The organism is Pseudomonas sp. Leaf15, from assembly GCF_001421425.1.
In the GTDB taxonomy this organism is placed as follows: domain Bacteria; phylum Pseudomonadota; class Gammaproteobacteria; order Pseudomonadales; family Pseudomonadaceae; genus Aquipseudomonas; species Aquipseudomonas salomonii.
The window spans coordinates 171,254-226,494 of record NZ_LMKI01000004.1 but is presented as its reverse complement, the minus strand read 5'-3'; the positions used below and the strand labels follow the sequence as shown (position 1 = coordinate 226,494).

The 55,241-nt window shown below is 59.6% G+C and carries 54 protein-coding genes, 1 tRNA gene and 4 pseudogenes (2 of these 59 running past the window's edge); 41 read left to right on the top strand and 18 right to left on the bottom strand.

Annotated elements, in window-relative coordinates:
* A protein-coding gene (locus ASE80_RS05770; protein WP_056858060.1) for a PAS domain S-box protein crosses the window boundary here: on the bottom strand, window positions 1–742 show its 5' portion. Its footprint begins 755 nt before the window's first position; only the first 742 of its 1,497 coding nucleotides appear in the window; it begins with the start codon at window positions 740–742; the stop codon falls past the left edge of the window.
* 171 nt (window positions 743–913) lie between these two features.
* Here ASE80_RS05770 and ASE80_RS05765 point away from each other — a divergent pair, with 171 nt between their 5' ends.
* From ASE80_RS05765 to ASE80_RS05730, 8 genes are all read left to right on the top strand, one after another.
* A complete protein-coding gene (locus ASE80_RS05765) occupies window positions 914–1,882 on the top strand; it encodes a hypothetical protein (RefSeq protein WP_056858059.1) in 969 nt (322 codons plus the stop codon).
* 117 nt (window positions 1,883–1,999) lie between these two features.
* On the top strand, window positions 2,000–2,620 hold the full coding sequence (locus tag ASE80_RS05760) for a transglycosylase SLT domain-containing protein (protein ID WP_017138992.1): 621 nt from the start codon (window positions 2,000–2,002) through the stop codon (window positions 2,618–2,620).
* Window positions 2,621–3,328: 708 nt separating this feature from the next.
* The gene (locus tag ASE80_RS05755; protein WP_056858058.1) at window positions 3,329–3,673 is read left to right on the top strand and encodes an FKBP-type peptidyl-prolyl cis-trans isomerase; all 345 of its coding nucleotides are present in this window, start codon (window positions 3,329–3,331) and stop codon (window positions 3,671–3,673) included.
* Window positions 3,674–3,686: 13 nt separating this feature from the next.
* Complete coding sequence (locus ASE80_RS05750; RefSeq protein WP_056858057.1) at window positions 3,687–4,271, top strand: GNAT family N-acetyltransferase; 585 nt, start codon at window positions 3,687–3,689, stop codon at window positions 4,269–4,271.
* 574 nt (window positions 4,272–4,845) lie between these two features.
* Window positions 4,846–5,562 carry an MgtC/SapB family protein gene (locus ASE80_RS05745; protein ID WP_056858056.1) on the top strand — a complete coding sequence of 239 codons (717 nt, stop codon included), beginning with the start codon at window positions 4,846–4,848 and terminating at the stop codon, window positions 5,560–5,562.
* A gap of 262 nt (window positions 5,563–5,824) precedes the next feature.
* Entirely contained in the window at window positions 5,825–6,472 is a 648-nt protein-coding gene (locus tag ASE80_RS05740) for a response regulator transcription factor (RefSeq protein WP_056858055.1), read from the top strand.
* A gap of 6 nt (window positions 6,473–6,478) precedes the next feature.
* On the top strand, window positions 6,479–10,105 hold the full coding sequence (locus tag ASE80_RS05735; RefSeq protein ID WP_056858054.1) for a transporter substrate-binding domain-containing protein: 3,627 nt from the start codon (window positions 6,479–6,481) through the stop codon (window positions 10,103–10,105).
* Window positions 10,106–10,239: 134 nt separating this feature from the next.
* The gene (locus ASE80_RS05730) at window positions 10,240–10,662 is read left to right on the top strand and encodes a hypothetical protein (RefSeq protein WP_056858053.1); all 423 of its coding nucleotides are present in this window, start codon (window positions 10,240–10,242) and stop codon (window positions 10,660–10,662) included.
* Here the strand turns inward: ASE80_RS05730 and dkgB are convergent.
* A complete protein-coding gene (gene dkgB, locus ASE80_RS05725) occupies window positions 10,659–11,477 on the bottom strand; it encodes a 2,5-didehydrogluconate reductase DkgB (RefSeq protein ID WP_056858052.1) in 819 nt (272 codons plus the stop codon). The two genes, ASE80_RS05730 and dkgB, sit on opposite strands and share 4 nt — an antisense overlap.
* Window positions 11,478–11,752: 275 nt before the next feature.
* Here dkgB and ASE80_RS05720 point away from each other — a divergent pair, with 275 nt between their 5' ends.
* Window positions 11,753–12,148 carry a carboxymuconolactone decarboxylase family protein gene (locus ASE80_RS05720; RefSeq protein ID WP_056858051.1) on the top strand — a complete coding sequence of 132 codons (396 nt, stop codon included), beginning with the start codon at window positions 11,753–11,755 and terminating at the stop codon, window positions 12,146–12,148.
* Window positions 12,149–12,157: 9 nt separating this feature from the next.
* Here ASE80_RS05720 and ASE80_RS05715 read toward each other — a convergent pair whose 3' ends face one another.
* The 3 genes and pseudogenes from ASE80_RS05715 to ASE80_RS05705 form a co-directional block, all read right to left on the bottom strand.
* The gene (locus ASE80_RS05715) at window positions 12,158–12,988 is read right to left on the bottom strand and encodes a hypothetical protein (RefSeq protein WP_056858050.1); all 831 of its coding nucleotides are present in this window, start codon (window positions 12,986–12,988) and stop codon (window positions 12,158–12,160) included.
* Window positions 12,989–13,298: 310 nt separating this feature from the next.
* Window positions 13,299–13,877, bottom strand: coding sequence for a cupin domain-containing protein (locus ASE80_RS05710; protein ID WP_056858049.1), 579 nt, complete (start codon window positions 13,875–13,877; stop codon window positions 13,299–13,301).
* Window positions 13,878–13,885: 8 nt separating this feature from the next.
* Window positions 13,886–14,590: pseudogene (locus ASE80_RS05705) on the bottom strand (oxidoreductase); the annotation flags it as partial.
* A gap of 138 nt (window positions 14,591–14,728) precedes the next feature.
* Here ASE80_RS05705 and ASE80_RS29835 point away from each other — a divergent pair.
* The 9 genes and pseudogenes from ASE80_RS29835 to ASE80_RS05675 all read left to right on the top strand — a co-directional run.
* Window positions 14,729–15,095 (top strand): annotated as a pseudogene (locus tag ASE80_RS29835) (class II aldolase/adducin family protein); the annotation flags it as partial.
* A 41-nt stretch (window positions 15,096–15,136) separates the two neighbouring features.
* Window positions 15,137–15,775, top strand: coding sequence for a TetR family transcriptional regulator C-terminal domain-containing protein (locus tag ASE80_RS05700; RefSeq protein WP_056858048.1), 639 nt, complete (start codon window positions 15,137–15,139; stop codon window positions 15,773–15,775).
* A 150-nt stretch (window positions 15,776–15,925) separates the two neighbouring features.
* Window positions 15,926–16,717, top strand: a complete 792-nt coding sequence (locus tag ASE80_RS05695) for an enoyl-CoA hydratase/isomerase family protein (protein ID WP_056858047.1) — start codon at window positions 15,926–15,928, stop codon at window positions 16,715–16,717.
* Window positions 16,718–16,748: 31 nt separating this feature from the next.
* Window positions 16,749–17,909, top strand: a complete 1,161-nt coding sequence (locus tag ASE80_RS05690; protein WP_056858046.1) for an acyl-CoA dehydrogenase family protein — start codon at window positions 16,749–16,751, stop codon at window positions 17,907–17,909.
* A gap of 18 nt (window positions 17,910–17,927) precedes the next feature.
* Entirely contained in the window at window positions 17,928–20,036 is a 2,109-nt protein-coding gene (locus ASE80_RS05685; protein WP_056858045.1) for an acetate--CoA ligase family protein, read from the top strand.
* Window positions 20,026–21,633, top strand: coding sequence for a 5-guanidino-2-oxopentanoate decarboxylase (locus tag ASE80_RS05680; RefSeq protein ID WP_056858044.1), 1,608 nt, complete (start codon window positions 20,026–20,028; stop codon window positions 21,631–21,633). Before ASE80_RS05685 ends, ASE80_RS05680 begins: the two co-directional genes overlap by 11 nt.
* A gap of 19 nt (window positions 21,634–21,652) precedes the next feature.
* The gene (locus ASE80_RS31610; RefSeq protein ID WP_256598328.1) at window positions 21,653–21,784 is read left to right on the top strand and encodes a hypothetical protein; all 132 of its coding nucleotides are present in this window, start codon (window positions 21,653–21,655) and stop codon (window positions 21,782–21,784) included.
* Window positions 21,747–21,952 (top strand): annotated as a pseudogene (locus tag ASE80_RS29830) (ABC transporter); the annotation flags it as partial. The gene ASE80_RS31610 and the pseudogene ASE80_RS29830, both read left to right, overlap by 38 nt.
* A 9-nt stretch (window positions 21,953–21,961) precedes the next feature.
* A complete protein-coding gene (locus ASE80_RS05675; RefSeq protein WP_056858043.1) occupies window positions 21,962–22,663 on the top strand; it encodes an NAD(P)H-dependent oxidoreductase in 702 nt (233 codons plus the stop codon).
* A 120-nt stretch (window positions 22,664–22,783) separates the two neighbouring features.
* On the opposite strand, the gene ASE80_RS05670 is transcribed toward ASE80_RS05675, so the two are convergent.
* A complete protein-coding gene (locus ASE80_RS05670) occupies window positions 22,784–23,863 on the bottom strand; it encodes a 3-deoxy-7-phosphoheptulonate synthase (RefSeq protein ID WP_056858042.1) in 1,080 nt (359 codons plus the stop codon).
* Window positions 23,864–24,482: 619 nt separating this feature from the next.
* On the opposite strand from ASE80_RS05670, the gene ASE80_RS05665 reads away from it, so the two are divergent.
* Complete coding sequence (locus tag ASE80_RS05665) at window positions 24,483–25,232, top strand: carbon-nitrogen hydrolase family protein (RefSeq protein ID WP_056858041.1); 750 nt, start codon at window positions 24,483–24,485, stop codon at window positions 25,230–25,232.
* A gap of 1 nt (window position 25,233) precedes the next feature.
* On the top strand, window positions 25,234–25,680 hold the full coding sequence (locus tag ASE80_RS05660) for a GNAT family N-acetyltransferase (protein ID WP_056858040.1): 447 nt from the start codon (window positions 25,234–25,236) through the stop codon (window positions 25,678–25,680).
* Between the two features lie 35 nt (window positions 25,681–25,715).
* Here ASE80_RS05660 and ASE80_RS29825 read toward each other — a convergent pair whose 3' ends face one another.
* Window positions 25,716–25,955 carry a DNA-binding protein gene (locus ASE80_RS29825; protein ID WP_082463564.1) on the bottom strand — a complete coding sequence of 80 codons (240 nt, stop codon included), beginning with the start codon at window positions 25,953–25,955 and terminating at the stop codon, window positions 25,716–25,718.
* A gap of 81 nt (window positions 25,956–26,036) precedes the next feature.
* Here ASE80_RS29825 and ASE80_RS05655 point away from each other — a divergent pair, with 81 nt between their 5' ends.
* The 6 genes from ASE80_RS05655 to ASE80_RS05630 all read left to right on the top strand — a co-directional run bounded on the left by ASE80_RS05655 (window position 26,037) and on the right by ASE80_RS05630 (window position 30,285).
* The gene (locus ASE80_RS05655; protein ID WP_056858039.1) at window positions 26,037–26,402 is read left to right on the top strand and encodes a helix-turn-helix domain-containing protein; all 366 of its coding nucleotides are present in this window, start codon (window positions 26,037–26,039) and stop codon (window positions 26,400–26,402) included.
* Between the two features lie 151 nt (window positions 26,403–26,553).
* The gene (gene gacA, locus ASE80_RS05650; protein WP_003190387.1) at window positions 26,554–27,195 is read left to right on the top strand and encodes a response regulator transcription factor GacA; all 642 of its coding nucleotides are present in this window, start codon (window positions 26,554–26,556) and stop codon (window positions 27,193–27,195) included.
* A gap of 1 nt (window position 27,196) precedes the next feature.
* Window positions 27,197–29,020 (top strand): excinuclease ABC subunit UvrC, encoded by a 1,824-nt coding sequence (uvrC, locus tag ASE80_RS05645; protein WP_056858038.1) that lies wholly within the window; start codon window positions 27,197–27,199, stop codon window positions 29,018–29,020.
* A gap of 32 nt (window positions 29,021–29,052) precedes the next feature.
* A complete protein-coding gene (gene pgsA, locus ASE80_RS05640) occupies window positions 29,053–29,613 on the top strand; it encodes a CDP-diacylglycerol--glycerol-3-phosphate 3-phosphatidyltransferase (RefSeq protein WP_056858037.1) in 561 nt (186 codons plus the stop codon).
* A 63-nt stretch (window positions 29,614–29,676) separates the two neighbouring features.
* Window positions 29,677–29,752 (top strand) — tRNA-Gly (locus ASE80_RS05635).
* Window positions 29,753–30,036: 284 nt separating this feature from the next.
* Window positions 30,037–30,285: a CsbD family protein gene (locus tag ASE80_RS05630; RefSeq protein WP_056858077.1), complete on the top strand. Its 249-nt coding sequence runs from the start codon at window positions 30,037–30,039 to the stop codon at window positions 30,283–30,285.
* A gap of 31 nt (window positions 30,286–30,316) precedes the next feature.
* Here the strand turns inward: ASE80_RS05630 and ASE80_RS05625 are convergent, their stop codons facing one another.
* Entirely contained in the window at window positions 30,317–31,192 is an 876-nt protein-coding gene (locus ASE80_RS05625) for a LysR family transcriptional regulator (protein WP_056858036.1), read from the bottom strand.
* Between the two features lie 102 nt (window positions 31,193–31,294).
* Between ASE80_RS05625 and ASE80_RS05620 the strand changes: the two genes are divergently transcribed.
* The 4 genes and pseudogenes from ASE80_RS05620 to ASE80_RS05605 form a co-directional block, all read left to right on the top strand.
* A complete protein-coding gene (locus ASE80_RS05620) occupies window positions 31,295–32,392 on the top strand; it encodes an NADH:flavin oxidoreductase (RefSeq protein ID WP_056858035.1) in 1,098 nt (365 codons plus the stop codon).
* Between the two features lie 287 nt (window positions 32,393–32,679).
* Window positions 32,680–33,105, top strand: coding sequence for a VOC family protein (locus ASE80_RS05615; protein WP_056858034.1), 426 nt, complete (start codon window positions 32,680–32,682; stop codon window positions 33,103–33,105).
* 111 nt (window positions 33,106–33,216) lie between these two features.
* The gene (locus tag ASE80_RS05610; RefSeq protein ID WP_056858033.1) at window positions 33,217–34,476 is read left to right on the top strand and encodes a cation:dicarboxylate symporter family transporter; all 1,260 of its coding nucleotides are present in this window, start codon (window positions 33,217–33,219) and stop codon (window positions 34,474–34,476) included.
* A gap of 242 nt (window positions 34,477–34,718) precedes the next feature.
* Window positions 34,719–35,477, top strand: a pseudogene (locus ASE80_RS05605) (gamma-glutamyltransferase); the annotation flags it as partial.
* On the opposite strand, the gene ASE80_RS29820 reads toward ASE80_RS05605, so the two are convergent.
* Window positions 35,425–35,820 carry a winged helix-turn-helix transcriptional regulator gene (locus ASE80_RS29820; RefSeq protein WP_081321463.1) on the bottom strand — a complete coding sequence of 132 codons (396 nt, stop codon included), beginning with the start codon at window positions 35,818–35,820 and terminating at the stop codon, window positions 35,425–35,427. The pseudogene ASE80_RS05605 and the gene ASE80_RS29820 sit on opposite strands and share 53 nt — an antisense overlap.
* A 113-nt stretch (window positions 35,821–35,933) precedes the next feature.
* Here ASE80_RS29820 and namA point away from each other — a divergent pair, with 113 nt between their 5' ends.
* The 4 genes from namA to ASE80_RS05585 all read left to right on the top strand — a co-directional run bounded on the left by namA (window position 35,934) and on the right by ASE80_RS05585 (window position 39,082).
* Window positions 35,934–36,974 carry an NADPH dehydrogenase NamA gene (gene namA / locus ASE80_RS05600; protein ID WP_056858031.1) on the top strand — a complete coding sequence of 347 codons (1,041 nt, stop codon included), beginning with the start codon at window positions 35,934–35,936 and terminating at the stop codon, window positions 36,972–36,974.
* 77 nt (window positions 36,975–37,051) lie between these two features.
* Window positions 37,052–37,435, top strand: coding sequence for a nuclear transport factor 2 family protein (locus ASE80_RS05595; RefSeq protein WP_056858030.1), 384 nt, complete (start codon window positions 37,052–37,054; stop codon window positions 37,433–37,435).
* Window positions 37,436–37,503: 68 nt separating this feature from the next.
* Entirely contained in the window at window positions 37,504–38,523 is a 1,020-nt protein-coding gene (locus ASE80_RS05590; protein ID WP_056858029.1) for an alpha/beta hydrolase, read from the top strand.
* A 94-nt stretch (window positions 38,524–38,617) separates the two neighbouring features.
* Entirely contained in the window at window positions 38,618–39,082 is a 465-nt protein-coding gene (locus ASE80_RS05585; RefSeq protein ID WP_235593080.1) for a nuclear transport factor 2 family protein, read from the top strand.
* A gap of 64 nt (window positions 39,083–39,146) precedes the next feature.
* On the opposite strand, the gene ASE80_RS05580 is transcribed toward ASE80_RS05585, so the two are convergent.
* Window positions 39,147–40,022: a LysR family transcriptional regulator gene (locus tag ASE80_RS05580; protein WP_056858027.1), complete on the bottom strand. Its 876-nt coding sequence runs from the start codon at window positions 40,020–40,022 to the stop codon at window positions 39,147–39,149.
* 154 nt (window positions 40,023–40,176) lie between these two features.
* On the opposite strand from ASE80_RS05580, the gene ASE80_RS05575 reads away from it, so the two are divergent.
* Window positions 40,177–40,758 carry a TetR/AcrR family transcriptional regulator gene (locus ASE80_RS05575; RefSeq protein ID WP_056858026.1) on the top strand — a complete coding sequence of 194 codons (582 nt, stop codon included), beginning with the start codon at window positions 40,177–40,179 and terminating at the stop codon, window positions 40,756–40,758.
* Between the two features lie 60 nt (window positions 40,759–40,818).
* On the opposite strand, the gene ASE80_RS05570 is transcribed toward ASE80_RS05575, so the two are convergent.
* Both ASE80_RS05570 and ASE80_RS05565 read right to left on the bottom strand, forming a co-directional pair.
* Window positions 40,819–41,490, bottom strand: coding sequence for an NAD(P)-binding oxidoreductase (locus ASE80_RS05570; RefSeq protein WP_056858025.1), 672 nt, complete (start codon window positions 41,488–41,490; stop codon window positions 40,819–40,821).
* 249 nt (window positions 41,491–41,739) lie between these two features.
* Window positions 41,740–42,372 carry a TetR/AcrR family transcriptional regulator gene (locus ASE80_RS05565; protein WP_056858024.1) on the bottom strand — a complete coding sequence of 211 codons (633 nt, stop codon included), beginning with the start codon at window positions 42,370–42,372 and terminating at the stop codon, window positions 41,740–41,742.
* Window positions 42,373–42,613: 241 nt separating this feature from the next.
* On the opposite strand from ASE80_RS05565, the gene ASE80_RS05560 reads away from it, so the two are divergent.
* From ASE80_RS05560 to ASE80_RS05550, 3 genes are all read left to right on the top strand, one after another.
* The gene (locus tag ASE80_RS05560; protein ID WP_056858023.1) at window positions 42,614–43,195 is read left to right on the top strand and encodes a TetR/AcrR family transcriptional regulator; all 582 of its coding nucleotides are present in this window, start codon (window positions 42,614–42,616) and stop codon (window positions 43,193–43,195) included.
* Window positions 43,196–43,246: 51 nt separating this feature from the next.
* The gene (locus tag ASE80_RS05555; protein ID WP_056858022.1) at window positions 43,247–44,350 is read left to right on the top strand and encodes an alkene reductase; all 1,104 of its coding nucleotides are present in this window, start codon (window positions 43,247–43,249) and stop codon (window positions 44,348–44,350) included.
* Between the two features lie 73 nt (window positions 44,351–44,423).
* A complete protein-coding gene (locus ASE80_RS05550) occupies window positions 44,424–45,167 on the top strand; it encodes an SDR family oxidoreductase (protein WP_056858021.1) in 744 nt (247 codons plus the stop codon).
* A gap of 171 nt (window positions 45,168–45,338) precedes the next feature.
* On the opposite strand, the gene ASE80_RS05545 is transcribed toward ASE80_RS05550, so the two are convergent.
* The 6 genes from ASE80_RS05545 to ASE80_RS05520 form a co-directional block, all read right to left on the bottom strand.
* Window positions 45,339–45,788: an SRPBCC family protein gene (locus ASE80_RS05545; protein WP_056858020.1), complete on the bottom strand. Its 450-nt coding sequence runs from the start codon at window positions 45,786–45,788 to the stop codon at window positions 45,339–45,341.
* 44 nt (window positions 45,789–45,832) lie between these two features.
* Window positions 45,833–46,219 carry a nuclear transport factor 2 family protein gene (locus ASE80_RS05540; RefSeq protein WP_056858019.1) on the bottom strand — a complete coding sequence of 129 codons (387 nt, stop codon included), beginning with the start codon at window positions 46,217–46,219 and terminating at the stop codon, window positions 45,833–45,835.
* 264 nt (window positions 46,220–46,483) lie between these two features.
* A complete protein-coding gene (locus ASE80_RS05535) occupies window positions 46,484–47,494 on the bottom strand; it encodes a LacI family DNA-binding transcriptional regulator (protein WP_056858018.1) in 1,011 nt (336 codons plus the stop codon).
* A gap of 60 nt (window positions 47,495–47,554) precedes the next feature.
* Window positions 47,555–48,910, bottom strand: coding sequence for a c-type cytochrome (locus ASE80_RS05530; RefSeq protein ID WP_056858017.1), 1,356 nt, complete (start codon window positions 48,908–48,910; stop codon window positions 47,555–47,557).
* Entirely contained in the window at window positions 48,907–50,685 is a 1,779-nt protein-coding gene (locus tag ASE80_RS05525; RefSeq protein ID WP_056858016.1) for a GMC family oxidoreductase, read from the bottom strand. Before ASE80_RS05525 ends, ASE80_RS05530 begins: the two co-directional genes overlap by 4 nt.
* A gap of 81 nt (window positions 50,686–50,766) precedes the next feature.
* Entirely contained in the window at window positions 50,767–51,492 is a 726-nt protein-coding gene (locus ASE80_RS05520; protein ID WP_056858015.1) for a gluconate 2-dehydrogenase subunit 3 family protein, read from the bottom strand.
* Between the two features lie 486 nt (window positions 51,493–51,978).
* On the opposite strand from ASE80_RS05520, the gene ASE80_RS05515 reads away from it, so the two are divergent.
* The 3 genes from ASE80_RS05515 to ASE80_RS05505 all read left to right on the top strand — a co-directional run.
* Window positions 51,979–53,241: a serine hydrolase domain-containing protein gene (locus ASE80_RS05515; RefSeq protein WP_056858014.1), complete on the top strand. Its 1,263-nt coding sequence runs from the start codon at window positions 51,979–51,981 to the stop codon at window positions 53,239–53,241.
* Between the two features lie 117 nt (window positions 53,242–53,358).
* The gene (locus ASE80_RS05510; RefSeq protein WP_056858013.1) at window positions 53,359–54,696 is read left to right on the top strand and encodes an alginate export family protein; all 1,338 of its coding nucleotides are present in this window, start codon (window positions 53,359–53,361) and stop codon (window positions 54,694–54,696) included.
* Window positions 54,697–54,736: 40 nt separating this feature from the next.
* A protein-coding gene (locus ASE80_RS05505) for a polyamine ABC transporter substrate-binding protein (RefSeq protein ID WP_056858012.1) crosses the window boundary here: on the top strand, window positions 54,737–55,241 show its 5' end (the start). 599 nt of this gene lie beyond the right edge of the window; the window shows 505 of its 1,104 coding nt (coding positions 1–505); it begins with the start codon at window positions 54,737–54,739; its stop codon lies beyond the right edge, outside the window.

Sequence of the window (55,241 nt, the reverse complement as noted above, 5' to 3'; positions counted from 1 at the left end):
AAAACAGCATGCAGTCTTCTTCGTTCATGTCCAACGGCTGGCCGGCGACGATCACCAGTTTGCTGCCGCCTTCGGGCAGGCGCAGTTCAGCCTGCATCTGCGGGATGGTCGCACCATCGCCCAAGCGCTGAATGGCGAGGTCCTTGCGATCGGCGTGTTCCAGTACATCCAGTTCATAGACGGATTTGCCGATGACCTGATCACGGTTGTAACCGGTCATCTCCAGGAAACCCTGGTTGACCTTGATGTAACGCAGGTCGCTGAGACGGCAGATCACCGCAGGTGCCGGGTTGGCGTTGAAGGTTTTCTCGAAGCGTTGTTCTGCGCTGGCCCACTCGGTGGCGTCGCTGAGGATCAGCACCAACAGCTCCGGTTCGCCGTGGGCGTCCGTCAGCACCAGGCTGCGCAAGCGGTGCACCCAACTGCGGCCTTCGTCGTCGGCGGGGGTGACTTCCACCACCACATCGCTGAATTCTTCACCGGCTGCTACTCGGCTGAGCGGGTAGCTGTCCAGCGGCAAGGGATGGTTGTTGCGATAGCGCAAGGCAAAGCGCTTGGCGTACTGCTCGGTATTGGCGCCGAGCTGCTCGACCTCACTGACTCCGTGCATGGCCAGCGCGGCTTCGTTGGCCCACAGGATGGTCTGGTCGACTTCGGCCAGGATCACACCGTCCGATAACCCGGAGATGATCAGCTGCAATTGGCGGCGGTTGGTTTCTTTGGCAAGAACGTCCTGGGTCATGGTCTCTCCGGGGATGGGCGCATGAAGGGTACGACACCCAGGCATCAGGATAGTGCACACAAAGTGCCCATTGCGGGGTGCGAATGCACCAGAGGCTCTGGTGCATTTGCGCGGGGACGACCGGCAACGCGCTTGCCAGACTGCAACGGTCAACCACTCAAAGGATTAATCATGACAACTGTCTATGAAACCAACCGTTCACCGTTTCGCGTGTCCTGGAGCTCTGTGCTGGCCGGCAGTGCAATTGCCCTGGTGACCTACCTGGTGCTCAGCGTACTGGGCACGGCCATTGGCGCAAGTGCCGTCAACCCGATGGAAGCGGGCAACCCGCTGAGCGGCTTCGGCACGGGCGCCGGGATCTGGCTGTTTGTTTCCACCCTGGTGGCTGTCGGCCTCGGCGCCTTTGTGGCCGGGCGCACTGCACCGGACCGTGGCGGCTTGCACGGCGTATTGACCTGGACCTTCACCACCTTGCTCACCACCTGGCTGCTGGCTGGTCTAGCTGCCAGTGTGGTCGGCACCGCCGGTAATGTGGTGGGCAAAGGCTTGTCCGCCGCCGGCAGTGGTATCGCCGCTGCTGCGCCTGGGATCGGCAATAGCATCAAGCAGCAGTTGAACGAGCAAGGCATCCAACTCGATTGGAACAGCCTGCAAGGCCAACTCGACACCTTGCTCAAGCAGAGCGGCAAGCCTGAGCTGGACCCGGCCAACGTCGAGCAGAAAACCGACCAGGCCGCCGCCGACGGCAAGCAATCGGCCAAGGACGCCGCGACCAACCCTGCCCAGGCCGGTGATGAGTTGAAGCAGTGGTTCGAACGCGTCAAAGCCTCCGGCGAACCTGCGTTGAATGCAGCGGATAAAGACGCGCTGGTCAACATCGTGGCGGCTCGTACCGGCAAGAGCAAAGCCGAAGCCACCCAGATCGTGGACAACTATGCCCAGGCTTATCAGCAAGCCATGCAGAAGGTTGATGAGCTGAAGCAGCAAGCCGAGCAGAAAGCCCGTGAAGCCGGTGAAGTAGCGGCTAAACAGCTGTCCCGCGCAGCCTGGAGCACCTTGGCCATGTTGCTGTTGGGTGTGGCGTTGAGCTTCTTTGTGGGTCGTACCGCACTGACCACGCGTCGCGTGCCGTTGGCTTAAGCTGAGCATGGGCGGCATGGATGCCGCCTGTGGGCGCAGGTGATAACTCGCTCACCCCTGCGCCCGAATGAATGCGTAAAATACCGGCTTTTTACGCGTATCACGCAAAGGTGCACTTTGAGCGCAGGCAAAGCTGTCGGGCTGTTATTACTCACCTCCCTGTTGGCGGCGTGCGGTACTTCACCGCCACGCACGCCAAACGACATCTGCGGCATCTTTCGTGAAAAAGACGACTGGTACGACGCCGCCAAGGTCACGCAAAAGCGCTGGGGCGTGCCGATTCAGGTGCCGTTCGCGATCATGTATCAAGAGTCGGGCTTCCGCCAGGATGCCAAGACCCCGCGCAAATACCTGCTATGGATTATCCCCTGGGGGCGCGTGTCCACCGCCGAAGGCTATTCCCAGGCCAAGGATGAGGTGTGGAACGACTACCGCAAGAGCACCGGCCGCAGTGGTGCGAGCCGTCAGGATTTCGACGACTCCATCGACTTTGTGGGGTGGTACATGGACAAGACCTACACCATCAACGGCGTGTACAAATACGACGCCTACGGCCAGTACCTGAACTACCACGAAGGCTGGGGCGGCTATCGCCAGCGCACCTATGCGGCCAAAGCCTGGCTGCCGCCGGTGGCGAGCAAGGTGCAGGCGCGCTCGCAGATGTACGCGGCGCAATATGCGCGTTGCAAGGATGATCTGGGCCGCGGGTTCTGGAGCCGGTTCTGGCATTGGTTGTAATGAACGCTCGGCTGATCGTTCCCACGCTCCGCGTGGTAATGCATCCAGAGACGCTCCGCGTCCGGCTGCCAGCGTAAGGCTCAAGCCTTGCACAAGGGTGACGCGGAGCGTCACAGGCGGCATTCCCACGCAGAGCRTGGGAACGATCAGAGGTCACTCGCCACAAGAGTTACTCAGTGTGGCTGCATGCACTCCAATGATCGGTCGACCATCACACTGGCCATGTCCACCAAGTGCAATCCTAGAGCGTGGGAACGATCAGAGGTCACTCGCCACAAGAGTTACTCAGTGTGGCTGCATGCACTCCAATGATCGGTCGACCATCACACTGGCCATGTCCACCAAGTGCAATCCTGATCGTTCCCACGCTCCGCGTGGTAATGCATCCCGAGACGCTCTGCGTCCAGCTGCCAGCGTAAGGCTCAAGCCTTGCACAAGGGTGACGCGGAGCGTCACAGGCGGCATTCCCACGCAGAGCGTGGGAACGATCACGTTCCCACGCTCCGCGTGGTAATGCATCCCGAGACGCTCTGCGTCCAGCTGCCAGCGTAAGGCTCAAGCCTTGCACAAGGGTGACGCGGAGCGTCACAGGCGGCATTCCCACGCAGAGCGTGGGAACGATCGGCATAAGGGTGTGGCGAGGGCGCACTTGCCAAGCTCACTCGATTCTGGGAAAACCCCAGCCCTGACTCATCCAACGAGAGCCCCATGAGCAACGATGAACTCCAGATCACCGACACCCGCCAGGGCACCGGCAAAGCCGTGGTCAAGGGTGCGCTGATCACCACCCAATACACCGGCACCCTCGAAGACGGCAGCGTGTTCGATTCGTCCTGGGCGCGCGGCAAGCCGTTCCAGTGCGTGATCGGCACCGGGCGCGTGATCAAGGGCTGGGACCTGGGTTTGATGGGCATGCAGGTCGGCGGCGTGCGCACGCTTTTTGTGCCGGCACACCTGGCTTATGGCGAGCGTTCGATTGGGGCGCATATCAAGCCCAACAGTAATCTGCGTTTTGAAATCGAGTTGCTGGAAGTGCTGACGCGCGACGATTAAAGGGGAAATAAACATGGAAGTTGGTTGCTCACTCGAAGGCATTCGGGTGGTTGAGCTGCACGACGGCGACGCGGGTGAACTGCAGTGTTTTTTTGACCAGGCACCCGAGTATTTCATCGCGGTCAATGGTGAACCGGCATCACCGACCGAAGCGCACGAAGAGTTGCAGGGCTATTTGCCTGCAGGTTGGCATTGCAGCCGGATGTACTGGCTGGGTTATCGCGATGCGCAGGACCAACTGGTTGCCGTGGTGAACATCGCCGCAGATTTGCTGGCCGTCGGCGTATGGCATATCGGTTTGCTACTGGTGCATACGCGCCTGCATGGCACCGGGTTTGCGCGGCAATTGCATGCCGATCTTGAAGCCTGGGCGGTGAGCAACGGTGCCCAGTGGCTGCGGTTGACGGTGGTGGTCGGCAATACCAAGGCTGAGCGCTTCTGGCCCAAGCTTGGGTATGTGCAGGTGCGCACGCGCGAAGGCATCAGCATGGGACGGCAGGTGAACAGGGTGTCGATTCAGGTCAAGCCCGTCGCCGGCGGGCAACTGCATGATTACCTGAAACGGGTTGAGCGGGATCGGCCCGATATGCCGTCATAACAGACATACACAGTTCCTGTGGGAGCTGGCTTGCCTGCGAAAGCGGTATGTCTGCTGGAGTTTTATTGCCTGACACTGCGCCATCGCAGGCAAGCCAGCTCCCTCATTTGGTCTTCGGCGTGGCCAAAAAAACAGTTCCTGAACTCACCCTGAACAATCCATCCAAACGCCATCGGTAAATTCTCCTACGGTTTACTCCCTCGAAAACGCGGGGTAAACTCCGCGCGTTTTCATCAATAGCGGAGACCCTCAGTGGGTACTTGTTCGAGCGACAGTCGTCGGCCGGTTTCGGTAACCGGCACCTACTTGGCAAGGTAACGCGCATTTTTCCTGATGCCGTTGTCTCGCCTCAAAAAGCGAGAAGCGGCATTCCGGCAGCGGCCAGTCCTGGCACCTGCCTGCATCCCTCTCATCGACGCTGACCAGCACCTCAAATCACTTGGGATGCTACGCACGCGCCTGCCTTTTACGGCGGGCGGGCCAAGCTGACTGTGCCTTTACAACGGGCGCGGTGCAGTCGGTCGTACCTGCACGAAGGTTTCCGGCATGCGCAGCAGTCATGGAGATTTTTCTTATGCAGGCAATCAACAACATCAACCTCAACTCCTTGGTCGATACCGTGGTCAGCCTCACCGCGGCGTTTATCCTCGGTGGCTTGATCGGCTTCGAGCGCCAGTACCGCCAGCGTACGGCGGGCTTGCGCACCAACGTGCTGGTGGCGGTGGGCGCGGCGATCTTCGTCGACATGGCCAACCGCCTGGGCGGCGCGGAGGGCGCGGTGCGAGTGGTCGCATACGTGGTGTCGGGCATCGGCTTTTTGGGCGCTGGCGTGATCATGCGCGAAGAAGGCAATGTGCGCGGGCTCAACACGGCCGCCACTCTCTGGGCTTCGGCGGCGGTAGGGGCGTGTGCGGGGGCCGACCTGATCCTTGAAGCGCTGTTGGGCACCCTGTTTGTGCTGGCGGCCAACACCTTGCTGCGGCCGATCGTCAATAACATCAACCGCCAGCCACTGGACGTGGTGTCGGCGGAGGTCACCAACATCCTCTATGTCATCGCCCGGCGCAGCCAGCAACAGGCGGTGATGGTGCTGCTGGAAGCCGAATTGGCGCGCTGCAACTACCCGGCCAGCGACGTTGATGTGCGGCCGTTCGGCAGCGAAGAAGTGGAAATCGAGGCCACCCTGGCCGCGACCTCGGTAGACGGTGACGAACTGGACGCGCTGGTGGCGCGTATTTCCACATCGAGCCTGGTCGTGCAGGCGTTCTGGAGCCCGAGCACCACCGACTGAGAAGCGTGCGCAAAGGCTGTTTTGCGAGGAAAAGTCCTACATGTGATTGGGATTCCCCCTTCGGTCAATACGTTATTTCGTTGTTAAGGTTGCGCACTTGCAGCTAGCCGGTGGTCACGGTTGGGCTACATGTGCTCGGCATGACTTCGATCGAAGGGGCCACCTGAGTGAAGGCAGTGCCACTGGTCGGCACTGTCATTTCTCACAGGTACCTGTGTCGCACGTGATGTGTAAGGGTACTTATTCTTCTCAGGGTAGTGATATGAGCAAAGCGTCAGTTAGTGGGAACAAAGTATTAATCGTGGACGACCATCCGTTTATACGGGCAACTGTCAGGTATTTGCTCAAGTGCGAAGGCTTCACTGACATTGAGGAAGCCGGCACGGGGGCGGACGCGCTTCAGAAGGTTAGAGAATGGTGCCCCGTCTTGATTATTCTCGACTTGGCCATTCCAAAACTGGGTGGGCTGGAGGTGATCGCCCGCGTCAAGGCGCTGGGGGCGCCCTGCAAGATCCTGGTATTGACGTCGTATCCGCCGGAGTTTTTTTCCACCCGGTGCATGCGTGCCGGCGCCATGGGGTTTGTCGCCAAGACCGGAGAGCTGGAAGAGCTGCAAAAAGCAATCAAGGCGGTGATGTCCAACTACAACTGTTTCCCCAGCCTGCCAAGCAGTTCGGTGCGCCGTGACGATTTGCAGGCCACCGAGCAAGAACTGGTGCATTCGCTTTCGGATCGCGAACTGGCCGTGTTGAGAATGTTGGCGTTGGGTTACACCAACAACAAGATTGCCCTGGATATGCTGCTGAGCCACAAGACCATCAGTACCTACAAGACCCGACTCAAGGAGAAGTTGCGGATGACGTCTGTGGTGCACATGGCCAAGTTTGCCCAGCGCAATCATCTGATCTGATTCGACATGATCCTGGCCCTGGTTCGACGGTTCATCCTGACGGTGTCGCTGAGCCTGCTGCCGCTGCTCGCTGTTGCCCTTGATGAGCCGCACACCTTGCGGTTGCTGGGGCATTCCAGCCTCGACGGGCATGACGCGCCCGTGGTACTGGGGGACGCTGACTGGCACTGGCTGCGTGAGCGGCGCACCCTGTGGATGGGGGTTTCCGCGCCCGATTACGGGCCTTTCGAACTGACCAACAACAACGATGAACTGGAAGGTATCACCGCCGACTATGCCCAGTTGCTTGCCCAGGCACTCAACGTCAGCGTTGAAGTGCGCCGCTATGACACGCGGGATGAGGTGATCGAGGCGCTCAAGCAGGGCTCCATCGACTTCCTGGGTTCGGCCAACGGGTTTGAGGCGGGGGACCCGCAACTCGTCCTGTCGCGCTCCTATGCCAATGATCAGCCCGTCCTGGTCACCCGTACCGGAGACACCCAGTCCCTGAGTGTCGACCTGGCCGGCAAGCGTGTGGCGATGCTTTATCACTACATGCCGCCCGATGTGGTCGAGGCGTTTTACCCCAAGGCCCATGTGGAGCTGTTTGCGTCGGTCTTCGAAGCCATCGGCGCCGTGGCCTTTGGCCGCGCCGATGTCTACCTCGGAGATGCCATCACTGCGCACTACCAGATCAACCGCAACCACCTCAACAATGTGCAACTGGCGGACTTTTCTACCTTGGAGTCCAACGCCTTTGCGTTTGCGGTGAGCCGGGACAATATCCGCCTGCTGCGCATTATCAACAGCGCGCTGAGGTCGATCCCGACCAACCAGCAGATGGATATCGTGCGACGTTGGAGTGCTGGCAATCTTGGTGTCCTGGGGGCTGAGCGACTGCACCTGAGTACCCGCGAGCAACGCTGGCTGGAAAAGCACCCACGGGTGAGGGTGGTGGCCTCCGACCAGATGCTGCCGTTGGCATCCTTCACGGCACAAGGGCAATCAGAGGGCTTGAGTGCAGACGTTCTATCCCGGATCAGCCTGCGCACCGGCTTGAAGTTCGATGTGGTCCCGGGCGGCGCGATGCCCCAGCAAATCGAGGCGGTTCGTTCGGGCCGGGCGGACATGATGGCGGTGGTCACGCCCAGCATCGAAGGTTCTGACCAGGTGCGCTTTACCCGGCCCTATTTGACCAATCCGCTGGTGCTGGTCACCCGCACCGACACGCCTGGCACCATGACCCTGGAGAATATGCTGGGTAAACGCCTGGCAATCCCCAGCGGCAATGCGCTGCGTGAAGTCATCAATCGCGACTATCCCGGTATCCAGTTTGTGGAGGCGAAGAACCCTAAGGATGCCATGGCCCTGGTGGCCAGCGGCAGTGCCGAGGGCGCCGTCAGTTCGCTGATCTATGCGCGTTACCTGATCGCCTTTGAGTACCGCGACCGCTTGCACGTCACCAGCACCGTCGGCTCTGAACCCGTGCGCATGACGTTCGGGGTCAACCGGGGTCAGCTGGAGCTGTACTCGATACTGGACAAGGCGTTGCTGAGCATCCCGCCCCAGGAAATGGATGAACTGATCAGCCAATGGCGCACCGATGTGATCATCGAAGACCATTGGCTGCGCCACCGCAGCACGATTATCCAAGGGTTCGGCCTGGCGGCGGTATTGCTGCTGATCACCCTGGGGTGGGCGATTTACCTGCGCAGCCTGATACGCAAGCGCGCTCAGGCCGAACGGGCGTTGAGCGACCAGATGCGCTTTATGGGCGTGCTGATTGACGGTACGCCTCACCCCATCTACGTGCGTGATCGCCAGGGCCGGCTGATGGCGTGCAACAGCGCTTACCTGGATGTGTTTGGCTTCAAGCTTGAAGCGGTGATCGGCAAGACAGTGATCGAAACCGACACCGGCAACCCGCCGCAGGCCCAGTCATTCCATGAGGACTATCTGCGCTTGATGGAGCGGGGCGAGCCGCAGATTCATGATCGGGTGCTCAGGTTGCCTGCGGGCAAGGTGTTGACCATTTACCACTGGATGCTGCCGTACCGTGATGGCGACGAAAATGTCGTGGGCATGATTGCCGGCTGGGTCGATGTGAGCGAGCGCCAGCGCTTGCTGGGCCAGTTGCAGGAGGCCAAGGAGGACGCTGACGCCGCCAACCGTGCCAAGACCACGTTCCTGGCGACCATGAGCCACGAAATCCGAACCCCCATGAATGCGGTGATCGGCATGATTGAGCTGGCGCTGGCCAACGCCGAACAAGGGCGCGCCGACCGCGATGCCCTGGAAGTGGCCTCGGTGGCCTCCCATGGCATGCTGGAGCTGATCGGCGACATTCTGGATATTGCCCGAATCGAATCCGGCCATCTGTCTTTGGCCCTTGAACCGGCCAACCTGCATGAACTGTTGACGTCGGTGGCACGGGTATTTGAAGGGTTGGCGCGCGCGAAGGGCCTGGCGCTGCACGTCGAGCTTGACCCGCAAATGGATCGCGCGGTGTTGATCGACCCGTTGCGATTCAAGCAGGTGGTGTCCAACCTGCTGAGCAATGCCATCAAGTTTACCGACCAGGGCCGGGTGCGCTTGGGCGGGCGCTGCGGGTTGGCATCGGACCCCGGCCAATTGGACCTCACCTTGTGGGTAGAAGACACCGGCATAGGCATCAGTGCCGAGGATCAGCAGCGGCTGTTCAACCCGTTTATCCAGGGCAGCAACACCGAGCAATCGGCGCGCAGCGGCTCGGGCCTGGGGTTGGTGATCAGCCGCACGCTGTGCGAAATGATGGCGGGCAAGCTGCAGTTGAGCAGTACGTTGGGGCAGGGGACGCGGGTGGACGTGGCACTCACATTGGCTACCACCGCGGCAATAACACATGAGGTTTCGGCAACGCCGGCACCCACCCGGCCCGTGCGTGTGTTGGACATTCTGGTGGTGGATGACTACCCGGCCAATCGCCTGCTGCTGGCCCGGCAGCTGAGCTTTCTGGGGCACCGCATCAGCACTGCCGAAGACGGCGTCCAGGGCTTGGAGCGCTGGCAAACCCAGCGGCCCGATGTGGTGATCACCGATTGCAACATGCCCCTCAAGGATGGCTATGCCTTGGCGCGTGAAATCCGTGCGCAAGAGCATGAGCAAGGCTTGCACGCCTGCCTGCTGCTGGGGTTTACCGCCAATGCCCAGCCCGAAGAAACCGAGCGCTGCCGGCAGGCGGGCATGGATGGTTGCCTGTTCAAGCCTGCCGGGCTTGAGGACTTGCGCTCGGCGCTGAGCGCCTATGCGCTCGGGCCTGAGTCACCCGATGTTGAGCCGGCGTTTGATTTGAAGGCTTTGACCGTGGTGACAGGGGACGATAGCGCCGCGCTCAAGGAGCTTTTGAGCGCCTTGCTCGACAGCCTGAAGGTGGACCGTGCGATATTGGCGTTGCCGCTACGCCAGCACAGTTTTGGCGAGCTGCACGAACTTGCGCATCGCGTAAAAGGAGGGGCGCGAATGGTCAAGGCTGAGACGTTGATCGCCTGTTGCGAAACATTGGAGGCGGTGTGTGAGCGGCACAAGCGCAGTGAATTGGGTGCGGCGGTTAAAGCGATAGACGCGGCGATTGCTGATTTGCACCAGCGCATGGATGCTTATTGCAAGCAGCTCTGACCGCCGTTGAGGGGCATTCGGTAGATTTGGGAGAACTCCTACATGAAGGGGGAATATGCCTGATTTTGTCTTCGGTATATGTCTGGAAAATGGGTGACGCTCACTGACGAGCGCTGCCAGCCCAGGGGTTCGCCATGCCGAACAAAGCACTGACCATCCTGATTGCCGATGAACAACACCTGCAACGACTGTATATCGAAAAAATGCTCAATCAATTGGGTTACCACCGGATTGTGCCGGTGCAGACCTACCAGGAAGTCCAGATACTCACCGCGATCCCGGCCGAACCCTTCGACGTGTTGATCATTAATGCGGGGCTGGCGCAGCAGGCTTGCGGGCCGCAGCCGCAGGTGCGGCATGTGCTGCTCTATGACCATCAGGACCTGGGCAGGTCGACGGGTACAAAGTCTGCCGTGCTGGTGCGGTTGCCGGGTGTGCCGGACAACGTCAATCTTGAACACTTCATGGACATCATCGACCCACCCGAGGCCACCACGGGCCTGCGGGTGTTGCCATGGCTGCGGGAGTTATCGCGCAAACCGCTGGCCGGGGTTTAGTCCCACTTCGGCGCAATGCCCTTGGGGCTGGTCAAACGGTGGCCACGCTCCAGGGTTGCAATCTGCGCCATGTCGGCTGCGCTCAAGGTCAGGTGCAGGGCCTTGAGATTGCTTTGCAGGTTGACGCGTTTGGTCGACGACGGGATCACCGCGTAACCCAATTGCATGGCCCAGGCCAGCGTGACCTGCGCCGGTGTGGCTTGATGGCGCTCGGCGATCTGCTGGATCACCGGGTCTTTGAGCACTTCGCCGTAGGCCAGGGTCATGTACGAAGTGATCTGGATACCCTGGGCGGTGGCGAAATCCACAACCTTCCGGTTTTGCAGGTAGGGGTGCAGCTCGATCTGGTTGGTGGCGATGTTCTCGGCACCCACCGCAGCGATTGCCTGCTTCATCAGGTCAATGGTGAAGTTGGAAATGCCGATCTGGCGGGTCAGGCCCAGGCGCTTGGCTTCCAGCAACTGGCCCATGAATTCGGCGACCGGCACCTGGTTTTCCGGTGATGGCCAATGGATCAGCGTCAGGTCGAGATAATCGGTTTTGAGTTTGCGCAGGCTTTCGCGCAGGCTCGCAATCAACTGGCCTTCGGCGAAATTGGCGATCCAGATCTTGCTGGTGATAAACAGTTCATCACGCGCTACGCCGCTGTCGGCAATGGCTTGGCCGACATCGGCTTCGTTCTCGTAGATCTGTGCGGTGTCGATGACGCGGTAGCCCAGTTCCAGGCCGGTGCTCACAGAATCGATCACCACCTGGCCTTGCAGGCGGAAGGTGCCGAGGCCGAAGGCGGGGACGTTTGGGGTTGGGGTAGACATCAGTAACTCCAGAAGAGGTGTGAACAATGGAGTCTAGTATCCGCCCGTCGTTCACTCGGAAAAACCGCCCATTGCGAAAAGGACTCTTAACCACAAATCACGAATACCCATGGCCCTGCTGTGGCGAGGGGGCGGAGCCTTGCACGCTCGTTCACTGCAGCATGGGTTCCCATGACCGTTGGTCAACTTTGTTACCCGACGCTGATCGGCTTCACTTGCCAGCAATGGGTGCGGCGCGGTATTCCAGAATGCTCTATGCCAGCCTTGGAAAGACCATGACCCAACACCTCACCGAATACGCCGATGCCAGCCCTGAAGTGCGCGCGGTCTACGACGACATCATGCAAACACGCAAGGTCGACCAGGTGAACAACTTCTGGAAATGCCTGGCTGCCCACCCGCCGACATTGCGCCGCACCTGGGATAGCCTCAAGGAAATCATGGCTCCGGGAGCACTCGACCCGCTGACCAAGGAGTTGCTGTATGTGGCGGTCAGCGTGACCAACAATTGCCCGTATTGCATCGCCTCCCACACCGCCGCGGCACGCAAGGCCGGCATGACCGACGAGATGTTTGGCGAGTTGCAGGCCGTGGTCGGCATGGCCAACGAGACCAACCGCCTGGCGACCGGCTACCGTGTGCCGGTGGACGATATGTTCAAGTGGCCGTGATACCCAGCCTCATGCGCAGATGCGCGAGGCTTCTACCGGGCGGCGCGCAGGGCGGTGGAGATGGAACTGCCCCTGCTGCGCCTTACGGCTTCTGCGGGACTGGGAACGGGTCCATGTGGTGAAGTCAAAGCGAGTGGCCGACACGACGTTTTCCTGAACCAGCAGTATCGGCCTGGGGCGGTTTGTAGGGGAATAGTGAGCGTGGAGCGTGACCTCCAATGTGTCCTTGTCCCGGTAACCACTGAGTATGGGCACCAGGCTGAACCCCTGGCCAACGCCCTCGGACTCCGTGGGGGTGCCTGCGAACAATACAATCCCGACGTAGACCTTCCTGTCGCTCAAACTGAACATGCACGGCACGCACTTGACGATGGATTCTCTCAATAAAAGCTTGAATGGCGTGCCCTCAAGAATACCCAGCGAAAGCACGTGGTAGAGCTGCGTGTCGGTTTCCAGCTTCAGCATTCTCCTCTTCATGCGTACATAAAGCCTTGCCCAGAAAAAGGGAATCGCCAGAGCGGTCATACCCGCCTGCAACATGAAAACCCAAAGCGTGCAGTTTTTCTCATTGGCAATGTCGAGTTGTACTAACAGCGTACCCAGTTTTTGGCTGTAGTCCGCGGCAACTTCATGCCCTGCGATAAAGGCCGTTTGTTTTGACAACGTCAGCAGGGCAGCACTTAAAAACGTGGCAGCGATCAGGCAGAGCATTCCGAGCCTGGCTACCTGCAGGTAAAGCAGTTGTCCCTGGAAACGGTGCAGGCGCAAGTAGAAAAACGGGTGCCTGAGGCAGACCAGATAGCCACTGACCAGTAACGGCACAATGATCAGCAGGCCCATGAATGATCGGACTCCATTTTTTGTACTTGGCGCACAGCATCCTTGTAACCCTCTGACGCAATAACCTCATCGATGTCCAGGCCGATGCCTCCACGTACGAGCTTCCAGGTTTTACGGGATTTGACATCCCTTACTCGATCCCAATCATCCTGAGTCGGTTTCCCAAACAACAAATGCAATAAAGACATGGCGACAACCTCGAAAAGAAGTAGCCATTTTTATAGCAAGCGAGAGGGCGCCTCACCACTGATGGCAAGCCGCGCCACTGTCGTCGGTTCCCGTAGGAAACGTCTGCATTTGCGCAGGCGGCCTAAAATGTCGGGGGGGTAATCACCCAGATCACCACTGTATTCACCTTGCCCGGGTTGCCATACCGGTGCGGCTCGCTGCTGGCAAAGCTGAAGCTGTCGCCTGCTGCCAGCCGGAAATGCCGTTCACCAACCCACAGCTCAAACGTGCCGCTCAACACATAGCCTGCTTCTTCGCCTTCATGGCTGTAGCTTTGCTGGCTGTAGGCGCCGGGTGGAAAGCATGCGTGCAGCATCTCCAGTTGGTGGTTGGGCAACGGCGTCAGCAATTGGTCGACGATGCCATCTTCATAACGGATGCTTTGACGATTGTTCTTGCGTACTACATAGCCTTCATCCGCTGGGGCAGGGGCGGCCTCGCTGGCAAAAAACCACTGGATAGTCACGCCCAGGCTGCGGGCGATATTGAACAGCGCCGGGATCGATGGGTACGCCAGGTTGCGCTCCAACTGGCTGAGATAGCCGGCGGTCAGTTCACTCAGTTGCGCCAGTTCGGTCAGCGTCAGGCCGCGCGCCTTGCGCAGGCCGCGAATGCGGGTGCCGAGAAACAGTGGCTGCGGTTCGTCGTTCAGAGTTTCCACGCTACCTTGAGTCCTTCGCTGTCGCGCTCATCGGCTGAAATGCGCAGGCCGATGATGAACTGCGCGTCGGTCGCGGCCCGCACGGCGGCAATAATTTCCCGCAGGAACCTCAGGCGCTGTTCAAGCACGCCGTTGTAGCCATCGGTGCGCCGGTTAACCCGCGGGTTAAGAAACTGCGCGGGCAGGTAGCCGTGGCTGGCGACCACTTCCACGCCGTCAATTCCCGCCTGATGCAAGCGCCTGGCCGCCGCTGCGTAACCGCTGACGATCTCGTCGATCATCGCCTGGTCACGTGCCCGTGGCATCACCCGAAACCGTTCATTGGGCACTCCCGACGCCGAGTACGCTACTGCCAGCAACCCGTCTGCCGACTCCATGATCTCGCGGCCCGGATGGAAGATTTGCGACAGCACCACGGTGCCCTGAGCATGGCAAATATCGGCCAGCTCGCGATAGCCGTCGATGCATGCGTCGTCGGTGGCCATCAGCACATGGGAGGTGTACCGCGCACTGGCATGCACGCCCGCCACCTGCAGCACAATCAGCCCCACACCACCTTCGGCGCGCGCACGGTGATAGGCGATCAACTGCGCATTGACCCGGTTATCCGTCGGCATCGAAGTGTCATGCCCGCTGGACATGATGCGGTTCTTCAGGCGTTTGCCGCGCAGTACCAAGGGTTCGAACAGGTGCGCGAAGGCAGGTGGCGACATGGTGCGGATACTCCAGGCGCTGTTATTGTTATTTTTCCAGTAAGAGGCGAGCGCCAGTAAAAAATCAACTTGTTTTTTTACTGGAGGCTGGATTAGCGTCGCCTTCCCCCACCCCGTGCCTGGAGAATAAAAATGACTCACTCCACCGAGCAGCACCTGCGCGAAGATGCCCAGTGCGTGCTGCATACCCACACCCGTGCCGGCTGCGTGGTGGCGGCGCTGGAGTGCGGTTTGTTGCCGGTCAATCAGATCTCGATGGAGTTCTACGGCAAGGTGGCTTACCACGACTAACCTGGACAAGGCCTGCGATATTCAGATCGCCGCCCAGGCCTGCGGCAAGCTGGTCCTGCCGTCGGCTGAGGTCTGCGCTTACACCGAGCAGCAATTCAATCACCCCAACCGAGCGTTGGAGGCGGGCGAGCTGACCGATGTGAATGCCATGCAACTGGCATGGGCGGCGTTGCTGCGGAGGCTGGATCGGGTGTCGCCCGGTTACCGCGACTGAGGTAGAGTCGTGCAGCCGACTCAACCGAAGGACACCGCCCCATGACCCAGGAATCGCGTTTCTCCCGCATGGAGCCGCAATTGCGCAAGGCCAACCTGGTCCAGGCGACGCTGACGTGCCTCAAGCGTGACGGTTTCCAGGGCGCTTCGATCCGCAAGATCAGCGCCGAGGCCGGGGTGTCGGTCGGGCTGATCAGCCATCACTATTCGGGCAAGGATGAGCTGGTGGCCGAGGCCTATCGCACCATCACCGCCCAAGTCATGAGCCTGTTGCGCGAGACCATGGCCAAGGCGCCGCCGCAGCCGCGCGAGCGTTTGTCGGCGCTGTTTCGTGGCTCCTTTTCGGCTGAGCTGCTAGATCCGCAATTGCTGGATGCCTGGCTGGTGTTCTGGGGCGCGGTCAAGACCGCGCCGGCCATCAACCAGGCCCACGAGCATTCCTACGGCGAGTACCGCACCATCATGCGATCGGCGTTGGCGGACATGGCCAACGAGGAAGGCTGGGAGCAATTCGATGCTGATTTGGCCGCCATCGGCTTGAGCGCGTTGCTCGATGGGTTGTGGCTGGAGTCGGGGCTCAACCCCGGCACATTCACGCCGCAGCAGGGCATCCAGATCTGCGAAGCCTGGGTCGACGGCCTGCAAGGCGGTGGTCGCGCGCGCTACCAGCTCAAAGCCTGAACCTTCCTTTCAGCGCCTGAACGCTCTTTTCGAGCGTTTTTTTTCGGCCTGAAAATATTTGCAGTTTGCCGATTGCCTCCTTGCTGAACACTCGTTTAGTATCTCGCCATGTCGCACCCCTCACGCCAATTAAAATAATTCGAGGAAGCCATGACTACCGATTCGCCCGTGCTCACGCTGGTGCAAGCAGGCGTTGCCTGGATCACGCTCAACCGTGGCCCGCAGCGCAATGCACTCGACATCCCAACGCTTAAGCACCTGCATGCCATGCTCGAAGCGTTCAACACCGACCCCAGTGTGCGCGTGGTGGTGCTTACCGGCAGCGGCCGCAGTTTTTGCGCTGGTGCCGACCTGACTGAGTGGGCCGACGCCGAGTCCCGTGGCGCCCTGGAAACCTACGGCTGGACCGAAACCGCTCACGCCCTGATGACCCGCCTGCATACCCTCGACAAACCTACGATTGCTGCGATCAACGGCACCGCCGTCGGCGCCGGCATGGACCTGACCCTGTGCTGCGACCTGCGTATCGCCGCCCAATCGGCGCGCTTCAAGGCCGGCTACACCCGCATGGCGTATTCGCCGGACGCTGGCGCCAGCTGGCACTTGCCACGCCTGATCGGCAGCGAGCAAGCCAAGCGCCTGCTGTTCCTTGATGAGCTGTGGAGCGCCGAGCGCGCACTGGCTGCCGGGCTGGTGGGCGAAGTGGTCGCCGATGAGCATCTGCACGCTCACACGGGCGAGCTGGCCACGCGCCTGGCCAACGGCCCGACCTTCGCCTTCGCCCAGACCAAAACCCTGATCCGCGAAGGCGCCGGGCGCAGCCTGCCTGAACAGCTTGAGGCCGAACTGGCCGCCGGACTGTTGTGCGGGCGCAGCGGCGACGGCGCCGAGGCGCTGCGTGCCTCGATGGAAAAACGCCTGCCGGTTTTCTCCGGTCGCTAAGCCCACACAGGAAGCCCACACAGGTAGCGCCATGAATTTCCAACTCAGCCAAGAACAAGACATGTTGGTGGACGCGGTACGCAGCTTTGTTGCCAGGGAATTGCTGCCCCATGAGGACGCGGTGGACCGCGCCGACGCGGTGTCGCCCGAGCTGGCCGCGCAGATTCGCGACAAGGCTGTCGCGGCCGGTTTCTATGCGTTCAACATGCCCGAAGAGGTGGGCGGTGGCGGCCTGGATTACCTGTCCCAGGCGTTGATCGAACGCGAGCTGTCCAAGGTCTCGTGGGCGCTGCATGTGTTTGTCGCGCGCCCGTCGAAGATCCTGATGGCCTGTACCGGCGCGCAGGTCGAGGACTACCTGTTGCCGTGCGTGCAAGGCAAAAAAATCGACTGCTTTGCGCTGACCGAACCCGGCGCCGGCTCCGACGCCAACGCGATCAAGACCCGCGCCGTGCGCAGCGGCGATGACTTTGTGATCAACGGCAGCAAGCACTTCATCAGCCACGCCGGCCACGCCGATTTTGCCATCGTGTTTGCCGTGACCGACACCTACGAACACAACGGCCGCCAGCGCAATGCGGTGACGTCATTCCTGGTCGATCGCGATACGCCCGGCATGACCATCCGTCGTGGCCCCAAGTGTGTGAGTAACCGCGGTTATCACACCTATGAAATGTTCTTCGACGACTGCCGTGTGCCCGCCTCCAAAGTGCTCGGCGAAGTCGGCAAGGGTTGGGACGTGGCCAACGCCTGGCTCACCGCCGGCCGGGTGATGGTGGCTGCCAACTGCGTCGGCCAGGCCCAGCGTGCGCTTGACGTGTCGCTGCAATGGGCGGCGGACCGCAAGCAGTTCGGCCAGCCCATCGGCACCTACCAGGGCGTGAGTTTCAAGCTGGCCGACATGGCCACGCAGATTCGCGCCGCCGAGCTTCTGACCCTGCACACCGCCTGGAAGATGGACCAGGGCAGCATGACCGATGGCGAGGCCGGCATGGCCAAGCTGTTTGCCAGTGAGACCCTGGGCAAGGTGGCCGATGAAGCCGTGCAGATTTTCGGCGGTATGGGCTTGATGGACGAAGGGCCGGTGGAGCGCATCTGGCGTAACGCGCGGATCGAACGGATCTGGGAAGGCACGTCGGAAATCCAGCGGCACATTATTGCCCGTGAACTGTTGCGGCCGTTGTTGCGCTGATCGGCGCGGAGAATGCTTATGTCCCAGGCTATTGGCGACAACCTCAAGCGCCTGCTGGCGCCCCGGCACCTGGCTTTTGTCGGCGGGCGCAGCATGGCCCGCGCCCTTAAGCGCTGCGCGGACGGCGGTTTTACCGGGCAAATGTGGCTGGTCAACCCGCAGCATGACAGCCTCGACGGCATCCCGTGTGTACGTCGGGTTGCCGATTTGCCTTGCGGCCCGGATGCGGTGTTTATCGCGACTAACCGTGAGCTGACCTTGGCCTGTGTGGCCGAACTCGCCGCCATCGGCACCGGCGGCGCCATTTGCTACGCCTCCGGGTTTGCCGAAACGGGCGTCAGTGGTGCGGCCTTGCAACAGCAGCTTGTTTCAGCGGCGGGTGACATGGCCTTGCTCGGCCCCAACTGCTACGGCCTGCTGGACTACTTGCACAGCGCCGCGCTGTGGCCGGTGGCCCACGGCGGCAAGGCGGTAGAGAAGGGCGTGGCGGTGCTCACCCAAAGCGGCAACTTCGCCTACAACCTGTCGATGAGCGACCGCTCGCTACCCATTGCCTATATGGCGTCGGTAGGCAACCAGGCACAGTTGGGGGTTGCCGAGTTGATGGACGTGCTGCTTGATGAGCCGCGCGTGACCGCCATCGGCCTGCACCTGGAAGGCTTGAAGAATGTGCCGGGGTTTGCCCGTGCGGCGCACAAGGCGCTGGAAAAAGGCATCCCGATTATCGCGCTGAAAACCGGCGTGTCGCAGATCGGCGCCGAGTTGGCCTTGAGTCACACCAGTTCACTGTCCGGTTCCGATGCGCTGTACGACAGCCTGTTTGCGCGGCTTGGCGTGATCCGCGTGAGCGGGCCGGTGAGTTTTGTCGAAACCTTGAAGGCCGCGGCCTGCGGCAATCTGCCGGCCGGTAATTGCCTGATCGCACTGGCCTGTTCCGGTGGCGACGCCGGGCTGATTGCCGACTACGCCGAGCGCAACCAACTGGCCTTGCCGACACTCGACGCAGGCCAGTGCGCCGAGCTGGCGCAGGTGCTGCCCAGCTACGCCAACCTGGTCAACCCATTGGACTTTACCACCGCCATCTGGGGCGATCGCGAGGCGCTCGAACGCATGCTCGAAACGGCCCTGCGCACCGACGCCGATGCGGCGATGCTGGTGCTGGATTACCCGGCCGAATTCACCGGCGAGCGCAAGGAATGCGACCTGTTGCTGGAGTTGTTTTGCGCCGCGCTCAACCGCCATGGCAAAACCGGTTTTGTCACCTCGGCCTTTCCCGAATTACTGCCGGCCCATGCTCGCGAACGCCTGCATGCCCACGGCATTGCCGCGCTGCAAGGCGTGGAAGATGCACTGGCTGCCTGGGGGCGGATTGCCGACTATCAAAACCATCGTCGTGTGTTGCTGGAACGCGGCGAATCGATCCTTGCGCCGCTGTGCCCGCAGCCGCTTGCGGGCCCTGGCCTGGCGCTGGATGAGTGGGCGTCCAAACAGGCCTTGCGCGCCTTTGGTTTGAGCACGCCTGCGGCGGTGCTGAGCACCCCAGGGCGCGCCATCGCCGACGCCAAACTGTTGGGTTACCCGTTGGTGCTCAAGGCCGTCAGCACCGACCTGCCGCACAAAACCGAAGCCGGGGCTGTCGCGCTCAACCTGCAGGATGGGTTCGCCCTGACCGCCGCGCTTGTGCAAATGCGCGGGCAGATTGCCGCCTATGCGCCGGGCGTGGTCTTCGACCAACTGCTGCTGGAGGCCATGGCTACCAAGCCTTTGGCCGAGTTGATCGTGGGCATCAAGCGGGAAAATAACTTTGGCCTGGCCCTGGTGATTGGCGCTGGCGGGATCCTCGTGGAGTTGCTCAAAGACAGCCGCAGCCTGCTGCTGCCGACCACCGATGAGGCGATTCGCAACGCCGTGCTCAGCCTGCGCAGCGCGGCCTTGCTGCAAGGTTTTCGCGGGCGTGAAGTGGTGGATATGGATGCGTTGGTGGCGGCCATTCGCGCGGTGGCCGACTACGCCTGCGCCAACGCCGGGCAGTTGCTGGAGCTGGATGTGAACCCATTGTTGGTCAATGCCCACGGCACGCTCGCGGTGGATGCGTTGATTCGCCTAGGAGATGAACATGCAAGATAAGACCCTGACCGGCGGCCAGGCCTTGGTGCGGTTGGTGGCCAACTATGGCGTCGACACCGTGTTCGGCATTCCCGGCGTACACACGCTTGAGTTGTATCGCGGCTTGCCCGGCAGCGGCATTCGCCACGTGCTGACGCGCCACGAGCAGGGCGCCGGTTTTATGGCCGACGGCTATGCGCGGGTCAGCGGCAAACCGGGGGTGTGTTTTGTGATCACCGGGCCCGGCGTGACCAATGCCGCTACAGCGATTGGCCAGGCCTACGCCGATTCGATCCCGATGCTGGTGATCTCCAGCGTAAATCACACCGCCAGCCTCGGCAAAGGCTGGGGCAGCCTGCACGAAACCCAGGACCAGCGCGCCATCACCGCGCCGATCACCGCGTTTTCGGCGCTGGCCTTGAGTGCCGAGGATTTGCCCGAATTGATCGCCCGCGCCTATGCGGTGTTCGACAGCGAGCGCCCACGGCCGGTGCATATTTCGGTGCCGCTGGATGTGCTGGCAGCGCCGATCAAGCGCGACTGGAGCCATGAAGTCGTGCGGCGTCCGGGGCGCGGACTGCCATCGGCCGACGCGCTGGAGCAGGCGGTGGCCAAGCTCGCGGCGGCCAAGCGCCCCATGATCATTGCCGGTGGCGGCGCGCTGGCGGCGGGTGAGGCCTTGCAGCGCTTGAGCACGTTGTTGGCGGCGCCGTTTTTCTGCAGTGTGGCCGGCAAGGGTTTACTGCCGGTGAATGACCCGCTGAATGCCGGTGCCACCCTGTGTGTGGAACCCGGTTGGCAGCTGATCAGCCAGGCGGATGTGGTGCTGGCCGTGGGCACGGAAATGGCCGACACCGATTACTGGCGCGAACGCTTGCCCATCAGCGGCGAACTGCTGCGCATCGATCTCGACCCGAGCAAGTTCAACGATTTCTACCCCTGCGCCGTGGCGCTCAAAGGCGATGCCCAACAGACCTTGCTGGCCTTGCTCGAATGTCTGCCGCCGGCACCGCGAAATACCGATGCGGCACGCCACCAGGTCGCGAGATTACTTGAGGCGGTGGAGTTGGGGCACGGCCCTTTGCAGGCCATTCACCAGGCCATTCTTGACCGCATCGAGGCCGAGCTGCCCGCTAACGCCTTTATCAGCAGCGACATGACCCAGTTGGCCTACACCGGCAACTACGCCTACCGCAGCCGCGCCCCGCGCAGTTGGCTGCACCCCACTGGCTACGGCACCTTGGGCTATGGCTTGCCCGCTGGCATTGGCGCCAAGTTCGGCGCGCCGCTGCGTCCGGGCCTGGTGCTGGTGGGCGATGGCGGCTTTCTCTACACCGCCCAGGAACTCGCCACGGCTGTCGAGGAGTTGCACAGCCCGCTGGTGGTGCTGCTGTGGAACAACGACGCCCTAGGTCAGATCCGCGACGACATGCTCCACCTGGATATCGAGCCCATCGGCGTGCTGCCGCGCAACCCGGATTTTGCGTTGTTTGCCCAGGCGTTCGGCTGCACCGTGAACCAACCCAAGAACCTGGATGAGTTGCAGACGGACTTGCGCAACGGTTTCAAACGCAATGGCGTGACCCTGATCGAGCTCAAACATGCCTGTGCCTGTTGACCTTTAGAGGAGCAAAACCATGAGCGAAAACAACAACAAAATGACTCAAGCGATGCACCGACGGGACTTTCTCAAACACAGCGCCGAGGACGTGGTGGCGTCGATCAATCACCATCACCCACGACGTGGCCACCGTGCGGGCGATTGCTGACAGGTGCTGGTGATGCAGCGGGGCAGGGTGGTCGACCACGGCAGCCGCGGCGCGATTTTTACCCCGCCGTACCAGGCTTACACCGACCTGTTGTTTTCATCGGAGCCGGAAATGGATCCGGACTGGCTCGACCATTTGCTGGCCCAACGGGCAGCGCCCACTGTTTGAGGAATGCACATGAAGGTGTTGATTGTTCACGCTCACCCTGAGCCGCAGTCGTTTACCGCGGCGCTGCGCGATCAGGCGCTCGGCACGTTGCAAAGCCAGGGCCACGAAGTGCAGGTCAGCGACCTGTACGCCATGCAGTGGAACCCGGTGGCATCGGCCGCTGACTTTGCCACGCGGGAGAACGCGGATTATCTGGTGTATGCCCTGGAGCAGCGCCTGGGCGTGAAAAATCAGTCGATTGCGGCGGACATCCAGGGCGAACTGGACAAGCTGCTGTGGGCCGACCTGCTGATCCTCAACTTCCCGATCTTCTGGTTCTCGGCACCGGCCATGCTCAAGGGCTGGATCGACCGGGTGCTGGTGTCCGGCGTGTGTTACGGCGGCAAGCGTTTTTACGATCAGGGCGGGCTGGCGGGCAAGCGCGCGCTGGTCACGGTGACCTTGGGCGGGCGCGAGCATATGTTTGGTGAAGGTGCGATTCACGGGCCATTGGAGGAGATGCTGCGGCCGATTCTGCGCGGCACCTTGGCGTATGTAGGGTACGAAGTGCTGGCGCCGTTTGTGGCCTGGCATGTGCCGTATATCAGTGCCGAGGCGCGGCAGGCGTTTTTGGAGGAGTACGGGTTGCGGCTGCAAGGGCTGGCGGATGAGCAGCCCTTGGTGTTTCCGAAGCTGGCGCAGTTTGATGAGGCGTTGTATCCACTGTCCTGAACGCAACGATATTCAAATGTGGGAGCTGGCTTGCCTGCGATAGCATCAACTCGGTGTACCTGACACACCGAGGTGTCTGCATCGCAGGCAAGCCAGCTCCCACATTTTGATCTGCATGGATCAGTTGGCTGTGTGCTGCTGGCGAAGGCGCTCTGCCGCACTGCGCAGCAATTGCTCGGTGCCGCTCCAACCCAGGCAACCATCGGTCACCGACACCCCGTATTTCATCGACGCGCTCAATGGTTGGCAGCCTTCGAACAGGTGGCTTTCGAGCATCATGCCGATCAGCGACGTGTCGCCCTGCAGGCGCTGTTGCAGCACGTCGTTGAACACTGCCGGCTGACGCAATGGGTCTTTGCCGCTGTTGGCGTGGCTGCAATCGACCATGATGCGCGCCGCGACCTTGGACTTGGCCAGGTCGTGCTTCACCTGCGCCACGCTTTGCGCATCGTAGTTCGGCCCACGATGACCGCCGCGCAATACCAGGTGCGTGTCGGGGTTGCCCGGTGTCTGGATGATCGCCGGATGGCCTTGGCTGTCCACCCCGAAGTGGCGGTGCGGGTGGGACGCTGAGCGCATCGCATCACAGGCAATCGCGACGCCGCCGTCGGTGCCATTCTTGAAGCCGACCGGCATGCCCAGGCCGCTGGCCATTTCGCGGTGGATCTGCGATTCGGTGGTGCGTGCGCCGATGGCGACCCAGCTGAGCAGGTCATCGAAGTAGCCGGCGGCCATGGGTTGCAGCAGCTCGGTGGCGACCGGCAAGCCCAGGCGCAGCATCTCGCGCATCAGTTCGCGCGACAGCGTGAGGCCGGCGGCCATGTCGTCGCTGCCATCCAGGTGCGGGTCGTAGGCCAGGCCTTTCCAGCCGATGGTGGTGCGCGGTTTTTCGACGTAGGCGCGGATTACCAGCAGCATCTGGTCGCTGACTTCCAGCGCGAGCTTCTTCAAGTTGCGCGCGTATTCCATGGCTGATTCGGGGTCGTGGATCGAGCACGGGCCGACAATCACCAGCAAACGCGAGTCTTCGCCATTGAGGATGGCGCGCACGGCTTGGCGATGGGCGTGGATCTGTTCATTCAGGAACGGGCTGAGGGGCAACTGGTGCTTGAGTTCAAGCGAGCTGGGCAGGCGCTGGGTCAGGGCTTCATTGGCGCTGGACAGGTTGGCAACAGGCAAGGCGGCGGTGGCAGAGTTCATATTCAAGGCTTCCTGGGCAAGCGGCGGGTTGTTCCCGCACGCTCTGCCCTACTGGGGTGTTCGACAATTGGCCGTATTGGCTACGTGTGTTGGCTTGCCACCAATAGGTGACCGATCGGAGGCGGCAGGCTGTCCCGAACGGAGCTTGCTAAATCGCCATGCAGTCGAAGTGTCGTAACGGTAATAGGTGGCGTAGTTCATGTCGTGAGTCCTTTAGTGTTCGGTGTGAAGCAGAATTATTGGGGCCTTGAAAAAACAAAACCCCCGGTCGGGGAGCCGACCGGGGGTTAGATTTCTCTGGTAGGCGACCCCTTGAGTAGTGGGCGCCGATTTCAGGTATCAGGCGCGCCAGTGGCTAAACCAATACCCAAAATAAAAGCTGACCAGTGCGCTCAAACCGCTCACACGGGTAGCCGACACCGAGCGCGGGGCGCTGGCAGCAGGGCAAACCTGAGTGTGGGTGAGTTGCAACATGGTGTGTCTCCAAATGATGGGGGGAGCTTACTAGAGCCACCGGTGTGGGTTCAATCAGTAATTTCTATCGCGTGACCTACTTACGGCTATGGGGTGAGTACCGATATGCTGTTCACACGTTAATAATGATTGCCAGGACGCGACCATGACTGCCTTGACCCTTGCCGCTGCTCAAACCACTTCCATCGCCGGCGACGTGCGGACCAACCTTCAGCAGCATTTGGCGTTTATGCAGGCGGCGGCGGAGCAGGGCGTGCAATTGCTGGTGTTTCCGGAACTGTCGTTGACCGGCTATGAGCCGGCCCTGGCAGCCCAACTGGCGATTGCTCCCGAGGACGCGTTGCTGGCACCGCTGCGCGAGATGGCGCAGGAACTGCGAATGACCGCAGTGGTGGGCATGCCGATTCGCCTGTCACCCGAGACGGGTGTGTTTGTCGCAGCCCTGGTGCTGGGCGCGGACGGTTCGTTGGCGGTCTACACCAAGCAACATCTGCACCCGGGCGAAGAGGTGGCGTTTGTCGCAGGGCAGGGCGGCCCAGCACTCGAATGGGCGGATGACCGGATTGCACTGGCGGTCTGTGCGGACTTTTCCCACGCCAGCCATCCGCATCTGGCCGCAGAGGCCGGCGCTACGGTGTACGCCGCCGGTGTGCTGATCAGCGAAGGCGGGTACGCAACCGACAGCGCGCTGCTTCAGGGGTATGCCGCCGAGCATCGCATGCTGGTCCTGATGGCCAACCATGGTGGTCCGTCCGGCGACTATACCTGTGCAGGGCGCAGCGCTATCTGGGCTGCGGACGGGCGCCTGCTTGCCGGCGCACCGGGCATTGGCGAGGCCTTGGTGATTGGGCGTCGCGACGGCCAGCACTGGACTGGCCAAGTCGTAGCCCTCTGAAATGGTTTTTCACCTGCGCGCGGCGACGGACCGCGACCTGCCATTCGCGCGAACGCTGACCCATGAAGCCATGAATCGCTACTACCTGCAGTACGATTTATTGTGGTCTGACCATGGTTTTGATGTCGCCTGGGCTTCGCGTGAAAACTGGCTGATTTGCCAGGGTGAAACCGTGATGGGGTTTATCAGCGTCAGCCGTGACAGCCGGGCGCTTTATATTCGCGAATTGCACCTGCTTGAGCGCTGTCGTAAACGGGGCGCAGGCAGTTGGGTGTTGCAGCAGATGGTACTCAAGGCGCGCGCGCAGGGCTTGGGCCTTTTACGCTTGACCGTGTTCAAGACCAATCCGGCGAAGCGCCTGTATCAGCGCCAGGGTTTAAGCATTGTCGGGGAGGAAGATTGCTTTTGGCGCATGGAGCGCGAGTGTCAGGCTGGCGCTGTGGACTAAATCAAGCACAGCGTAGGAATAAGCGCATACTGCGCTCAGGACACGCTGCTTGGATCGCGGTGTTGAGCCACGGGCTCATCCACGATAATCCCTTCTTTCATTCCCAGCAGAACCGCTACTTTATGGGCTTCCCCACGCCGTCCCTTTTTACGCCCAGCGAGCACTTGATACGTGGTGGCCGGATCAACGCCATGTTCACGTGCGAACGCTTGAACTGACTTTCCTTGATGTTCCAGCCAAGCCTTGGCTTGTGCGGCAGTAAGGATTCCGGGCATAGTTCAAAACCGTTCAAGTTTGTGTAAACCGAGATGAGTGTGTCACCTCTTGGGGTGTGCCAGATAGGATCATACATCCAAATGAGTGGAATCGGTTCGCGTTTAAGGCAGGAAAGAGAGCGACTTGGCCTGTCGCAAAAAGTGTTTGGTGAAATTGGAGGGGTTGAGGCCAATGCCCAGGGCAAATATGAAAACGGAGGGCGGGCGCCTAAAGCCGACTATCTGTCACGGGTAGCCGAAAAAGGTGTTGATATCCTGTACGTGTTGACCGGCGTTGCCACACCGATTCAATTGGAAAACCTCAGCCGGATCGAAGAGAAGGTGTTGGGCGATTATCGCGCCATGTTCAAGGAAGACCAGGATGCAATCCGCCGCCTCACGTCCACCCTGGCCGAACATTCCGTCGCGTTGAGTGGGAAAATCAAACCGCAAGCCCAGGATTCCTGACCTTTTACCCAGGAAACAGCGCTGCTCATCATCCGATGGGCAGCTTCACCACGTTGAAACTCTATATATATGACGCTTGCAGCTAGGTCTGCGCCTTGGTTTTTTGCTAAGGTGTTCAGCAACCTATAAGACCATATCGCGAGGTGTCTGCTTGATTAGGGTGCTAGTAGTCGATGACCATGATCTCGTTCGTACGGGCATTACACGAATGCTGGCTGACATCGATGGCCTGCAAGTAGTCGGCCAGGCCGAATCGGGTGAGGAATCCCTGATCAAGGCCCGGGAGTTGAAACCCGATGTGGTATTGATGGACGTCAAGATGCCCGGGATTGGCGGTCTTGGCGCCACGACCAAATTGCTGCGCAGCCATCCGGACATTAAAGTCGTGGTGGTCACCGTGTGCGAGGAAGATCCATTTCCTACACGCCTTCTGCAAGCGGGAGCCGCCGGTTACCTGACCAAGGGCGCAGGCCTGGCCGAGATGGTGCAAGCCATACGCCTGGTATTTGCCGGCCAGCGCTATATCAGCCCGCAGATTGCCCAGCAGTTGGCGATCAAGTCGTTCCAACCTACCAGCGACTCGCCGTTTGATGCGTTGTCGGAGCGGGAAATACAGATCGCCTTGATGATCGTCGGCTGCCAGAAGGTGCAGACGATCTCCGACAAGCTGTGCCTGTCGCCTAAAACCGTCAACACCTACCGCTATCGTATTTTCGAGAAGCTCGCCATCAGCAGTGATGTTGAATTGACCCTGCTCGCGGTACGCCACGGCATGGTGGACGCCAGCGCCTGACATGACCACACCGTTTGATCCGAGTGCCTTTCTCTCAACCTGCAGTGGCCGCCCTGGCGTGTACCGCATGTTCGACAGCGAGGCACGCCTGCTTTACGTGGGCAAAGCCAAGAACCTGAAAAACCGCCTGGCGAGCTACTTTCGCAAGACCGGGCTGGCGCCGAAAACCGCCGCCCTGGTGGCGCGTATCGCCCAGGTTGAAACCACCATCACTGCCAATGAAACCGAGGCGCTGCTGCTGGAGCAGACGCTGATCAAGGAATGGCGGCCGCCCTACAACATCCTGCTGCGTGACGACAAATCCTACCCCTATGTGTATTTGTCCGACGGTGACTTCCCACGCCTGAGCATTCACCGAGGCGCGAAGAAGGCCAAGGGCAAGTATTTCGGCCCGTACCCGAGCGCCGGCGCGATCCGCGAAAGCCTGAGCCTGCTGCAAAAGACTTTTTTTGTGCGCCAGTGCGAAGACAGCTTCTACAGGAACCGCACGCGGCCGTGCCTGCAATACCAGATCAAGCGTTGCAAGGCGCCCTGTGTCGGCTTGGTTGAACCGGCGGAATACGCCGAAGATGTGCGCCATTCGGTGATGTTCCTCGAAGGGCGCAGCAATGCCCTCACCGACGAACTCTCCGGCGCCATGGAGCAGGCCGCCAGCACCCTGGATTTCGAACGGGCGGCCGAGCTGCGCGACCAGATCTCGCTGTTGCGCCGCGTGCAGGACCAGCAAAGCATGGAGGGCGGCACTGGCGACGTCGATGTGATCGCTGCCTTCGTCAACCCCGGCGGCGCCTGTGTGCACCTGATCAGCGTGCGCGGCGGGCGAGTGCTGGGCAGCAAGAACTTCTTCCCGCAGACCGGTATCGACGAGGAAGTGGCCGAAGTCATGGCCGCCTTCCTTGGCCAGTACTACGTGAGTAGCCCTGAGCGCGACTTGCCGTCCGAACTGATCGTCAACGTGGTGCATGAGGACTTCCCCACGCTCATCGAGGCGATCCACGAATTGCGCGGCCGTGAGCTGGACATCAGTCACCGTGTACGCGGCACCCGCGCGCGCTGGCAACAATTGGCCGTGACCAATGCCGAACAGGCCCTGGGCGCGCGCCTGGCCAATCGTCAGCACGTTGCCGCACGTTTCGATGCCCTGGCCGAAGTGCTTAACCTGGATGAACCGCCACAGCGCCTGGAGTGCTACGACATCAGCCACTCCAGCGGCGAAGCCACCGTGGCTTCCTGCGTGGTATTCGGGCCGGAAGGGCCGATCAAGTCCGATTACCGGCGCTACAACATCGAAGGCGTCACCGCCGGCGATGACTACGCTGCCATGCATCAGGCCCTGACGCGGCGCTTCAGCAAACTCAAGGACGGCGAGGGCAAGCTCCCCGATATCCTGTTGGTAGATGGCGGCAAGGGCCAGTTGTCCATGGCCCGTGACGTGCTCAACGAACTGGCGGTGCCTGACCTGATCCTGCTCGGCGTGGCCAAGGGCGCCACGCGCAAGGCCGGTTTCGAGACGTTGTACTTGAATGATGCCGCCCATGAGTTCACTTTGAAGGGCGACTCGCCTGCATTGCACCTGATTCAACAGATTCGCGACGAAGCTCACCGCTTTGCAATTACCGGCCACCGTGCCCGCCGTGGCAAAACCCGGCGAACCTCAACCCTGGAAGGGGTGGCAGGTGTTGGCCCGACCCGCCGTCGCGACCTGCTTAAACATTTTGGTGGCTTGCAGGAGCTGTCCCGTGCCAGCATTGACGAAATAGCCAAAGCACCCGGTATCAGTAAAAAGCTCGCAGAATTGATTTATGCAAGTCTGCACAGCGAATAGAATGCCTTCTCACCTCGTAGCCAGTTGTGCCGATGAATATCCCTAATCTGATCACCGTTCTACGCGTCCTGCTTATCCCGATTTTCATTTTGTTGTTCTATTTGCCCTACGAATGGAGCTACGCCGCCTCCAGTTCGGTGTTTGCCTTCGCTGCCGCCACCGACTGGCTTGACGGCTACCTGGCACGCCGCCTGGAGCAAAGCACGCCATTCGGCGCGTTCCTCGACCCTGTGGCCGACAAGCTGATGGTCGCCGTGGCCCTGGTCCTGCTGGTGCAGGAACATGGCAACCTGTGGCTGACCCTGCCGGCCGCCGTGATCATCGGCCGCGAGATCGTCGTCTCGGCCCTGCGCGAATGGATGGCCGAAATCGGCGCCCGCGCCCACGTGGCCGTCTCCAACATGGGCAAATGGAAAACCGCCGCGCAAATGCTTGCGCTGGTCATTTTGCTGGCCAACCCGTCGGACTTCTCGATGTGGGTGCTGATTGGTTACGCCTTGCTGCTGATCGCCGCCGGCCTCACCTTGTGGTCCATGCTTCAGTATTTGCGCGCGGCCTGGCCGCACCTGCGCACCACCGTTGAAAAGAAATAAAACTTTTTTGAATCAAGGGGTTGACGGGGGTTGTGGATTCTATAGAATGCACACCACCAAGACGCGGGAATAGCTCAGTTGGTAGAGCACGACCTTGCCAAGGTCGGGGTCGCGAGTTCGAGTCTCGTTTCCCGCTCCAAATACAAAGAAAAAGCCACTCTAACGAGTGGCTTTTTTTTGCCTTCGATTTACTGAATAGATGCTTCGGCATCTTTTTTCGCCTATGCGCAAAACCATTGAAGTCCACGAGTGAGAGCACCTCGTCTTCCTGCAACATGCGCAAAGCAGGCGCAGTGCGCGCAGATTCGCAACCTCATCAATTTTGAACTAATCATAATGCCCATCCCCCTAACGCTGTGCAGATTGCCGTGGCTCAGGTCGACCTGAGTTATCTACCTATTACGCGCTAAGGTGTGGTGAATGATGAAGAGTGAACAAGTCGAAGGTGTTGCGGAAAAACTTGCCGGCAAAGCCCAGGGCGCCGTTGGGAAATTGTTCGGTGATTCGAAGCTGGAAGCTGAAGGTGCGGGTCGGCAGGTTGCTGGTCAGCTCACCCAGAGTTATGGCGACGCACTGGACAGCGTGTCTACGTTCGTAAAAGAGAAACCCGTTGCTGCACTTGCAATCGGTGCAGTCGCGCTGCTGGTGCTGGACCGTCTCCTGCGCCGCTGAGTCATACGCCGCGATGCTGTCGCGGCTCCTTTCATTTGTTGAGCGCTTGTTCCAGGTGCTCAACGAACACCCGCACTCTGCGCGGAACATGCTGACGTGTCGCAAGCACCGCAGTGATGGAAAGTTGCTCGGGTACCGCATCCGCCAATGTGACAAGGGCCAGGGAGCCTTCGGCAAGTTCGTTTCTGATGTCCCAGTATGTCAACATCGCCAAGCCCAAGTTCTGCTTGCTCGCCGTGCGCACCGCCTCGACGCTGTTGGCTGAGAAACTGCCGTGAGCGCGATGAGTGACAGCGTCACCGTTTTGGGTGAACGGCCAGTAGGGCATGCCGTGCAACGCGATGCACTGATGATGGTTGAGGTCATCCAGCACCGCCGGTGTGCCCCATTGCGCCAGGTAAGTCGGGCTTGCGCAGACGACGCGCGGGTTGGGTGCCAGGCTGGTCGCCACCAATGTTGAGTCGCGCAACGTGGCGATGCGGATGGCCACATCAATGCCGAGCCCGACGATGTCGATGATGCTGTCCGATAATGTCAGGTCGACCTTGAGGGTTGGGTTGTCAGCCAGCAGCGCTGGCAGCAGCGGCATGATAACGGTTTGGCCAAAGACGCTGGGCGCGGTGACCCTCAATGTGCCGCTGGCACTGCCTGTGCTGGATTTCAACGTGGCCCGTGCCGCTTCGTTCGCCTCGAGCATGGTCTTTGCGTAAGGCAGGTACATTTCGCCTTCCGGCGTGAGTGCGACGGAGCGTGTAGTGCGGTGTACCAGGCGCACACCCAAGTCTTTTTCCAGGGCCGCCAGGCGTCGTGAGACGGTCATCGCCGACAACCCGAGCCGTCGCGCGGCCTCGGACAAGCTGCTGCTGATGGCGACGTTGGCGAACACCTCTATCTCGGGAATTTGCATGCTTATAACCGTTTCCGTTAAGGCGCCTTATTGCAAGTGTGCGCTTCTAATGGGCTATTGCCGCGCTTATCGTCATGGCTGGCAAATAAGTGAGGGCAAATCATGACAGCACCAAACCTGCGCAGTGTAACTCCATTCGATATGGGCGCTCTTAAACTGAAAAATCGCATGGCGCTTGCACCCATGACACGCGTCAGTGCCAATGAGAACGGCAATGCCACGCCTGCAATGGCCCGATATTACGAACGTTTTGCCCGTGGCGGTTTTGGCTTGATCATCACGGAAGGGATCTACACCGATCGGCAGTATGCCCAGGGCTACCTGAACCAACCCGGTATCACCGACAGCGAGCAGGCGTTGGCCTGGCGCGCGGTGGTCGAGGCGATTCATCGCCATGAAAGCGCGGCCATCGCACAGATCATGCATGCCGGCGCCTTGAGCCAGGCCAACCGTTTTGTCGAGCAGTCTGCCGGGCCTTCGGCCATTCGCCCCAAAGGCGAGCAGATGAAGTTCTATCACGGCGAGGGTGTGTACCGGGTTCCACAGGCCATGAGCGATGAAGCTATTGCTGATGCCATCGAGGGATTTGCCCAGGCGGCTAAACGGGCGGTTGAGATCGCGGGGTTCGACGGTATCGAGATCCATGGCGCCAATGGCTATTTGCTGGATCAATTCATGACCGACTACTCCAATCAACGCGAAGATCGATGGGGCGGTGATGTTCGCCAGCGCTTGAACCTGACGCTTGAGGTCATCGCCGCAGTGAAAGGGGTGGTGGGGCACTCGCCGGTGGGTGTGCGTATATCCCAGGGCAAGGTCAATGATTTTCAGCACAAATGGGCGGGTGGCGAGCGCGATGCGCAGGTGATCTTCGGCAGCCTGGCTGACGCTGGTGTCGACTTCATCCATGTCACGGAGCATCGAGCCTGGCAGCCGGCCTTCCCCGGTAACGAGGCAAGCCTTGCAACGCTGGCTCGCCGCTATGCGCCGGGTGTCGCGTTGATCGCCAACGGCGGCGTGCAGGACTCGCCCAGCGTTGAACAAACCCTGCAGGCGGGCGCAGATGTTATCGCCGTTGGCAAAGCTGCCTTGGCCAATCCTGACCTGCTGCAACGGTTACTCGATGGCCGTGCGCCGGACCCCTTCGACCCATCGCTGCTGGCGCCGCTTGCCCATATCAAGGATCGCGAGTTGAATTAAACGCCGACCTCAGCCGTCCAGTTCGACGCTTTCTGGCTGTGCAGCTCCCAACCGATGTTGACGTCAAGGTTGTGGTTGCAGGGCTGGCGCGGCGGTGCGCGATGGCAGGTAGGGAGCAGTGAGCAGAACCCTTCTATTAACAAAATAAAATTGTGCTTGTGAAAAATTTATATTGATTTTTTTTAAGCTGGTGCGGCTTTAGCATAAATCCACCTTCAAAAAAGTCGTCGGGCAGCGACCACGGTGTCCGGCATCACAAACCAATAAAAATTGTTATCGGAGTCCTGATGAGTCTTTCTCCTTTCCACCTCGCAATCCCTGTGTATGACCTGGCCGCCACACGTCACTTCTACGGTGAGGTGTTCGGTCTTTCCGAAGGTCGTTCCAGCAACCAGTGGGTCGACTTCGATTTCTACGGCCATCAGTTGGTCATCCATGAGCACCCAAAAACTGCTTCGCAGGAAAGCGTGCACAGCAATCCGGTAGACGGCCACGACGTACCGGTTCCGCACTTCGGCATCATCCTGGAGTGGGCGCAATGGGAAGCCCTGGCCGAGCGTTTGAAAGCGCGCGCGACCCAGTTTGTGATCGAACCCTACATTCGCTTCCAGGGCCAGGTCGGCGAGCAAGCCACGATGTTCCTGTTCGACCCGTGCGGCAATGCACTGGAGTTCAAGGCGTTCAAGGATATGAGTCAGCTCTTCGCTAAATAATAAAAACTGGCGCACGCAATAGAGTGCGCCGGGCAAACATAAATGAGCTGGAAGCTCATGAATCTAGCTACTGCTTAAAGCAGTCCTTTCATTCCAACAAAAAGGCTAGACATGAAACGTATCCCCTTAGTTTGGCAAATCGTTGCCGGGCTGTTGCTTGGCGTGCTCGTGGGTTGGTATTTCAATACCCACCCGGAAAATCAAGTGTGGGTCAGTACCGAAATTCTTAAACCGCTCGGTGATATCTTCATCAAGATGATGAAGATGGTCGTCGTGCCGATTGTTTTCTGCTGCATGATCCTCGGCATTGCCGGGGGCGGAGATAACAAATCGTTTGGGCGCATGGGCGCAAAGTCGTTGATCTACTTCTTTGCAATCACCAGTCTCGCCATCGTGCTTGGCTTGTGCTTCGCCAACCTGTTCGAGCCGGGTAAAGGCACCGAAATCGCGGGGATCGCCCATAACGCGGCTGCCGTGCACATGGAACCGTCGAAAGGCGCGCTGATCATCCTGCAAAACATCGTGCCCGATAACGTGATTGTCGCGATGTCGGAAGCGAAGTTGCTGTCGGTGCTGTTCTTTGCCGTGTTGCTGGGTATGGCGTTGAACACCTTGCCTAAAGCGAAGAGCGCACCGGTTATTGCGGTGGTGCAGGGCTTCTCCGATGCCATGTTCAAGGTCGTGTCGTTTGTCATGGCCTACGCACCGATCGGTGTATTCGGCATGATCGGCGCTACGGTGGCGACCTTCGGATTTGCGTCGTTGCTGCCGTTGCTCAAGTTGATCGGGGTGGTGTACCTGGCGCTGATTACCTTTGCACTGGTGATGCTCGGCGGCATTTGCTACCTGATCGGCGAAAACGTTTTCAAGTTGATCAAGTACTTCCGTGACGAACTGATTCTGGCTTTCTCCAGCGCAGCCTCTGCGGCGGTAATGCCGCAGTTGATGACCAAGCTGGAAGCCTACGGCGTGCCTCGGCGCATCGTCAGCTTCGTGGTGCCGGTGGGGTATGCGTTTAACCTGGACGGTGCTTCGATCTTCCTTGGTGTGGCGACAATCTTCATTGCCCAACTCTATGGCATTGATCTGTCGTTGACTCAGCAGATTTTGCTGGTGGTCACCATGGTGCTGACGTCGAAGGGCGCCGCGGGTGTGCCTGGGTTTGCCATCATCATTCTGTCGGCCACCCTGGCATCTGCCGGGCTGCCGCTGGAAGGGGTTGCGTTGATCGCCGGGATCTTCCGGATCATCGACAGCGGCACTACCACCTTGAACGTGCTGGGTAATGCAATTGCACCCCTGGTTATCGCCAAGTGGGAGAAAACGCCCCTGGAGCGCAAATGCTCTGTCGGGGTCGAACCTAATGCTTGATCAGTGACACACAAGAGCCTTCTACGTTAATCGCGTCGAGGGCTTTTTTTTGGCTCGTAAATCAATAAAAAGTTGTTGCGTGTTGATTCTTTTCAGGCACTTGGGTGTGCGGTTCATATAGCGAATCACGCCCTGTCAGTTGCCACTGTGCTGCCATTATTTATAAAAAAACAGGTGGTCTATGTACAAGAAATCGGTGTTTTACCGCACGCGTCGCTGCGTCTTGCTATGGATGATGTTGATACATCCATCTGGTGGCGGAGATCGAGAAGCGGGTGTTTGCTGATCGGGCGCAGTACCTGGGAGATCCGGATTTTTACGCCGTGCCGGTGCATGAATTGATCGACGAACACTACCTGGCAGGCCGTGCGTCGCAGGTCAATTTGTCGGTGCCTTCGGACACCGATAAGGTCGTCGCCGGCCTCAATATTGAATCACCGGAAAAACCCCAGACCACGCACTTTTCAATCGTCGACAAGTGGGGCAACGCGGTGTCCGGCACCTACACGCTCAACGGCTTTTTCGGCTCTGGCGTCGTCGGCACCGACACCAATGGCATTGAACCCGGAAAGCGGCCATTGTCGTCAATGACACCGACGATTTTCCTGAAGGATGGCAAGGTCGCCCTGGTCATTGGTACACCGGGTGGCTCGCGGATTTTCACATCCATCTTCCAGGTTGTCAGTAACGTGTTTGACTTCCACCTGGGGCTGAAAGATGCGGTGGGGGCGATGCGTTTTCACCACCAGTTGCTACCGGCCAATACCATCTTCTGGGAGCCCTGTGCGCCGATTTTCGGGCAGCTGGCGGCGGACCTTGGCGTCGCTGGCTTCTACCTGGCTAACCAGGGCTTCAACGGTGATATTCAGGCAATCCGCGTTGAGCATGGCGTGCCTGAGCCCGTGTCTGATCCCAGGGGCAGGGGCGTGACGTCCATTGGCAAAAAGCTTAAAGCTGGGCGAGTGATTCAAGTGGATTGGCATCGGCCTCGGCGCGCCTGAACGCCAGGATTGCATCCTCATGCACCGCTCCCCATTCACGCATCGCACTGATCAATGGAGCCAGCGTGTTGCCTAATTCTGTGAGCGAATATTCAACCTTGGGCGGCACCTCACGGTAGATTTCGCGATGGATAACCCGGTCAGTCTCCAGCTCTCTGAGTTGCAAGGTGAGCATACGCTGCGTCACATCGGGGATCAGCCGGCGCAACTCGTTGAAGCGCTTCGTTCCGGACATCAGATGGAACAGGATCAGCGATTTCCATTTCCCGCCAATGACATCGACGGTAAAGGAGACAGGGCAAGCGAATGCTTCAACTTCATTCTGTGGGATGCATTTTTTCACAGGAGCTCCCTTGGTATAAAAAATGTGCCTACCGCACAAAAATGTGCGTACTTACGCATATGTTGTGCGTAGGCTAACATCATTCCGTATCGACCACTACGGAAATACTGAATATGAGCTTGTTGCTTTCCCCTCATGAAATAAAAGGCATGAAACTGAAAAACCGCGTGGTCATGTCGCCTATGTGCATGCACATGGCTGCGGATGATGGCTTTGTGACCGAGTGGCACCGAGTGCATTACGGCGCTCGCGCCCTGGGTCAGGCGGCACTGATTTTCCCCGAGACGCTGGCAGTGCACGCCGATGGTCGTATCGGAGCCGGCGACCTCGGTATCTGGAGTGACGCGCACGTCGTCGGCTTGAAGGCGCTGACCGAACTGCTTCACAGCTTTGGTGCCAAAGCCGGTGCTCAGATCGGCCATGCGGGGCGCAATGCTGACCTGCCCAACCTTATTCACATTGCGCCGTCGGCTATCCCGTTCACGGAAACCAGCCCAGTGCCTCGCGCGCTCGCAGCTGACGAAATTCCGGGTTTGGTGAAGCTCTATGGTGATGCCGCACGACGCGCCAGTGAAGCAGGCTTTGATGTGCTTGAGATCCATGCCGCGCACGGTTATTTGCTGAATGAGTTCCTCTCGCCACTCGCCAATACCCGCGACGACGAATATGGCGGTGATGCCAAGCGTCGCTACCGCTTCCTGCGCGAAGTGCTGGAGGAAGTCAAAACCCATTGGGGCGATCGTCCTCTGTTTGTTCGTATCTCCAGCTCTGATTACGCCGAAGGCGGAAACACCCCCGAGTCATTCCTTGAATACGGTCGCTGGATGAAAGAGCAGGGCGTGGACCTGATCGACTGCAGCTCCGGCGGCATCAAGATGATCAAGGTTCAGACCTACCCAGGTTACCAAGTGCCGGCCGCTGAGTTGCTGCGCAAGGAACTGCATATTGCGACGGGTGCGGTGGGCGTTATTCAGAGTGGTCGTCAGGCCGAAGAAATCCTGCACAACGGCCGCGCAGACCTGGTGTTTGTCGGGCGGCAAATGCTGCGTGACCCATTCTGGGTGCGCACTGCAGCAGATGATTTGAAAGAAGTCATTGAGATTCCTGCTGCCTACACGCGTTACGGTTCTGTTTGGCTTGATACCAAAGCCTGAATGAGTCCGCGCCCCGAGCGGGCAGCGGGACGGTGCCAATCCTCAATCCACTCCAAAAAAGATGCAGGAGCAAAACCATGAGCAAACCTACTTACGTACACGAATACCAAGCCATCACCGAAGTGCTGAACAAGTACATCAAGGGCTGCAAGCAAGCCAAAAGCAGCATCATGAAGCCTGCATTCAATGAGCAAGCGACCATGTTCAGCGTCGATGGCGACGGTAAGCTGGCCGGCGGCGCAATTCCAATCCTGTTCAAGGGGATTGATGAGGGCTTTCGCCCTTCTCCCGACGCACCGGCAGCCATCGTGCGCATTGAGATCGTCGGTACGGCGGCTAGCGCACGCATCGACGCCAATGACATGTCGGGTATTTCCTTCACGGACTTTTTCCATTTATTGAAAGTTGAAGGCAAGTGGACGGTCGTCAGCAAGATCTTTCATACCCACGTCGCGCCTTGAACGGCTGTCGTCCTTGAGTCTTCGTAGCTGATTGCTTTACGGCACTCAGCCATACAAATGGAAACGTCATGAAAACCCTAACCTCTGCTTTCGCTCTTACCGTCGTTACACTTGCGCCCGGTAGTGCCTCTGCCGCCTCGTACCCTGGCGTTGAGCACAACACGGCGAAACTCCTGCAATCCCTTGAAGGTGTCCCGACGCTCGACTCCATGACGCCGGTCGATGCTCGTGCCGCGCTGGCGGGTGCCCAGGCTGCTGCCCAAGTGGCCTTGCCAGCAGCTGAAGTCAGCGAGAAGACGATACGCGTCAACGGCAGCGATCTGAAGTTGACCATCGTGCGCCCGGTCGGTAGCCAACAGAAGACCCTGCCCGCGTTCATGTATTTCCATGGCGGCGGCTGGGTGTTGGGCGACTTCCCAACTCATGAACGGCTGGTGCGTGACCTGGTGGCAGGTTCGGGTGCGGTGGCGGTCTTCGTCAACTACAGCCTCTCGCCAGAGGCAGCCTATGGCGTGGCCACCGAACAAGCCTATGCCGCGACAAAATGGGTTGCCGAGCATGGCGAACAGATCAAGGTAGACGGCACGCGCCTCGCCGTAGCGGGCAACAGCGCAGGTGGGAACATTGCCGCCGTGGTTGCCTTGATGGCCAACGAGAAGGGTGGGCCCACACTGCGTTCGCAAGTGTTGCTGTGCCCGGTGACGGATGCCAACTTCGACACGCCGTCGTACAAGGAATTTGCCAGCGGCTATTACCTGACGAAGGACTTGATGGTGTGGTTTTGGGACAATTACACGCGCGACGCCGAGGCACGCGAGCAGATTTACGCTTCGCCGCTGCAGGCGAAGACCGAACAGTTGAAGGGCTTGCCGCCGACGCTGATCCAGACTGCCGAATTCGATGTCCTGCGCGATGAAGCTGAAGCTTACGGCCGCAAGCTCGACGCTGCGGGTGTACCTGTGAAGACCGTTCGCTACAACGGCATGATTCACGACTTTGGGCTGTCGAACGCGTTCAGCCAGCTGCCGACGCCGCGCAGCGCAGTTGCGCAGGCATCTGAGGAACTCAAGACCCGCCTGAGCAAGTAATTTAAAAAAACATGAGCACAGTTCAATAATTACACTCCTTGTGAAGAGCGACTAAATGAAAGTTATATCTATTAAGCAGTTGTTTTTTGTCGGCTTGATTTCGAGCGTCGGCGCGCTGGCTCACGCAGACAACTCACCGAGCAGTCCGCAATTGGTCAGTAGTAAAACAGTCAGCAAAGCTACTTATGTAGAAGACTATCAAGCGATCACCAGGGTGCTTGACGCGTATATTGAGGGTTGCAAGCAGGCCAAGAGCAGTATCATGAAACCTGCTTTCAATGAACAGGCGACGATGTACAGCGTCGGTGCCGACGGCAAGCTGGAAGGCGGCGCGATTCCAATCCTGTTCGAGGGGATTGACAAGGGTTTTCGCCCATCTCCGGATGCGCAGGCTGCAATTACCCGTATTGAAATCGTCGGTAATGCCGCGAGTGCTCGCATTGACGCCAACGGCATGTCCGGCCTCTCTTTCACCGACTTCTTCCAGCTGCTGAAAGTGGAAGGCAAGTGGACGGTCGTTAGCAAGATTTTCCAAACCCATGAAGCGCCTGGCGAGTAAGGGCAGCGCTGAATTCAAGTTCGAAATCAAAGATGAACGTCATGAAGTCCGCGTCAGCACTCAACTAGTTCTTCTTTACTGCATGCTCGGTAATCAGTTGAGCCAGTAGTTTCACTGGCTCAGTCAGACCGCGGCGTGCGCGGTGCACCAAACCAATATCGCGATGGAATGTACGTTGTTTCAGATCGATTGCACGTATCTGCGCAGGCCATTTTTTACGGGTGGCTGTTTCTGGCACCAGAGCGACTCCGACGCCGTTTGCAACCAGTTTGACGATTGCATCCAGTTCGTCGAGTTCGCAGACTTCATGTAATGAAAAATGAGTTTGTCGCAGAAACCGATCGACTTGACGTCCGCCGAAGGATGAACGGTCATAGCGGATAAAGGGTTGGGTTGATACCAATTCAGCCCAATCCTCGCCTGGCATATCAATCGGGACAATCAGCCGATACGGTTCGCGTGCCAGGGTTGTCCAGCGTAGATCGCTGTGAAGAGAGAAGGGTGGACGGATGATCGCCGCCATGTCGATTTCACCTGAATCGACCTGGTTTACCAATTCCATTGACAGCCCTGGAAGGACTCGCGTCCTGCACTGTGGGGATCGTTGGTGAAATTCTGCCAGGGCATCCGGTAAGAAGGAGCGCTGAACCGAGGCAATCGCGCCAATGGTCACCAAAACATTGGCGGGAAGGTCCACTGATGTCGTGCCCAGATCCTTGAACTGGCGCACCAGTTCCTGGCCCTGCAACAAAACTTGTCGGCCCATTTGGTTGAGCTGGGCGGAGCGTCCAATACGGTCGAACAACTCCACGCCCAGTTCTGCTTCAAGGCGCTGCATCTGGGCGCTGACGGCGGCTTGAGTGAGGCCGATTTTGCTGCCGGCAGCCGCAAACGTACCTTCTCTCGCCACGGCGATAAGTGTTTTCAGTTCTTTGATCATTCCCAAATAATAATTATGTTTTGCGGGTAAATATATTTATATTTTTGTCGCTTAAACATTGCGTACATCTGCTTGCGACACAGGTGTACAAGCGACAGGGGCTTCATCAGGCGCCTGCCGCTTGAGCGTTTTTTTTGCTAGCATGCGCCGCATTATGAAGAAGCCCACCCAAGATATGCGCCAGCACATCATTGATGTCGCCAGGTCGCTTATGACCCAAAAAGGTTACACCGCCGTCGGCCTTACCGAGTTGCTCGCGGCCGCGGGTGTGCCAAAAGGGTCGTTCTACCATTACTTCCGTTCCAAGGATGAATTCGGGCAAGCGCTGCTCGAAGAGTACTTCGAGGAGTACCTCACCAGGGTCGATGTGCAATTGGCGAGCGAGGGCTGCGGCGCCGAACGGCTGCTGAGCTATCTACGCTATTGGGCCGAGACGCAGGCGTTTGATCACACTGATCAAAAATGCCTGGTGGTCAAACTGGGTGCGGAAGTGTGTGACCTGTCCGAAAACATGCGTGGCGTGCTTGAGAAGGGTACGGCCCTGATCATTGAGCGGATGAGTCGTTGTGTTGAGCAGGGTAAAGCGGATGGCTCCATAAGTGCATCCGTTGACTCAGCAACATTGGCTGAAGCGCTCTACCAGATGTGGTTGGGCGCTTCATTGCTGGTCAAGGTCAATAGAACACGCGAGCCTTTTGACGCTGCGCTTGATATGAGCCGGCGCTTGTTGGCTTAGTGTCGCTCGGCCGGCTGGGTCATGCTGCTCGATGGCGCCACATGAATGTCACGGGTTCGCTCATGCCTGAGAGCAATTGCGCGTAAAGCTCCGGATAGCCTCGGTGACCGGCGTGGTGCCTTGGGTCAGTTCGATGATCACGCGACTCACGCCGGGCTGTTCGATGATCTGCAACAGCGCTGCGGCGACATCGTCGCGCGGTACGTCACCATAAGGGATAGCCAGGCCAGCATGCACCTTGCCCGTTCCGGGTGAGTCCAGCAAGGTGCCTGGGCGCAGGATGACCCAGTCGAGATCGGTTGCGGCCAAGTGCACGTCGGCGCGTTTTTTCACGGCCATGTAATTTTCGAAGGTCTCGGAAACCGATTTGCCACGTGATGCCTCTGGAAACGCCGACACAAGAATGAAGCGCTGAATGCCCGCCAACCGAGCCGCGGCCACAGACAGCTCCAGGCCGTGACCGTCGATGGCATTTGTCATCTGCGCGCCGCCCTTACCGCCGGCACCGGCCGCGAAGACCACCGTATCGCTGCCCGCCATCAACTTGGCCAGAGACGTGGTGTCGAGCTCAAGCAAGTTACCGGCAACGGGGCTGGCGCCGAGCGCTTCGAGCGCCTCGGCCTGTTCCGCATGCCGGTACAACGAACGTGGTTGATGGCCTTGTTCTGCCAGTTGTTGAGCAAGGCTTCGGGCCACTTTACCCGAACCACCGACGATAAAAACTGAGTGCATAGCTCCTCCGGATCAGGCGATGTTTCAAATTGGCCCGCTCAAGCGAACCTGCAAACGGTATTGACGAATGCATGTTGAGCTGCATTTTATATTGGTCACTACAGAATGTGTCAAGCGCCGGGCAGTGCGTTTGGGTTGGAGGAGTATGTGCGCATCTTCTTTGCGGCTTCCACCGTACTGCTGGAGCAGGCGTGCGCGCGCATCAAGGCCGCGTGTGAACAGCTTGTTTGAATGCAGCGCCGGGTTTGGTCACGTTGAGAGGGAAGGGCTCAGCATCGCGACGGCTGTTGCGCCGATGCCTTGCAGATCTTCCCGGCTGGCCGCGTCATGCGCCTGCAGAGACATGCCTTCGAGCAATGTATTCAAGGCCGCGGCGAGCAAGCGAGTGTTGGTGTTCGGTTTGAGCTGACCTTGCTCCACCGCGCGATCCAGGCGCTGCTGCAAATAATCGCGGCCTTCCTGACGCAGGGCCTTGAGGGTAGCGGTGACTTCACCTGCATCGTCGGAAACATTGACCGCCGCGAGTACCACCATGCATCCGCAGGGTGCTTCGGGTTCGGTCAGGATCGAGGCTGAGGTGTGAAAGAAGTCGCTGATGGCGCGCACGATGTCCGGCTCGGTGTCCATGCGATCCCACGTGGCATCCCAGAAGGTCGCTTCGTAGTAGGCAACCGCTTCCAGAAACAATTTGGCTTTGTTGCCAAACGCCGCATACAGGCTGGGAGGGCTGATGCTCATCGCTGAACACAATTCCGCCACAGAGGCCGGCTCATAGCCACGCTTCCAAAACACCGCCAGTGCACGCAGCAGAGCCTCGTCGCGGTCGAATGCACGCGGGCGTCCTTTTGCACGAGGAACAGGGATTAGGGTGGAATCAGTCATTGAGCGTAGCACCTTGGGGCGTATCGCCAGACGAACATGCCTGGGAGAGATTTCTGCCCTAATGATACACAAAATGAACTTTGCGATTGCGCAGCGCAATTTTGAGAGTTCAGATCGACCCTGACGCCTGCACACAGGGCGGTACGTTGTATCGCTCAATGTTCGCCGTTGGTCTTGGAACGTGATGCTATTCTAAAATTTACTAGACGACCGGTCTATTTTTGATTAGGGTAACGGCATTATGAAAAAGCATCATTCTGAAACACGCCAACATATCCTGGATGTCGCCAGGACATTGATGACGCACAAAGGCTATACCAGCGTAGGTTTGGCTGAGGTGGTGGCAGCGGCGAGCGTGCCGAAAGGATCGTTCTACCATTACTTCAAATCCAAGGAAGAGTTTGGTCAGGCGTTGCTTGAGCAGTATTTTTCCGACTACCTGGAAACGGTTGACACGCTGTTGATGGGCTCTGCACCTGCCGCACAAAGGTTGTTGAGCTACTTCCAGTATTGGGCGCACACCCAGTGCTCCGATTTGCCTACCGACAAGTGCCTGGTGGTCAAATTGGGCGCCGAGGTCTGTGACCTCTCGGAGGGCATGCGCCTGGTGCTCGATCGAGGTACGCAGGCCATCCACGCCAAGCTTGAGCGCTGTATCGAGCAGGGGCTTGTCGATGGTTCGATCACGTCCACAGCGCCCAGCGCGACGCTTGCGCAATCGCTCTATCAAGTTTGGCTCGGCGCTTCGTTGATGATGAAGATCGGCAAGCGCGACGACGCCTTCGAAACCTCCCTGACTCTGGCAAAGCGACTTTTGTCGTAACTATTTTTTATCAATCTACTAGACGACCGGTCTATTTAATCGAGGTCTATCATGACAGACAACGCCACGCGTACTGACTTATTCACGCCTATCAACCTGGGCGCGATGAAACTCGCCAACCGCATTTTGATGGCGCCTGTAACCCGTAGCCGCTATGCCGAAGATGGCATCCCCAACGAGCTGCACGCCGAGTATTACGCTCAACGCGCCACGGCGGGCTTGATTGTCGCCGAGGCCACCAATATTTCCGCGCAAGGTCGCGGTTACGCGGCCACACCTGGCATCTGGAGCGAAGAACAGGTTGCCGGCTGGAAGAAAGTCACGGACGCCGTGCATGCCGCCGGCGGCAAGATCGTCAGCCAGCTATGGCATGTGGGACGCTTCTCCAGTGTCGAGTTGCAACCTGACGGTGCCGCACCAGTCGCACCTTCCGCGATCAAGGCTGAAGGCGACACCTATACCACCCACGGCTTCGTTCCGGTGTCGATGCCGCGGGCGCTTGAAACCGCTGAAATCCCCGGGATCATCGAGCAGTACAAACGTGCTGCCGAGAATGCCAAGCGGGCTGGTTTTGACGGGGTAGAGGTTCACTCGGCCAACAGCTACCTGCTGGACCAGTTCCTGCGGGACTCGACCAACCACCGTACCGACCAGTACGGCGGCTCCATCGAGAACCGTGCGCGCCTGACCCTGGAAGTCACCGAAGCAATCGTCAAGATATGGGGCAATGACCGTGTTGGCATCCGCCTGTCGCCGGTCACGCCTGACGCCGGCAACACGCCGCCCGACAGCAACGTGATGGCGATGTACGGCTACCTGATCCAGCAGTTGAACGCCTTCGACCTGGCTTACCTGCACTTCGTCGAAGGCGCTACCGCCACCTCGCGTGAAGTGCCGGAAGGCGTGGACATGGACGCATTGAGCGCGCAGTTCAACGGGCCTTTCATCGGCAACAACAACTACGACCTGGACATGGCTATTGAGCGCCGCGCCCAAGGCAAGATCGACGCCGTAGCGTTTGGCCGCCTGTTTATCTCCAACCCGGACCTGGTTGAGCGCTTGCGTCGTGGCGCCGAACTGACCATCGCACCGCGCGAGTCCTATTACGGCGGCGGCGCGAAGGGCTACACCGACTGGCCCGTCGGCAATTATTGATCCGCGCTGTATATCCGCGAGAACCGCAAAAACTGCCCGCACAGACGGGCAGTCACCAACGAGAGTAACGCCCATGAACTATCTGCAGAATAAAACCGCGATCATCACTGGCGCATCGTCTGGCCTGGGTGCTGCATCGGCACGTGCCTTGTCCGAGAAAGGCGTTCGAATTGTCGCAGCAGCCCTGGACCAGCAAGGCCTGGATGCCATCGTCAGCGAGCTGAAAGGCACGGGCGGTGAAGCGGTAGGTCGCGTCAGCGACGTGACCAACCCTGAGGATATGAAAGCGCTCGCGCAATTCGCCCAGGACACGTTCGGTTCGGTGGATATCCTGATCAACAACGCAGGCTTGATGCTGTTTTCCAACTGGGTCGACCTGGCCACCGATGATTGGGAAAAGATGATCAACGTGAACATCAAGGGCTACCTGCATGGTATCGCCGCGGTGTTGCCGTTCATGCTGAAACAGAAGTCAGGCCAGATCCTGAATATGGACTCGGTCGCCGGTCATCAGGTCGGGCCTGCTGCGGGTATCTACAGCGCCACCAAATTCTTTGTACAGGCCATGACGGAGTCAATGCGCAAAGAGCTGGGCGTGCAGCACGGCATCCGTGTCAACACGGTCAGCCCAGGTGTGATCAACACCGGTTGGGCCGATAAAGTCACCGACCCGGCAGGCCGTAAAGCGGCTCAAGAGCTGAATAAAATCGCGATCTCGCCGGACGATATTGGCCGCGCAGTGGTGTATGCACTGAATCAGCCTGAAAACGTCACCGTCAACGACCTGATCATCTCGCCGACCCGTCAGGATTGGTAAGCCACAAGCGTTGAAATCACCCGGCTCAGGCACTGGCGCAACGCCGTCTGCCTGGGCGCTGCAGTAGCCGTCGACAGGCTGTTTCAAGCGGCACTTCGGCAATGTGTTCGTGCATCGTGAATCGAGAAAAATCAAACCCCGCACCCATTGCTGGAGCGGGGTAAGGCACATTCACGCGGTGGCGGTAGGGTTCAGGTAAACCTGAAGGCTTTCATGACCGCCGACGATGAGCGACTCGATGGTTGAGGTCCATTGCCCCTGAGGATCAGGCTCTCGCGTGTCGAAGGTCGCAGACCACAGGATCACGGTTTTCTGCTCGCCGGTCAGCGGGATCAATCGCACGCTCAACACGTAATTGTCGACGGGCAGTGGCGCTTCAACGAAGCGATAGGAAAACTGCAGATTCACCGCGTCTACCGACAACAACTGCTCGCGCAGAATGGCGCCGTCCTGCAACGTCAGCCGACGAATGCAGCCAACCAGACCGTCCGGCTGACCGTCTTCGATGACGCTCTGGGGAATCGCCGGGTGCCACTGGCTGATTTTCCCGAAGCCCTTGAGTACATCCCAAACGCGTTCGGCGCCGCCGTCGACAACGGCGCTGTATTCAACTTTTGCCATGATTCATCACCTTGAGAAACATCGTTGCGTTCAGGCCGTTCGGCTCAGCCTTCGAACTGGTGATACACCTTGGCGATCACCTTCCAGGTGCCGTCGATTTTGATCAGGGTCAGGTAGTCGTTGTAGTCGGCGCCAATCGCGTCCTTTTCCATGTCCACACGCACCACGGCAGTGGTCGGGGTGATCGCCAGCACATCCAGGCGTGTGCTGATATCCGGGGCCTTGCCATGGGTGCGGACGAAGTCGAACAGGTTGCTGATCGGACCGCCCAACAGTTTGCCGTTGGTGAAGCCGTACATCACCGCTTCCTTGTGGAAGGCCTGTTCCAGTACGTCCGGGCTGCCGGCACGCAGGCCGTCTGCGTATTGCTGGGCTACAGCGACAACGGCGTTGTAGTCCTGGGTCGGTACTGCTTTGATGTTTTTGCTCATGGTCAAACTCCTTTGCATAGTGGTCGCTACATATTTAACTCATTCTATAGTGATCACTATGTTAAGTGTCAAGGCATTTGCCATTAACGGGGCGGCGATGGGCGAAGCCGCCCTCGGGGGGAGCCGCACGGCTGCTTTCTGGCGGCCATTTGGTTATAGGGGTTTATTGAAAGTTGTCTGCCGACGATCAGGACGTCTCAACGTGAGCGGCACCCGGCAGGCGTATTGATTGAGACGGGTTGGCAGAGCGGGGAGATTGGGAGGTCAGAGGTTTTCGTCGATAACGATCTTCATCGCCAGCGGCAGTACCGGTGGCGCATCGATTATCCCCTGCTGATGCAACAGGTAATCGATACAGGCTTGCACCTGGCCTTCGGGGTCTTGATCCAGTACCAGCGACATCACGCCCTGGCGCAGCAGGCTTGCATGCAATGGGCTGGCCTCATGACCGATCCACACGGGGTGGATATTGGCCTGGGCGAGGGCCGCCTGAATCCCCAGCGAGCCGCTGCCGGTGTCGTATAGCCCCGCCAAAGGTTGATCTGCAAGGCATTGCGCGACGGCTGCGCGAGTGAGTTCATCGTCGTCGAAGCACTCCACCGGGCCGATGACGCGCGTGTCGGGGGCATGCTGAGCCATCACGTCGAGAAAGCCTTTGGCGCGCTCCTGGTGAGCAAAAAAAGCCAGTGAGTTGACCACCAGCACTACCACCCCTGGCCGCTGGCCGACCCACTGGCTCATCAACCGCCCGGCACTGCGCCCGGCGGCGTGGTTGTCGATGCCGACATACACAGCGCCTTGCACATCGGTGAGGTTGCTGGTGAGCAAAACCGTGGGCGTGCCGCCCTGCACAATGGCATTCAACGCCTGCTGCACGGAAGGTGTGTCAGGGGCGATCACGATCATGCCGTGGCGTCTGGAGCGCGGTTTGCGCAGGGCGTCGAGCAGTTGTTGCGGTGCTCCCTCCGCCCAGCGTTGATGGCGCAGGGTAAGGTGGGCGCTGAGGCGTTGGGCTTGGCGCTCGAAGGCTGCAGCCAGGCGCTTGAAGTGGTCGGTTGCGCTGTCGCTCAGCAACACATCGACAATCATTGGGCCGGTAAATGGCGCAGGCAGGCCCGGGCGGATCCCCAGGGCGCGTGCGACGGTAAGGACCTTGCGCCGTTTGACATCGGACACCTTGCCACGGTCATTGAGCACTCGGTCTACGGTGCTCAGGCTGACGCCCGCCAATTCTGCGACCTTCATCAGACCGTGACGCTTGAGGGTGCTGCTCATGCCAGGCACGCTTCCTGTGAGGGGTGGGCCTGTGAGTGTACCGGCAGGCCCGATACGGTGTCAGTGAGAGGTGCCGTCCGCGCTCAATTGCGCCGGCAATTTGCGCGCCTCGCGCACCTCGGCAACTTGTTTGGCGCTCACCTGCGGCGCGGCATTCCCCCAGCTGTTGCGGATGTAAGTGAGCGTTGCTGCAATCTGCTGGTCCGACAGTTTCCACGCGAAGCTGGGCATGGCGCCACTGGTGGGGTTGTCGAGCGTCACCGCGCCACGGCCGCCTTCCAGCACGGTGGTGATCAAACTCTGTGGATTTTCAGCCTGAACGCCGGGGTTGGCGGCCAGGCTCGAAGCCAGTTGATTGATGCCTTTGCCATCGCTGTTGTGGCACGCGGAGCAGTTGGCTGAATACACATTGGCGCCTTGCTGCAGGGTCTTATCGCTGGCGTTGAGTGGGCGCGGGCTGCGGGTATCCGAGCCGGGCAGGGTTTTAAGGTAAGCGGCGATGGCGTACAGGTCTTCGTCGCGCATATGTTGGGTCGAGTTGGTGACCGCTTCGGCCATCGGCCCTGATGCTACAGCCACGTGGTTGCTGCCGGTCTTGAGGTATTGCACCACTTGCGCATCACTCCAGCCGCCGATACCGACGTAGGGGTTGCCAGTGATTTGCGGTGCATGCCAGCCGGCCAGTTCGCCACCTTGCAGGTACGCGCCGCCCTTGTCACCGCCGAGGAAATTCTTCGGCGTATGGCAAGCTGCACAGTGCCCCAGGCCGTCGACCAGGTAGGCCCCGCGATTGATTTGCCCGGTAGCACCTGCCACCGGTTCGAACGGCGTGTTATCAAAGAACAGCAGGTTCCAGCCCATCATCATCAGGCGGATGTTGAACGGAAACGGCAGTTGGTTGGACACGACTTCGTTGTCCACCGCCGGCACTGTCTGCATGTAGGCCCACAGGTCGTGCATGTCCTGGTCGCTGACTTTGACGTAGGCGTTGTAGGGCATCGCCGGATACAGGTTTTCACCGTGCCGGCCTTTGCCTTCGCGCACTGCACGGGTGAACTCCTGTTCAGTCCAGGCGCCAATGCCCGTGTTTTTGTCGGAGGTGATGTTGCTGGCGAGCAATGTGCCGAACGGGGTTTGCAGTGCGTAACCACCGGCAAACGGTTTTCCGTGGTGCGGGTCGGTATGGCAGGCCGCACAGTCACCGACGATGGCCACATAGCGACCGCGCGTCACCGCCGGGTCCTCCTGGGCCTGGGTAGCGGGGGCCTTGATACCTGCACTGCTGTCGGACTGCTGGCCGGGCTGAGCAATGCTGTCGGCTGCATCGGCAACACCTGATGTACCGTACAAACCGATGGCTGAACCCAGAGACAATACGGCGGTGGCCGTCAGGGCCATGCGAAGGCGTGGGCTCATGCTGGCATCTCCACCAGTGGCCCGGGTTTGGCCAGGTACTGATCGATGATCGCCTTGGCCGTCCACAGGCTCAGCGCACCGATGGTCGAGGTGGGGTTGTAGCCGGCGTTGTTGGGGAACGACGAGGCGCCCAGCACGAATACGTTGTGTACATCCCAGCTCTGCTGATAGCGGTTGAGCACGCTGGTTTTTGGGTCCAGGCCCATGACCGCGCCACCGATGGTGTGGTCGCTGGACGGCAAATACGGCCCGTAGTTGACGGCAGCGGCATCAAAGCCATTGACGATTTTTGCGCCCATGGCCTTGCCGATTTCAACGGCCTTTTCTTCGGTGAACCGGGCCATGCGCCGGTCGTTCTCGTTGTAGTCGAAGGTCACGCGAATCAACGGGTCGCCATTGGCGTCGTGGTATTCCGGGTCCAGGTCCAGGTAGCACTCGTCGTGGGAAAAACTGGTGCCCTGGTTGAAGATGAACGTGCCGTTCTGGAACGCATGGTTATAGGCCTTTTTCCACTCGCTGCCCCAGCGTGGCGTGCCTGGCGGTACGGCATCGGCGTTACCGATGGGGCGCGCGCCACGGGCGACCACGAGGATCCCTGCGCCGCCGATAAAGTCCTTGCCGGTGTGGTCGAAGTTGTCACCGTTATAGTCGTCTACCTGGGCGGAGAGGGCACCTGCACCAATGTACTGATTGAGCTGTTCGTCCTCGAAAAACAGATTGGCGCCGGACACGGTCTGGAAGCTGTAGGCTCGTCCCACAACCCCGGTGCGGGTTTCGGGGTTGTAGGGCTTGCCGATTTTCGACAGCAGCAGCAAACGCACGTTTTGCATCTGGAATGCCGAGAAAATCACAATGTCTGCCGGTTGCTCCCATTCCATTTTATTGCGGTCCAGGTAGCTCACGCCGGTGGCGGTCTTGCCGTCTTCGGCGAGGTTGGCACGCAGCACGGCCGACTCGGTGAGCACGGTAAAGTTGCTGCGTTGCATCAATGCAGGGATCACGCAGGCATTGGGGCTCGACTTGGAAAAATTGCCGCAGCCGTAATACAGGCAGTAACCGCAATAGGTGCAGGGCCCCATGCGCACACCCAACGGGTTGGTATAGGCCTGCGACGCCTGGCCGGCAGGCACCATGAACGGATGCAGTCCGAGCTTTTTGGTGCCGTCGGTAAACAGGTCGGTCAGACGCGTGGTGGCCAGCGGCGGTAGCGGGAATTCACTCCTGCGGTTGCCTTCGAAGATATTCGCGCCGTCGATCTTCTCGCCATTCAACACGCCGGCTTTGCCCGATACGCCGGCGATCCGTTCGAAGCGCTCGTAGAAGGGTTCCAGGTCGTCGTAGGTGACGCCCCAGTCCTGCACGATCAGGCCTTTTTCAATCTGCTGCTTGCCGTAACGCTTGAGGGTAAAGCTGTATGGCTCGAAGTCGAACGGCAGGAAGCGCCACGCCATGCCGGCCCAGTGTGTCCCCGAGCCGCCGACGTTATAGCCCAGTTCGTTCATGCTCCAGTCGCGGGTCGGCAGGGCGGTTTGCGAACGGTTGTTGCGGAACGTGGTGGTCTCGATGGCGGGCGGCAGCAGCATGCTGCGGCGGGTGTCCCAGCGCAGTTCGTCGGTGTCTACCGAGGGCGGGAAGTCAGTGGCGGTCTCGAACCACGGGCCACGCTCGATGGCGACCACATTCAGCCCGGCGCGGGTCAGTTCTTCGGCAATCAGCGAGCCGCACCAGCCGAGGCCGACAATCACTGCGTCGACTTTGGGGCGTACATTGGCCATTCGGGAATTCCTCTTCGTTACAGCAAATCACGGTCAGTCGGCGATGATGGCAAGGCCTCATCACTCAAGTGTTCGGGTGGATCAGAGCGTGTTATCGATCAGGCTGGTGGGGATGATGTTGAGCTTCTGGCCCTTCTTGGCGATAACGTCACGGAAGTCATAGCGCGCACCTGGGAAACCGAGCATTTTCCAACTCGCCATGCCTTTGTTGCCGCCGTAGATCGGGTCGGACAAGAAGCCTTCACGCACGTTGGCCAGTACTTGTTCGAAGATCTCCCTGGCGCCGTCGTCAAACTCCGGACCCACCTTGACCGCGTTTTTTTCGAAGCTGCGCAGCACCTGGTCCTGTTGCTCGCCTTGCAGTTGCAGGAAGGGTTTGCCGAACTGCGCCTGGCTGTATTCGTCAATCGCCACCAGGCCCTTGCGCCAGCGGTCGGCGGGGGTGAGTGCCGACTGTGTGCCTTGCTCGTACGTACCTTTGACGAAACGTCCCAGCCGATACAACGTGGCGCCCTTGCCGTAGTCACCAGCCAATTGGCGGTCGATAAACGTCGCGCAGCCGGCCTCCTTGCCGCCGATGGACAGCGCGTCCGTTGGGATCAACCGTTCGGCAATCGCTTCGGTGGTCTGGAATTCATGTTGATTGAAGAACGCCAGGCCGCCCTGACGTACGCTGGGCAACGCGGGCAGGCTGGCCGTGCCCGGTTCCCAGGGTTGGCCACCGGTGATTTCTTCGGCGCGTGCAACGGGTAATGTCGACGCAGCCGCCAGCGCGATGGCCGATGTTAAGAAGTCTCTGCGCTGCATGGGGGTTCCTTAGAGGCTCAGGCACGTTTCCCATGCGCGCACGGCAGCGCCCGCAAGGCTTGGGGCCAGCGGCAATCACACGAACATGGGCGGCGCAAGAAGAACGAGCGGGGTGATTCAGAATGTTTCGAGTGGGCAGTTTAGGGTGCGTCAAATGACCGCGCTATTAAAACTTTTGACGTGAAACCCTCAAATTATCGACGCAAGAGAAGCGCCAATCCATTGATAAATAAATTGTTTTTATCCTGCGATGAGAAGCTGACAGCCAGTTGGTTTTAATAAGAATAATCAGCCTCAACCCACTGACATCTGCCAATTCAAAGGTGCGGTATGAACAGTGTCGTTCCAAATCGCCTGAAGGCTCGGCAAGCACTATGTGCAAGGAAATTAATTTTCATGATAAAAAGTTTTATTGACTAAAAGATTGTATGGGGTAATTATTTCTCTGCATCTGCTTCATGCAGAGTCATCTTCAGGGTTATCCCGATGAGTCATAAAGCCCCATTCTCCCTCGCGACTTCTTACGTCCTGGCCAATGAATCTTCATTGGCCGCTCGCGTGGCGCCGCTGCTGATGCAGGGTTTTCCCGCCGCGCCGGAACACCGGGTAACGTGGAACAACTGGATGCGCGCGCCCTTCAATCAATGGGGGTTCCGTCATCTGTCTCGACTGCGCCCCAGCATTGATGTGTCGGCGGGGCCAGGGCCTGCCGGTCAGCTGCAGGAGGTCCCGCGCGCGCTGGATCAGCTGTGTTTCGACAGTGAGAGTGGGCTGGGCATCCGTGTGATCGAGCACCTCGTCGCCAGCCAGACGGACGCCTTTTTGGTGATGCAGGGTGACACGGTGTTGTACGAGCGCTACTTCAACGGTCAGCGCGCCTGTGACCGGCACATCATGTTCTCGGTCACCAAGTCGCTGATCGGTACCTTGGGTGAACAGTTGGTGACGCGCGGCGTGCTCAAGCCCGAGCGGCCGGCCGCTTACTACGTGCCTGAACTGGCGGGCAGCGCATTTGGCGATGCGACGGTGCGCCAATTGTTCGATATGGCGGTGGGCATCGACTACAGCGAAGTGTATGACGACCCCAATTCAGAAAGCTCGCAGTACGGCTATGCCTGCGGCTTTCAACCCGCACCGGCGCAGTACGCGCAGTTCGAGTCGTTGTACCAGTACTTGCCATCCCTCAAGAAACGCGGCAGCCATGGGGGCTTTTTCCATTATGTGACGGCCACCACCGAAGCCTTGGCCTGGGTCATGGAGCGTGCCTCGGGCAAGGCCTGCAGTCAGATGCTGGAGGAGGTCTGGGGGCGCCTGGGGTGCGAGCGCGACGGCTATTTCCTGGCCGATCCCTGGGGCCGTAACGTGGCTGGGGCGGGCTTGAGCGCCACCTTGAGAGACATGGCGCGTTTCGGTCGCCTGCTGGCCAACAACGGTCGCCACGACGGTGTTGAGCTGCTGTCGCCCGAGACGGTGGCCCGTATCACCGCCGGTGCGGACCCGGCGATCTACGCGCAAAATGCCGAGTTCTCCAGCTGGACGCCGGGTGCGTCCTATCGCAGCCAGTGGTACGTGTTCAACGACCACAGCCAGGCCCTGATGGCCGGGGGTATTCACGGCCAGTACCTGTTCATCGACAAGCCGTCCGGCGTAGTGATCGTCAAGCAGTCTTCGCTCACCGATGCGGTCAGCCCGTTCGATACCGACAGCGTGCGCATGCTGCGCGCCATCGCCGCCCACTTGAGCCACTGACCCACGCCAAAAAAATAAGAGTCTTGCGTTCTATTCACCTGGCTTGCCCAGGTGTTGGCGGCGCCCTGCGTCGCCATTGACTGCCCTGTAACAACAATAATTCCACAGGAGCTTCTTATGGTATTCACCAAGCGTTTCTCTCGAGCGCTGTTGGCGGTCGGCTTACCCTTGACCACCCACTTTGCATGCGCGGGCTACACCTTTGAGGACGGCGATCTCAAGGGTGAAGTCAATCTGACCGCAGGCGGAGCGACGTTGTTTACCCGTGGTGTCAACTTCGGCAGCGGCCAGGTCGATGCGCGCAACGGTAAAAACGGCGGCGCCAGGATCAACTGGCAAGAGGTCTACGTAAAACCGGGGGTCAAACTCGAGTACGCGCTGCAACCGGATTTCAGCCTGTTGGCGGGCGGTTCTCTGGTGGCGGCCAGCACCTTCGGCGATGGCGATGCGGGTGGCTTCAGCCGCAGCTCCGATGGCAAGGCCGCAGCCGAAGAACTCTATGGCGGTTTTCGCGCCGGGGAGTGGAAGCTCACCGCCGGCCGCCAGAACTACATGATCGGGACGGGGTTCATCGTCATGGATGGCAACCTCGACCAGTTCAAGGATGGCGCCTACTGGCTCGGCCCGCGAACCGCGTTCAAGGATTCGGCGATCCTCGCCTGGGACCATGGCGCACTGAAGTCCCAGGCCTTCACCTTGCGCACCGATGATGACTTGGGCGACTTCCGCATGACCGGCGTCAACCTCGATTACAACCTCGATGACCAGGTGACGCTCGGCGCCATGGCCATGAAGGTCAATGCCCTTGGCCCCAGAGGCAGCACGCTCCCGCGCCGCCGGGACGGGATGCAGGTGTACAACCTGCGGGCGCTCAACGCCAAGGTGCCCGGCGTACAGGCGCTGACGCTGAATGCCGAGTACGCGCTGGAGCGCGGCAGCGGCGAGGGCGTCGACTATGCTGCCAACGCCTGGTATGCCCAGGCCGACTATGCCTTCAACAGCTTGCCGCTGACGCCGGTCCTTGGCTACCGCTACGCGAGCTTTTCCGGCGATGACAACCTCACCGACAACCGGCAAAAAGCCTGGGATCCACTGAGCAAAGGCTTCGTCGACTGGAGCACGTGGCTGGTCGGGGACGTGGTCGGCAACTACCTGTTGTTCAACAGCAACGAAAACGTCCAGCAGTTCTCCCTCAAGACCCACCTCAACGAAACCCTGACCCTCGGCGCGATTCACTACCAGTTCTGGCTGGATGAGAAAAACTACCTGGGCGCACCGGTCAGCGACCGGCGCTTTGCTGACGAAAGTGTAGTTTTCCTCGACTGGACACCCACACCGTCGTTCTATACGTCGCTGTCCTACAACTGGGTCAAGCCACTGGCCGCCGCCAAACAGGTGTTCGGTAACGACCAGATGTTCAGTGCGCTGGAACTGTATTTCACCTACCGCTATTAAGTGCTGCGAGCCATCGCGGCCGCGCTGGAGTATTTTGATCATGAACAGATTTTTGCGTAACACCGTGCTGGGCACTGTCGCCTCGTTGCTCATCAGTGGTTTTTGCCTGGCTGAAGAACGCACCGTACGGATCTACAACTGGATCGAATACCTGCCACCCGAGGTGCTCAAGAGCTTCCAGGAGGAAACCGGCATTCGCCCGGTTTACGATGTGTTCGACACCGTCGAAACCATGGAGTCCAAGCTGCTGACGGGCAACTCCGGGTATGACGTGGTGTTTCCCGGCTCCGCCAACCTGGGACGCTTGATCACGGCCGGGGCCGTGCAGCCGCTGGATCGCAAGCAGTTGCCAAACTGGCAGCACCTGGACCCGCTATTCATGCAAACCCTGGAAACCGCAGGTGACCCCGGCAATCGCTACGCCGTGCCTTACCTGTGGGGCACCACGCTGATCGGCTACAACGTCGACAAGGTGCGCAAAGCTCTCGGCCCTGACGTGCAGATGAACAGCTGGGACATCATCTTCAAGGAAGAAAACCTCGCCA

What these genes read in the sequence shown, in the direction of transcription:
- ASE80_RS05620 (WP_056858035.1), top strand. Translation starts at nt 31,295, where the DNA reads ATGACAGCACCAAACCTGCGCAGTGTAACTCCATTCGATATGGGCGCT.
- ASE80_RS31610 (WP_256598328.1), top strand. Translation starts at nt 21,653, where the DNA reads ATGAGCGAAAACAACAACAAAATGACTCAAGCGATGCACCGACGGGAC.
- ASE80_RS05630 (WP_056858077.1), top strand. Translation starts at nt 30,037, where the DNA reads ATGAAGAGTGAACAAGTCGAAGGTGTTGCGGAAAAACTTGCCGGCAAA.
- ASE80_RS05695 (WP_056858047.1), top strand. Translation starts at nt 15,926, where the DNA reads ATGACTACCGATTCGCCCGTGCTCACGCTGGTGCAAGCAGGCGTTGCC.
- ASE80_RS05755 (WP_056858058.1), top strand. Translation starts at nt 3,329, where the DNA reads ATGAGCAACGATGAACTCCAGATCACCGACACCCGCCAGGGCACCGGC.
- ASE80_RS05740 (WP_056858055.1), top strand. Translation starts at nt 5,825, where the DNA reads ATGAGCAAAGCGTCAGTTAGTGGGAACAAAGTATTAATCGTGGACGAC.
- ASE80_RS05590 (WP_056858029.1), top strand. Translation starts at nt 37,504, where the DNA reads ATGAAAACCCTAACCTCTGCTTTCGCTCTTACCGTCGTTACACTTGCG.
- ASE80_RS05610 (WP_056858033.1), top strand. Translation starts at nt 33,217, where the DNA reads ATGAAACGTATCCCCTTAGTTTGGCAAATCGTTGCCGGGCTGTTGCTT.
- dkgB (WP_056858052.1), bottom strand. Translation starts at nt 11,477, where the DNA reads ATGTCTACCCCAACCCCAAACGTCCCCGCCTTCGGCCTCGGCACCTTC.
- ASE80_RS05735 (WP_056858054.1), top strand. Translation starts at nt 6,479, where the DNA reads ATGATCCTGGCCCTGGTTCGACGGTTCATCCTGACGGTGTCGCTGAGC.
- ASE80_RS05555 (WP_056858022.1), top strand. Translation starts at nt 43,247, where the DNA reads ATGACAGACAACGCCACGCGTACTGACTTATTCACGCCTATCAACCTG.
- ASE80_RS05570 (WP_056858025.1), bottom strand. Translation starts at nt 41,490, where the DNA reads ATGCACTCAGTTTTTATCGTCGGTGGTTCGGGTAAAGTGGCCCGAAGC.
- ASE80_RS05525 (WP_056858016.1), bottom strand. Translation starts at nt 50,685, where the DNA reads ATGGCCAATGTACGCCCCAAAGTCGACGCAGTGATTGTCGGCCTCGGC.
- ASE80_RS05575 (WP_056858026.1), top strand. Translation starts at nt 40,177, where the DNA reads ATGAAGAAGCCCACCCAAGATATGCGCCAGCACATCATTGATGTCGCC.
- ASE80_RS05595 (WP_056858030.1), top strand. Translation starts at nt 37,052, where the DNA reads ATGAGCAAACCTACTTACGTACACGAATACCAAGCCATCACCGAAGTG.
- ASE80_RS05660 (WP_056858040.1), top strand. Translation starts at nt 25,234, where the DNA reads ATGGTTTTTCACCTGCGCGCGGCGACGGACCGCGACCTGCCATTCGCG.
- ASE80_RS05540 (WP_056858019.1), bottom strand. Translation starts at nt 46,219, where the DNA reads ATGAGCAAAAACATCAAAGCAGTACCGACCCAGGACTACAACGCCGTT.
- ASE80_RS05700 (WP_056858048.1), top strand. Translation starts at nt 15,137, where the DNA reads ATGACCCAGGAATCGCGTTTCTCCCGCATGGAGCCGCAATTGCGCAAG.
- ASE80_RS05655 (WP_056858039.1), top strand. Translation starts at nt 26,037, where the DNA reads ATGAGTGGAATCGGTTCGCGTTTAAGGCAGGAAAGAGAGCGACTTGGC.
- ASE80_RS05680 (WP_056858044.1), top strand. Translation starts at nt 20,026, where the DNA reads ATGCAAGATAAGACCCTGACCGGCGGCCAGGCCTTGGTGCGGTTGGTG.
- ASE80_RS05750 (WP_056858057.1), top strand. Translation starts at nt 3,687, where the DNA reads ATGGAAGTTGGTTGCTCACTCGAAGGCATTCGGGTGGTTGAGCTGCAC.
- ASE80_RS05530 (WP_056858017.1), bottom strand. Translation starts at nt 48,910, where the DNA reads ATGAGCCCACGCCTTCGCATGGCCCTGACGGCCACCGCCGTATTGTCT.
- ASE80_RS05745 (WP_056858056.1), top strand. Translation starts at nt 4,846, where the DNA reads ATGCAGGCAATCAACAACATCAACCTCAACTCCTTGGTCGATACCGTG.
- ASE80_RS05560 (WP_056858023.1), top strand. Translation starts at nt 42,614, where the DNA reads ATGAAAAAGCATCATTCTGAAACACGCCAACATATCCTGGATGTCGCC.
- namA (WP_056858031.1), top strand. Translation starts at nt 35,934, where the DNA reads ATGAGCTTGTTGCTTTCCCCTCATGAAATAAAAGGCATGAAACTGAAA.
- ASE80_RS05685 (WP_056858045.1), top strand. Translation starts at nt 17,928, where the DNA reads ATGTCCCAGGCTATTGGCGACAACCTCAAGCGCCTGCTGGCGCCCCGG.
- ASE80_RS05765 (WP_056858059.1), top strand. Translation starts at nt 914, where the DNA reads ATGACAACTGTCTATGAAACCAACCGTTCACCGTTTCGCGTGTCCTGG.
- ASE80_RS05565 (WP_056858024.1), bottom strand. Translation starts at nt 42,372, where the DNA reads ATGACTGATTCCACCCTAATCCCTGTTCCTCGTGCAAAAGGACGCCCG.
- ASE80_RS05510 (WP_056858013.1), top strand. Translation starts at nt 53,359, where the DNA reads ATGGTATTCACCAAGCGTTTCTCTCGAGCGCTGTTGGCGGTCGGCTTA.
- ASE80_RS05720 (WP_056858051.1), top strand. Translation starts at nt 11,753, where the DNA reads ATGACCCAACACCTCACCGAATACGCCGATGCCAGCCCTGAAGTGCGC.
- ASE80_RS05580 (WP_056858027.1), bottom strand. Translation starts at nt 40,022, where the DNA reads ATGATCAAAGAACTGAAAACACTTATCGCCGTGGCGAGAGAAGGTACG.
- ASE80_RS05690 (WP_056858046.1), top strand. Translation starts at nt 16,749, where the DNA reads ATGAATTTCCAACTCAGCCAAGAACAAGACATGTTGGTGGACGCGGTA.
- ASE80_RS05535 (WP_056858018.1), bottom strand. Translation starts at nt 47,494, where the DNA reads ATGAGCAGCACCCTCAAGCGTCACGGTCTGATGAAGGTCGCAGAATTG.
- uvrC (WP_056858038.1), top strand. Translation starts at nt 27,197, where the DNA reads ATGACCACACCGTTTGATCCGAGTGCCTTTCTCTCAACCTGCAGTGGC.
- ASE80_RS05670 (WP_056858042.1), bottom strand. Translation starts at nt 23,863, where the DNA reads ATGAACTCTGCCACCGCCGCCTTGCCTGTTGCCAACCTGTCCAGCGCC.
- ASE80_RS05520 (WP_056858015.1), bottom strand. Translation starts at nt 51,492, where the DNA reads ATGCAGCGCAGAGACTTCTTAACATCGGCCATCGCGCTGGCGGCTGCG.
- ASE80_RS05730 (WP_056858053.1), top strand. Translation starts at nt 10,240, where the DNA reads ATGCCGAACAAAGCACTGACCATCCTGATTGCCGATGAACAACACCTG.
- ASE80_RS05545 (WP_056858020.1), bottom strand. Translation starts at nt 45,788, where the DNA reads ATGGCAAAAGTTGAATACAGCGCCGTTGTCGACGGCGGCGCCGAACGC.
- ASE80_RS05665 (WP_056858041.1), top strand. Translation starts at nt 24,483, where the DNA reads ATGACTGCCTTGACCCTTGCCGCTGCTCAAACCACTTCCATCGCCGGC.
- ASE80_RS29825 (WP_082463564.1), bottom strand. Translation starts at nt 25,955, where the DNA reads ATGCCCGGAATCCTTACTGCCGCACAAGCCAAGGCTTGGCTGGAACAT.
- ASE80_RS05715 (WP_056858050.1), bottom strand. Translation starts at nt 12,988, where the DNA reads ATGGGCCTGCTGATCATTGTGCCGTTACTGGTCAGTGGCTATCTGGTC.
- ASE80_RS05625 (WP_056858036.1), bottom strand. Translation starts at nt 31,192, where the DNA reads ATGCAAATTCCCGAGATAGAGGTGTTCGCCAACGTCGCCATCAGCAGC.
- ASE80_RS05515 (WP_056858014.1), top strand. Translation starts at nt 51,979, where the DNA reads ATGAGTCATAAAGCCCCATTCTCCCTCGCGACTTCTTACGTCCTGGCC.
- ASE80_RS05615 (WP_056858034.1), top strand. Translation starts at nt 32,680, where the DNA reads ATGAGTCTTTCTCCTTTCCACCTCGCAATCCCTGTGTATGACCTGGCC.
- pgsA (WP_056858037.1), top strand. Translation starts at nt 29,053, where the DNA reads ATGAATATCCCTAATCTGATCACCGTTCTACGCGTCCTGCTTATCCCG.
- ASE80_RS05550 (WP_056858021.1), top strand. Translation starts at nt 44,424, where the DNA reads ATGAACTATCTGCAGAATAAAACCGCGATCATCACTGGCGCATCGTCT.
- ASE80_RS05675 (WP_056858043.1), top strand. Translation starts at nt 21,962, where the DNA reads ATGAAGGTGTTGATTGTTCACGCTCACCCTGAGCCGCAGTCGTTTACC.